The organism is Chryseobacterium sp. PMSZPI (assembly GCF_002835665.1).
Classification (GTDB): domain Bacteria; phylum Bacteroidota; class Bacteroidia; order Flavobacteriales; family Weeksellaceae; genus Chryseobacterium.
The window spans coordinates 57,672-115,342 of the sequence record NZ_PIZV01000037.1 but is presented as its reverse complement, the minus strand read 5'-3'; the positions used below and the strand labels follow the sequence as shown (position 1 = coordinate 115,342).

The 57,671-nt window shown below is 34.8% G+C and carries 49 protein-coding genes (2 of these 49 cut by a window edge); 30 read left to right on the top strand and 19 right to left on the bottom strand.

What is annotated here, in order from left to right:
* The 6 genes from CW752_RS08080 to CW752_RS08055 all read right to left on the bottom strand — a co-directional run.
* Positions 1 to 197, bottom strand: the 5' portion of a protein-coding gene (locus tag CW752_RS08080; RefSeq protein ID WP_101239236.1) for a 3-deoxy-D-manno-octulosonic acid transferase. It extends 1,042 nt beyond the left edge of the window; only the first 197 of its 1,239 coding nucleotides appear in the window; it begins with the start codon at positions 195 to 197; its stop codon lies off the left edge, out of view.
* Between the two features lie 4 nt (positions 198 to 201).
* Complete coding sequence (locus CW752_RS08075) at positions 202 to 546, bottom strand: cupin domain-containing protein (RefSeq protein ID WP_101239232.1); 345 nt, start codon at positions 544 to 546, stop codon at positions 202 to 204.
* Positions 543 to 1,010, bottom strand: coding sequence for a DUF1648 domain-containing protein (locus CW752_RS08070; RefSeq protein WP_101239231.1), 468 nt, complete (start codon positions 1,008 to 1,010; stop codon positions 543 to 545). Before CW752_RS08070 ends, CW752_RS08075 begins: the two co-directional genes overlap by 4 nt.
* Before the next feature lie 20 nt (positions 1,011 to 1,030).
* Positions 1,031 to 1,747, bottom strand: a complete 717-nt coding sequence (locus tag CW752_RS08065) for a C40 family peptidase (protein WP_101239230.1) — start codon at positions 1,745 to 1,747, stop codon at positions 1,031 to 1,033.
* 92 nt (positions 1,748 to 1,839) lie between these two features.
* A complete protein-coding gene (locus tag CW752_RS08060) occupies positions 1,840 to 2,487 on the bottom strand; it encodes an O-methyltransferase (RefSeq protein WP_101239229.1) in 648 nt (215 codons plus the stop codon).
* A 394-nt stretch (positions 2,488 to 2,881) separates the two neighbouring features.
* Positions 2,882 to 3,715 carry an OmpA family protein gene (locus tag CW752_RS08055; RefSeq protein WP_101239228.1) on the bottom strand — a complete coding sequence of 278 codons (834 nt, stop codon included), beginning with the start codon at positions 3,713 to 3,715 and terminating at the stop codon, positions 2,882 to 2,884.
* An 87-nt stretch (positions 3,716 to 3,802) separates the two neighbouring features.
* On the opposite strand from CW752_RS08055, the gene tilS reads away from it, so the two are divergent.
* From tilS to CW752_RS08030, 5 genes are all read left to right on the top strand, one after another.
* The gene (gene tilS / locus CW752_RS08050) at positions 3,803 to 5,152 is read left to right on the top strand and encodes a tRNA lysidine(34) synthetase TilS (protein ID WP_101239227.1); all 1,350 of its coding nucleotides are present in this window, start codon (positions 3,803 to 3,805) and stop codon (positions 5,150 to 5,152) included.
* Positions 5,142 to 7,208 (top strand): protein-disulfide reductase DsbD family protein, encoded by a 2,067-nt coding sequence (locus tag CW752_RS08045; protein ID WP_101239235.1) that lies wholly within the window; start codon positions 5,142 to 5,144, stop codon positions 7,206 to 7,208. Before tilS ends, CW752_RS08045 begins: the two co-directional genes overlap by 11 nt.
* A 216-nt stretch (positions 7,209 to 7,424) precedes the next feature.
* Entirely contained in the window at positions 7,425 to 7,949 is a 525-nt protein-coding gene (locus CW752_RS08040) for a biopolymer transporter ExbD (RefSeq protein WP_101239226.1), read from the top strand.
* Between the two features lie 512 nt (positions 7,950 to 8,461).
* On the top strand, positions 8,462 to 9,244 hold the full coding sequence (locus CW752_RS08035) for an alpha/beta fold hydrolase (RefSeq protein ID WP_101239225.1): 783 nt from the start codon (positions 8,462 to 8,464) through the stop codon (positions 9,242 to 9,244).
* 302 nt (positions 9,245 to 9,546) lie between these two features.
* Positions 9,547 to 10,368: a patatin-like phospholipase family protein gene (locus CW752_RS08030; RefSeq protein WP_101239224.1), complete on the top strand. Its 822-nt coding sequence runs from the start codon at positions 9,547 to 9,549 to the stop codon at positions 10,366 to 10,368.
* 59 nt (positions 10,369 to 10,427) lie between these two features.
* On the opposite strand, the gene CW752_RS08025 is transcribed toward CW752_RS08030, so the two are convergent.
* Positions 10,428 to 11,432 (bottom strand): DHH family phosphoesterase, encoded by a 1,005-nt coding sequence (locus CW752_RS08025; RefSeq protein WP_101239223.1) that lies wholly within the window; start codon positions 11,430 to 11,432, stop codon positions 10,428 to 10,430.
* Positions 11,433 to 11,667: 235 nt separating this feature from the next.
* On the opposite strand from CW752_RS08025, the gene rpmH reads away from it, so the two are divergent.
* Together rpmH and CW752_RS08015 are read left to right on the top strand one after the other, a co-directional pair.
* Positions 11,668 to 11,826, top strand: a complete 159-nt coding sequence (gene rpmH / locus CW752_RS08020) for a 50S ribosomal protein L34 (RefSeq protein ID WP_002976260.1) — start codon at positions 11,668 to 11,670, stop codon at positions 11,824 to 11,826.
* 153 nt (positions 11,827 to 11,979) lie between these two features.
* A complete protein-coding gene (locus CW752_RS08015) occupies positions 11,980 to 12,690 on the top strand; it encodes a cell division ATP-binding protein FtsE (protein WP_101239222.1) in 711 nt (236 codons plus the stop codon).
* A 59-nt stretch (positions 12,691 to 12,749) separates the two neighbouring features.
* Here the strand turns inward: CW752_RS08015 and CW752_RS08010 are convergent, their stop codons facing one another.
* From CW752_RS08010 to CW752_RS08000, 3 genes are read right to left on the bottom strand one after another with little or no spacing between them, the layout of a single operon-like run.
* Positions 12,750 to 13,442, bottom strand: a complete 693-nt coding sequence (locus CW752_RS08010) for a tRNA1(Val) (adenine(37)-N6)-methyltransferase (RefSeq protein WP_101239221.1) — start codon at positions 13,440 to 13,442, stop codon at positions 12,750 to 12,752.
* Complete coding sequence (locus CW752_RS08005) at positions 13,442 to 14,896, bottom strand: sensor histidine kinase (RefSeq protein WP_101239220.1); 1,455 nt, start codon at positions 14,894 to 14,896, stop codon at positions 13,442 to 13,444. The genes CW752_RS08010 and CW752_RS08005 overlap by 1 nt, the downstream gene beginning before the upstream one ends.
* Before the next feature lies 1 nt (position 14,897).
* The gene (locus CW752_RS08000) at positions 14,898 to 15,482 is read right to left on the bottom strand and encodes a riboflavin synthase (RefSeq protein ID WP_101239219.1); all 585 of its coding nucleotides are present in this window, start codon (positions 15,480 to 15,482) and stop codon (positions 14,898 to 14,900) included.
* 48 nt (positions 15,483 to 15,530) lie between these two features.
* On the opposite strand from CW752_RS08000, the gene pdxA reads away from it, so the two are divergent.
* The 9 genes from pdxA to rocD all read left to right on the top strand — a co-directional run bounded on the left by pdxA (position 15,531) and on the right by rocD (position 23,764).
* Positions 15,531 to 16,622: a 4-hydroxythreonine-4-phosphate dehydrogenase PdxA gene (pdxA, locus tag CW752_RS07995; RefSeq protein WP_101239218.1), complete on the top strand. Its 1,092-nt coding sequence runs from the start codon at positions 15,531 to 15,533 to the stop codon at positions 16,620 to 16,622.
* 84 nt (positions 16,623 to 16,706) lie between these two features.
* Positions 16,707 to 17,237 (top strand): YceD family protein, encoded by a 531-nt coding sequence (locus tag CW752_RS07990; RefSeq protein WP_101239217.1) that lies wholly within the window; start codon positions 16,707 to 16,709, stop codon positions 17,235 to 17,237.
* Positions 17,238 to 17,304: 67 nt separating this feature from the next.
* A complete protein-coding gene (gene rpmF, locus CW752_RS07985) occupies positions 17,305 to 17,508 on the top strand; it encodes a 50S ribosomal protein L32 (protein ID WP_007843326.1) in 204 nt (67 codons plus the stop codon).
* A gap of 127 nt (positions 17,509 to 17,635) precedes the next feature.
* Complete coding sequence (accB, locus tag CW752_RS07980) at positions 17,636 to 18,118, top strand: acetyl-CoA carboxylase biotin carboxyl carrier protein (protein WP_101239216.1); 483 nt, start codon at positions 17,636 to 17,638, stop codon at positions 18,116 to 18,118.
* A gap of 83 nt (positions 18,119 to 18,201) precedes the next feature.
* Positions 18,202 to 19,557, top strand: a complete 1,356-nt coding sequence (accC, locus tag CW752_RS07975; RefSeq protein WP_101239215.1) for an acetyl-CoA carboxylase biotin carboxylase subunit — start codon at positions 18,202 to 18,204, stop codon at positions 19,555 to 19,557.
* A 167-nt stretch (positions 19,558 to 19,724) separates the two neighbouring features.
* Positions 19,725 to 20,297, top strand: a complete 573-nt coding sequence (locus CW752_RS07970; protein ID WP_228401676.1) for a Crp/Fnr family transcriptional regulator — start codon at positions 19,725 to 19,727, stop codon at positions 20,295 to 20,297.
* A gap of 72 nt (positions 20,298 to 20,369) precedes the next feature.
* Positions 20,370 to 21,491 carry an FAD-dependent monooxygenase gene (locus tag CW752_RS07965; protein ID WP_101239213.1) on the top strand — a complete coding sequence of 374 codons (1,122 nt, stop codon included), beginning with the start codon at positions 20,370 to 20,372 and terminating at the stop codon, positions 21,489 to 21,491.
* Positions 21,492 to 21,726: 235 nt separating this feature from the next.
* Positions 21,727 to 22,278, top strand: coding sequence for a YdcF family protein (locus CW752_RS07960; RefSeq protein ID WP_101239212.1), 552 nt, complete (start codon positions 21,727 to 21,729; stop codon positions 22,276 to 22,278).
* A 235-nt stretch (positions 22,279 to 22,513) separates the two neighbouring features.
* Entirely contained in the window at positions 22,514 to 23,764 is a 1,251-nt protein-coding gene (gene rocD, locus CW752_RS07955) for an ornithine--oxo-acid transaminase (RefSeq protein ID WP_101239211.1), read from the top strand.
* On the opposite strand, the gene CW752_RS07950 is transcribed toward rocD, so the two are convergent.
* Both CW752_RS07950 and CW752_RS07945 read right to left on the bottom strand, forming a co-directional pair.
* Complete coding sequence (locus CW752_RS07950) at positions 23,761 to 24,843, bottom strand: glycosyltransferase family 4 protein (RefSeq protein WP_101239210.1); 1,083 nt, start codon at positions 24,841 to 24,843, stop codon at positions 23,761 to 23,763. The two genes, rocD and CW752_RS07950, sit on opposite strands and share 4 nt — an antisense overlap.
* Before the next feature lie 20 nt (positions 24,844 to 24,863).
* A complete protein-coding gene (locus tag CW752_RS07945; RefSeq protein ID WP_101239209.1) occupies positions 24,864 to 26,021 on the bottom strand; it encodes a glycosyltransferase in 1,158 nt (385 codons plus the stop codon).
* 444 nt (positions 26,022 to 26,465) lie between these two features.
* Between CW752_RS07945 and CW752_RS07940 the strand changes: the two genes are divergently transcribed.
* The gene (locus tag CW752_RS07940) at positions 26,466 to 27,899 is read left to right on the top strand and encodes an MAC/perforin domain-containing protein (RefSeq protein ID WP_101239208.1); all 1,434 of its coding nucleotides are present in this window, start codon (positions 26,466 to 26,468) and stop codon (positions 27,897 to 27,899) included.
* A gap of 293 nt (positions 27,900 to 28,192) precedes the next feature.
* On the opposite strand, the gene CW752_RS07935 is transcribed toward CW752_RS07940, so the two are convergent.
* The 4 genes from CW752_RS07935 to CW752_RS07920 all read right to left on the bottom strand — a co-directional run bounded on the left by CW752_RS07935 (position 28,193) and on the right by CW752_RS07920 (position 33,504).
* Positions 28,193 to 29,440 carry a glycosyltransferase gene (locus tag CW752_RS07935; protein ID WP_101239207.1) on the bottom strand — a complete coding sequence of 416 codons (1,248 nt, stop codon included), beginning with the start codon at positions 29,438 to 29,440 and terminating at the stop codon, positions 28,193 to 28,195.
* Complete coding sequence (locus tag CW752_RS07930; RefSeq protein WP_101239206.1) at positions 29,437 to 30,474, bottom strand: glycosyltransferase family 2 protein; 1,038 nt, start codon at positions 30,472 to 30,474, stop codon at positions 29,437 to 29,439. Before CW752_RS07930 ends, CW752_RS07935 begins: the two co-directional genes overlap by 4 nt.
* Before the next feature lie 10 nt (positions 30,475 to 30,484).
* The gene (locus tag CW752_RS07925) at positions 30,485 to 31,762 is read right to left on the bottom strand and encodes a hypothetical protein (RefSeq protein ID WP_228401674.1); all 1,278 of its coding nucleotides are present in this window, start codon (positions 31,760 to 31,762) and stop codon (positions 30,485 to 30,487) included.
* Between the two features lie 356 nt (positions 31,763 to 32,118).
* Positions 32,119 to 33,504 carry an MAC/perforin domain-containing protein gene (locus CW752_RS07920; RefSeq protein ID WP_101239205.1) on the bottom strand — a complete coding sequence of 462 codons (1,386 nt, stop codon included), beginning with the start codon at positions 33,502 to 33,504 and terminating at the stop codon, positions 32,119 to 32,121.
* Positions 33,505 to 33,691: 187 nt separating this feature from the next.
* Here CW752_RS07920 and CW752_RS07915 point away from each other — a divergent pair, with 187 nt between their 5' ends.
* The 3 genes from CW752_RS07915 (at position 33,692) to CW752_RS07905 (ending at position 36,937) form a co-directional block, all read left to right on the top strand.
* Positions 33,692 to 34,291 (top strand): hypothetical protein, encoded by a 600-nt coding sequence (locus tag CW752_RS07915; protein WP_101239204.1) that lies wholly within the window; start codon positions 33,692 to 33,694, stop codon positions 34,289 to 34,291.
* Positions 34,292 to 34,423: 132 nt separating this feature from the next.
* Positions 34,424 to 35,932 (top strand): glutamate--tRNA ligase, encoded by a 1,509-nt coding sequence (gene gltX, locus CW752_RS07910; protein WP_101239203.1) that lies wholly within the window; start codon positions 34,424 to 34,426, stop codon positions 35,930 to 35,932.
* A 48-nt stretch (positions 35,933 to 35,980) separates the two neighbouring features.
* Positions 35,981 to 36,937 carry an acetyl-CoA carboxylase carboxyltransferase subunit alpha gene (locus tag CW752_RS07905; RefSeq protein ID WP_101239202.1) on the top strand — a complete coding sequence of 319 codons (957 nt, stop codon included), beginning with the start codon at positions 35,981 to 35,983 and terminating at the stop codon, positions 36,935 to 36,937.
* A 46-nt stretch (positions 36,938 to 36,983) separates the two neighbouring features.
* On the opposite strand, the gene CW752_RS07900 is transcribed toward CW752_RS07905, so the two are convergent.
* Together CW752_RS07900 and CW752_RS07895 are read right to left on the bottom strand one after the other, a co-directional pair.
* Complete coding sequence (locus CW752_RS07900; protein WP_101239201.1) at positions 36,984 to 37,811, bottom strand: hypothetical protein; 828 nt, start codon at positions 37,809 to 37,811, stop codon at positions 36,984 to 36,986.
* Between the two features lie 265 nt (positions 37,812 to 38,076).
* The gene (locus CW752_RS07895; RefSeq protein ID WP_101239200.1) at positions 38,077 to 38,838 is read right to left on the bottom strand and encodes a DUF6759 domain-containing protein; all 762 of its coding nucleotides are present in this window, start codon (positions 38,836 to 38,838) and stop codon (positions 38,077 to 38,079) included.
* Between the two features lie 143 nt (positions 38,839 to 38,981).
* On the opposite strand from CW752_RS07895, the gene tsf reads away from it, so the two are divergent.
* The 10 genes from tsf to CW752_RS07845 all read left to right on the top strand — a co-directional run bounded on the left by tsf (position 38,982) and on the right by CW752_RS07845 (position 56,832).
* Entirely contained in the window at positions 38,982 to 39,809 is an 828-nt protein-coding gene (gene tsf, locus CW752_RS07890) for a translation elongation factor Ts (protein ID WP_101239199.1), read from the top strand.
* 181 nt (positions 39,810 to 39,990) lie between these two features.
* A complete protein-coding gene (locus CW752_RS07885; RefSeq protein WP_101239198.1) occupies positions 39,991 to 43,338 on the top strand; it encodes a T9SS type B sorting domain-containing protein in 3,348 nt (1,115 codons plus the stop codon).
* Between the two features lie 79 nt (positions 43,339 to 43,417).
* Entirely contained in the window at positions 43,418 to 46,273 is a 2,856-nt protein-coding gene (locus CW752_RS07880; RefSeq protein WP_101239197.1) for a gliding motility-associated C-terminal domain-containing protein, read from the top strand.
* Positions 46,274 to 46,410: 137 nt separating this feature from the next.
* Positions 46,411 to 49,275, top strand: a complete 2,865-nt coding sequence (locus CW752_RS07875) for a T9SS type B sorting domain-containing protein (RefSeq protein WP_101239196.1) — start codon at positions 46,411 to 46,413, stop codon at positions 49,273 to 49,275.
* Between the two features lie 114 nt (positions 49,276 to 49,389).
* A complete protein-coding gene (locus CW752_RS07870) occupies positions 49,390 to 52,794 on the top strand; it encodes a T9SS type B sorting domain-containing protein (RefSeq protein ID WP_101239195.1) in 3,405 nt (1,134 codons plus the stop codon).
* 188 nt (positions 52,795 to 52,982) lie between these two features.
* Positions 52,983 to 53,819 (top strand): hypothetical protein, encoded by an 837-nt coding sequence (locus tag CW752_RS07865; RefSeq protein ID WP_101239194.1) that lies wholly within the window; start codon positions 52,983 to 52,985, stop codon positions 53,817 to 53,819.
* 309 nt (positions 53,820 to 54,128) lie between these two features.
* Positions 54,129 to 54,902: a DUF6759 domain-containing protein gene (locus CW752_RS07860; protein WP_101239193.1), complete on the top strand. Its 774-nt coding sequence runs from the start codon at positions 54,129 to 54,131 to the stop codon at positions 54,900 to 54,902.
* 97 nt (positions 54,903 to 54,999) lie between these two features.
* Entirely contained in the window at positions 55,000 to 55,677 is a 678-nt protein-coding gene (trmB, locus tag CW752_RS07855) for a tRNA (guanosine(46)-N7)-methyltransferase TrmB (RefSeq protein WP_101239192.1), read from the top strand.
* 17 nt (positions 55,678 to 55,694) lie between these two features.
* Positions 55,695 to 56,393 carry a DUF6759 domain-containing protein gene (locus CW752_RS07850; RefSeq protein ID WP_101239191.1) on the top strand — a complete coding sequence of 233 codons (699 nt, stop codon included), beginning with the start codon at positions 55,695 to 55,697 and terminating at the stop codon, positions 56,391 to 56,393.
* Positions 56,394 to 56,400: 7 nt separating this feature from the next.
* Positions 56,401 to 56,832: a DUF6759 domain-containing protein gene (locus CW752_RS07845; RefSeq protein ID WP_101239190.1), complete on the top strand. Its 432-nt coding sequence runs from the start codon at positions 56,401 to 56,403 to the stop codon at positions 56,830 to 56,832.
* A 139-nt stretch (positions 56,833 to 56,971) separates the two neighbouring features.
* Here the strand turns inward: CW752_RS07845 and rpsB are convergent, their stop codons facing one another.
* Positions 56,972 to 57,671, bottom strand: partial view of a 30S ribosomal protein S2 gene (gene rpsB / locus CW752_RS07840; RefSeq protein WP_027375421.1) — the 3' portion only. Its footprint extends 62 nt past the window's final position; 700 of the gene's 762 nt are visible here — the last part of the coding sequence; its start codon lies off the right edge, out of view — the gene reads right to left on this strand; the stop codon is at positions 56,972 to 56,974.

Below are 57,671 nucleotides of genomic sequence, written 5' to 3'. Positions count from 1 at the left end.
GGCAATCCCTGCTCGTATTCTCCTAAACTTGCTGCATGCATCCAGATTACCTTATCTGTTTTTGAGAATACAGATTTCACTTTATGCAGAGACTCTTTTCTTCCTTCAACTCCTTTTTTAGTTTTAACATTAAACCATGAAAAGATTTTCATTCCAAGAATGAGGAGATTAATGAATATAGTATACAGAAAAGCCATTAGATTATTTTTCGATTTCAATTCTATCGTTATTCGTAGAAGGATTTGATATGACTAAAAATTCTACTTCTTCAGCAGATTCATTAGCAATAAAGTGTTTTATTTCCGATTCAATTGAAACAGATTCGCCTTGTCTTATGACTAGTTTTTTCTCATCAATATACAAAACTGCCTCTCCTTTTAATATGTAAAAAAATTGCTTAGCAACTCTGTGAAAATGCAATTTTTCTGAAGTTCCTACCGGCATTTTTTCCTGCTTAATGGATAAGTCCCGAGCATTTTTTAAGATCCAGCTATCACAACCGTCTCCCCAGGTATAATGTTCTGAATTATTTTTAGACTGTATCATTTAAATAAATGTGTAATGAAAAGAAGCAAAGGAACAAATCCGACAACACACAAAATAGCAACAATCATCGGAATCCGAGGCTTTGCATTTTCGTTAACAGAATATCTGAACGTATAATCCTGAATATTCAAAAAAATCATCGCAAGCAATATGAAAAGAATTCTCAGAGCAATTTTCATGATTAAAAACTGAGCCTCTTGATTTTGTTCTGTTATTTCTACCGGAAAATTAGAATCTTCAGGATGCTTTGTGATAAACATAAACAACAGATACATCAATATCCCTAACAAAGGCATCAGAAAAGCGTAGATTTTGCTCCCAAAACGATCTGGCTTACCTTCCAGATCAAAATGAACAGGTATCCTTTGAGGCAAATCATTGTAATTTTTAATGGTAAACCACCACAAAAAAGCAACACATCCAAAATTTAAAACATCAACAATTGTAAGTAAAGCATTTTCCATTTCGGATGGTTTTAAAAGAATTACAGAACGCTTTTAATCACTCTCAACTTATGAGTATGCTTATTCAATTCTTTATTGAATATTCCAGTGGAATCCAGGATATCAATTCTGACTTTTCCTGAAGCATGAATAATTTTTTGATTCTCCAGCATAATTCCTACATGAATAATTTTTCCTTCATCATTTTCAAAGAAAGCAAGATCGCCGGGTTGCGTTTCTTCCACAAAAGTAAGAGGTTCCCCAACTTCAGCCTGTTGATAAGTATCTCGAGGTAATTTAACATCATGAATTTTATAGACTAACTGGGTAAATCCAGAACAATCTACTGCAAAAAAACTCTTGCCGCCCCATAAATAAGGAACATTAAGAAATTCTCTTGCTGTAAGAGCGATGCTTTCACGTACATCATGGCTTCTTCTTGAAGCTACAACAGGAAACTCAACTTCAGATCCCATCGACAATAATGTTTTCCCATCATTCATCAATACGGAAGAGAAGTCTTCAGTAACGACAGTAACTTTTCTATTGGCCAGCTCTTCATCGGTTACAGGTTTTATCTGTTTAGTATCCATCCATCCTTCATAGCCATCATAGTGCATTTTTATCTTGGTCCAGTTCTTATTAACCTCAATAATATCTGCACTTTCGCCGAACAATATTTCCGTAACAATTTCTGCTTTATCAGAATTTTCAGCACGAACCGGTGCTACTGTAACTATACAAATTCCTTTATTCATTAACTTTAAATTTAAAGATGGAATAATTTAAAGATTAAAAAATTACGATCTGCAAAAAACCTCCAAATCCTTTTAATCTTCGAATATTTTAATTACTTCCTGCGAAGGAAGTTGACTCCATCACGCAAAGGTAAAATAAGATTTTCAAAATCTTCATCTTTTGCAGCCAAATCATTCAATTCTTTAATAGATTGGGTAGACTTCAGTTTTGGATTTTCTTCCAATACTTTTCCGTACCATAAAACATTATCAAATAGAATAACAGAGCCCGATTGTGTTCTGGGCTTAATGAGTTTAAAATATTCAGCATAATTTTCTTTATCAGCATCTACAAAAACCAAATCAAAAAACTCATCTGTTTCTTTCAAAAATTCTTTCGCATCCTGAAGCTTAAAATCAATTTGGTGAGCATACTCACTCGAATCAAAATATTTCTTTGGAAGATACGCAAGATCTTCATTCACATCCAGCGTGGTAATCTTTCCATCTTTTGCTAAACCTGTGGCCAGACATAAGGTTGCATATCCTGTAAACGTTCCGATTTCTAAAATATTCTTAGGCTGCAACATTTGGGAAATAATTGTCAAAAGCCTTCCTTGTTGATACCCCGAAATCATATGGGGTTGTGTCGTTTTTTGGTAAGTCTCTCTTCTTAATTTTCTAAGAATTTCAGATTCCGAAGAAGCGTGCGCTTCCAAATATCTATCCATTTCAGGATTCTTTTCTTCAAAAAAACTCATGCTGCAAATTTTTGGTATTCAAAATTACTTAAATATAAGGAAAAACCCTAATCATCTGTATACTCATTAAACTATCGGGAAAATCCCATGTAAAATACCGTAAAAACACGGATGTTATTTTTGTGGTATTAGTTATAGCTTTGCCAAGAGAACAAAGGGTAAAAACACTAAGAGAAACAAAATGATTGTGGCAGAAAAACAAACTAACCATGAGAATCAGAAAATCGCATTATCACGAAAAAATGCGAGGTATTCTGCACAAAAAACTAAGGCTGAAATATCCAATTCATTTTTACGCCGAATTATTTCATTATTGAAAAAAGAAGAATTAATTTGATTAATGAAAAAATCCCGAATTTCTTCGGGATTCTTTTTATTTATTAAATAAGATCAATTATTTTTTCGGAGCGATATCCATTAGCTTCATAAATTCATCCAGCTTAGGCATAATGATGATTTCCGTTCTTCTGTTTTCTGATCTACCGGAAACACTCATGTTTGTCGCTTTCGGATTGTATTCAGAACGACCTCCCGCTGTAATTCTTGCCGGATCAACACCAAATTGAGTCTGAAGTACTTTTGCTACAGAAGTTCCTCTTAAAGCAGAAAGATCCCAGTTATCTCTTGGAAGATTAGCAGAATTCAATGGAGCGTTATCTGTGTTCCCTTCAATCAATACTGAATATTTATCATAATCGTTGATTACTTTTGCTACTTTTCCTAGCACTTCCTGAGCAGCAGGCAGGATATTATAATCTCCGGTCTTGTATAACATTTTATCAGAAAGGGAGATCATTACCACACCTTTCAATACTTTTACTTGTACATCTTCATCTGACACATTATCCAAAGATCTCTTCAGCTTGTTAGACAACGCCAGGTTTAAGCTATCGTTTTTAGCATTGCTTGAAATAAGCTGCTTGATATAGGAGTTGGAAGCATTGATTTCTCCCACTAATTTATCAATATTAGCAGAACTTTTTCCAGTATTTGACAAACATGCATCCAGTGATGATTTTAAAGCATCATGCTGACTTTTTAGTAAATTATTCTCACCTGTCAATGCAGAATTTTGAGATTTCAAATCCTGAATTTCTCTCTGTCTTTCTCCAATATTCTCAATACATTGCTTATAGTTTGAGCTTAAGGCATCATATTGCTTCTTGCTTACACAAGATGTCATTCCTAACACCATTGCAGAAACTGCTAAAATTTTTAAAATCTTCATAAGTAATCATTTTTAGACTATTCAAAGTTAGGGAAATTCAATTGAATTATATGAGTTATCTTTGCATTAAAGAAATTCTCAACGTATATGTTGAAAAAATTAAGCTTTATAAATCAATTAGAAAATCTCATTCATCAGCCTGAAAAACACACCTATCTTTTAGCGGTGAGTGGAGGGGCCGACTCTATGGTTTTGGCCTCATTATTTCACGATTTAAGCATTCAAACATCAGAGAAACAATATGAGTTTCAGATAGCTCACATCAATTATAAACTTCGTGGAGAAGACTCTAATCTGGATCAAAAAGTAGTACAGGATTTTTGTGAGAAAAATCATATAAAATTCCACTTGTATGAAGTTTCTGAAAAAGATAAAAAACCGGAGAATTCTATTCAACTTTGGGCAAGAGAACTGCGATATCGTTTTTTTAAAGAAATTCAGGAAAAGGAAAATCTAGATTTTCTTGTTACCGCTCATCACCTCAACGATCAACTGGAAACGTTTATCATTAATCTTTCCAAAGCAGCCGGCATTAATGGATTAAGTGGGATTCCAGCTAATGACAATCATATCCTGCGCCCTCTTTTAAATGTTTCAAAAAAAGAAATTTACCAGTTTGCAGAAGACCACCACATTGAATTCCGGGAAGATCTTTCCAACAAGAAAAGTGATTATTTAAGAAATAAGATCAGGAATGAAATTGTCCCGAAATTACTGGAGACCAACGAACATTTCTTAGAAAACTTCAAAAAAAGCTCTTCCTATCTGAACCAAACGAAGGATTTTGTTCAAAAACAGATACAAAAAATTGAAAATACACTCACTCTATTTAACCAAGACTATAAAATCTTATCAAAGGAGAAGCTGGATCAGGAAAGCAATTTTGTAAAGTTTGAAATTTTAAAAAAATATGGGTTTAATCAAGAAGAAGAGATTCCCAAGATTTTTAAAGCAGAAAACAATAGTTCCTTTTTTTCAAAAGAATATCAATTGGTTGTCAACCGGGATGAATTGCTACTCATTGATAGAAACAAAAGTCAGAATATCAAAAACGAAATTCCACTGATTGACAGCTTTGATTTTTCCGAAACTCAAATTAATATCAGCCTCAACCTTACTATTGGAAGCATTGATGAAATCAATACAACTTTTGAGTGGGATTTTGATGCTGAAAAACTTCATTTTCCGCTGCGTTTAAGAAAACATCAGGAAGGAGATGAGTTCTATCCGGCTGGTTTTTCGGGGAAAAAGAAAGTTTCTAAATTTTTTAGGGACGAAAAATTATCTATTTTAGCGAAGCAAAAAATTTGGATCCTGACAGATCGTGATAATTCCGTACTTGGAATCATCCCTTTCAGGCAGGATAGAAGATATACAAAGGATGAGAAAACAAAAAATGTTCTCAAAATTTTTAATGAAACGAAAAATGAAATTTAGAAATTGGTTTTTATTAATTCTACTATTTTTAGCGACCGGAATTAATGCACAGATTAAAAATCCCGTCAAGTTTAAATTCACCATCAACGATTTGGGCAACAATCAGTATGAAGCTGTATTGAATGCTACAATGGAAAGTGGCTGGCACATTTATTCTAAAGATCTTCCTGAAGATACGGGAATTCCAACCGAATATAAAGTTTCAGGAAAAAATATTGAACTCATCGGAAAGTTTTCTGAAGTCGGAAAAAAACATGAAGAATTTTCCGAAGCGTTTGGAGGAACTATTGTTTTTTACTCCAATACCGCAGGGTTCAAACAAAAATTCAAATTAAAAGATCCTACAAAACCTGCTGACGTTACCTCTGAAATTACTTACCAGACTTGTGACGACAGGGTTTGTTTAGCTCCCAATACATTAGAGTTCAATCAAAAAGTAACTCCAAAAGGAGCAACGGAAGAAGCTACAGAGGAAACAGCGGGCGCTAAAAAAGATTCTGCAAAAACAGTAGAAACAGTTACTGAAGTTCCTTCAAAACAAGAAATGACTATTACTGAAACTTCAAAACTAGATCCTAAACAATTAAAGATTGAAACTTTAGATTTCAAAAAGCCATTAACAGATTGTGGAACAGCTTCTACAAAAGTGGAAGAAAACTATTGGACTTATCTGTTTTTAGGATTTATCGGAGGATTGATTGCTCTTTTGACACCATGCGTTTTTCCTATGATTCCATTAACGGTTTCATTCTTCACAAAAGGGAATAAAAACAAAGCAAAAGGGAAAAGAGACGCCCTTATTTACGGATTTTTCATCCTTCTTATTTTTGTTTTGCTAAGTATTCCGTTCCATGTTATTGACGGAATTGCAGGAAATATTTTCAACGAGATTTCTACAAGTGTATGGCTGAATATTGCTTTCTTTATTATATTCATCTTCTTTGCCGGAAGTTTCTTTGGGTATTATGATATCACATTACCAAGCTCTATAGCCAACAAATCTTCAAAAGCAGAAGAAGCAGGAGGGATCATCGGAATCTTCTTTATGGCCTTAACACTGGTTATTGTTTCATTCTCATGTACAGGCCCGATTTTGGGAAGTTTATTAGGAAGTGCTGTAACAGGTTCTGCCAATGTACCCATGTTATTAACATTTGCATTAGCCGGATTCGGGCTAGCCTGGGCTATTGTTTTCGGACTGTTGGCTTTATTCCCGCAAGCACTACAAAGTCTTCCGAAATCCGGAGGTTGGATGAACACGGTAAAAGTAGTTCTAGGTTTTGTAGAATTAGCTCTGGCCTTGAAGTTCTTATCTAAAGCAGATTTAGTATCTAAAACATTCTTCTTAAAAAGAGAACTTTTCATAGCCATATGGATCATTATTGCACTAGGACTGGCCCTCTATTTATTCGGATTAATTAAGTTCCCACATGATGATAAAAAACCTAAAATATCCATCACAAGAAAAATCTTAGGGGTATTAGGTTTTGGATTTGTTATCTACTTAATTCAGGGATTAATCCCTTCCGATCGTCCAAAACTTCAGTTATTAAGCGGAATTTTGCCTCCACTAAACGTAAGTTATTTCCATGATGAAAAAGACGGAATTTTAGGAATGCATCCGGAACATGACTTCTTTAAAGCTGTTGAAATTGCTAAAAAAGAAAACAAACCTATTCTCATCGACTTCACAGGATACGGTTGTGAAAACTGTAGAAAAATGGAAGAATTTGTATGGAGCGAAGCCGATATTTTACCTATCCTTCAGAATGACGTTGTATTGGCATCGCTATATGTAGATGACAAAGAAGAGCTTCCTGAGGAACAAAAAACCAAAATTGACCTTGGGGACGGGCAGATCAAAAAGGTAAAAACTATTGGGGACAGATGGAGTTTATTCCAACAGGTAAACTTCAACAACAACTCACAACCTCATTATGTTTTGATCACTCCTGATGGAAAAGTCATCAACACTCCGGTTTCAGGATATATGCCGAAAGAGGATTTTAAAACATTCTTAGAATGTGGTGTGAATTACTTCAAGAAAAACAAATAGGTTTTACCTCTAAAATACATCAAGCCTTATCAAATTATTGGTAAGGCTTTTTTAATGCATTGATTTTAACAGTATTTAAGTATAAATCATTAATGAAAATTGAAAATTATTAATACTTTTTAATTTTAGGTATGAACTTTGTATCAATTTTTCAAAATCACGATCGGATTTTCAAAGTTTTCATCAAATACCGTTTAACATTAAAAAATATTAATTATGGCCGAAGTAATCGCACAAGACAAACAGAGCGGCAGACAAAAGAAAAAGTTGATCAGAGTAGACATGACGCCCATGGTAGACTTGGGATTTTTACTCATCACTTTCTTTATGTTCACGACCAATTTCACCAAACCTAATGTAATGGATTTGGGACTGCCGGCAAAAGATCCGGATCCAAAAGCAATCAACGATAAAGTAATTGACTACAAAAACCAGGTCACTTTCATTCTCGGAGAAAACAATCGTGTATTTTACCATCAAAGTAATGCAAACGATTTAAATACAAGCAATCTAAAAGAAACCGATTTTAGCGGGATTAAGATTTCGAAAATCATTTCTGAAGCTTATAAAAATGCCCCTAATCCGGAAAATTTCACGGTGATCATCAAACCAACCGATGAAGCCAACTATAAAAATTTTGTAGATATGCTGGACAACATTGCTATCGCCAAAAAAGAGCGATACGGCGTTACAGATATCAAGCCTTGGGAAACAAAAGTTTATAAAGAGTTAGTTCAATAAACGGAAGGCCGTCTCACTATTGAGATGGTCTTTTTTATGATCGTTCAAAACATCATTTACAATTGATAAATTTACGATACATCTAAACGTCATAGGTTTCGAAAGTCTATAACGTTTTTTCATTTTATACCGTCAAAAGACTACCTTAAAAAAACTAATGAATACCCGTTGTACATTTTGATATTTTAATGCCAGTTCGGAGTAAAGTGGTTTTGAAGTCGGGAGCTGGAAACTGAAAGTAATGAAAGCCATAAAGAATAAAGATTCATCTTTTTTATTGGCCTTAAGGCAAAAATTAATGATGCTATAGGCTATCAATCATTATAACTGAAAGTAATCCAGCTTCTTTCTTCCGTCTTCCAGCCCTTTTACCCGAAAACAGCCTTTTAAAGTTTCCGGGGCTTTATGATTCTCATTATTTAAACACTTATTCTTTTTTGTTTAACTTTGAAAGTAGAATCCATCGGCAGCCATCTGCTGTTTTATTATTAACCTCTATACACATTGAAATCATGCTGAACTTTGAAAGAAAAGGAAACGGGAAAGAAACTTTAGTATTGCTTCACGGTTTTATGGAAAATCTATCTATCTGGAGTGATATGGAATCTCACCTTTCAAAAGATTTTTCTCTTTTAAAAATTGACCTTCCGGGTCATGGACAATCAGATATATTGGGTGAAGTACACACCATGGAGTTAATGGCAGATGAAGTTAAAAAAGTTTTGGATGATCAGAAAGTCAACAAAGTTCATCTATTGGGACATTCTATGGGAGGCTATGTATCATTGGCATTGGCGGAAAAACATCCCGAAACGTTAAAAAGTCTGACTTTATTTTTCTCCACTTATTTTCCGGATGATGAAGAGAAAAAACAACAGCGCATCAAGAGTTATAGAGTAATCAAGGACGCATTTGCTCATTATGCAAGAGTTGGAATTCCTAATTTATTTAATCCTAATGAGAGGGACACATTAGAAGGTAAAATTGAAATTGCTCTTGAAACAGCCCTTTCTACAAATAATATGGGCGCTCTTGCCTGCGTAAAAGGAATGGTAGAAAGAACCGACAAAAAACATATCATGCAAAATCTGGAAGCTAAAATTTTAGTACTGGCAGGAAAACATGATAATGCCGTAAAAACAGACATCACAATCAAAAATCTTCCGGACAGAACGAATATCAAATCTTATATCCTCGACTGCGGACATAATGGACATTGGGAGAAACCCGGCATCTGTGCAGAGATTATCAATACCGAACTCCTTCACAATCTCCCTAAGAAGCTGGTTTTATGATGAGACCGTTTAAACTTTTATATTGATTATTTTTAACCGCAAAAGGTTTAACCACTTAAGTTTCTCAAGCCAGACCTCATGCATAATAAGAACACCTAAGCTTTGTAAAAATCTTTGATTTTTATCTTATGTGGACTTTCCTATGAAATCGTTTTAAACAAGCTTACTTAAGTGAACTAAAGTGTTTTAAAAGGAGAGCTTCTAGGTATATAAAGTTTAAACAACTTTGATAATAGTATTACAACAAATCTAAATATTTGTTTAATAAAAATCCTGTATATTAGAGGGTATAATTTTTCGCAATGGGTTTATTCTCGTTAAAAAAAAAGAAACCACCGGTTATCGGACTTACTCTTTCAGGCGGAGGAATGCGTGGAATTGCCCACATTGCAGTTCTCAAAGCCCTGGAAGAATATAATCTGAAACCTCACATTATTTCAGGGACAAGTGCCGGCGCTATTATTGGCGCCTTTTATTCTTTCGGCAAAACTCCGGATGAAATGATAGAGATTGTAAGGGAAACTTCCTTCTTTTCACGATCTGCTTTAAAACTATCAAAAAACGGAATTTTCAGCTCTAATTTTATTTTAAAATTATTGAAAGATTATCTTCCGGAGGACAATTTCAATATCTTAGAAATTCCCGTTTATGTTACTGCCACAGACATGACACATGGCATTGTCGATTTCTTTTCTGAAGGAGAGCTCTTTACCCCTCTTCTGGCTTCTTCAAGTGTCCCATTTATTTTACCACCTGTAAGAATGGGCAACAAAATATATGTAGATGGCGGTGTTTTAGATAACCTCCCCATTGAACCCATCATGGATAAATGTGATTTCCTCATCGCATCCCACGTAAATTCCATCAGCTATGATGAGTTGAACAAAATGAGCCTTATGAAAGAGTTTGACCGCATCCTTCACTTAGCCATTGCAAAATCTGTTTATTCTAAAGTGAAATACTGTAATATATTTTTAGATCCTCCTAAAATGGCAAAATACAGCCTTTTTAGCAAGAAATATATGGATGAAATGTTTCAGTTGGTTTATGAGTACACTTGTGAAGAACTAGAACTCAAAGGATACCATAAAGATCGGAATAATACTGAAGAACCGGAAAACTAAAGAGCTTAAGTATTCAAGAGGTATGAACACAATCCGCTTATTTTAACAAGCACTTTTCTTTATAAATTCCCTTCTTCAACTTTGTTTTTAAACGTTTCAATAGTTGCCGATAATGACTCGTTGGATTTTCCTCCCGCTGCATTAATGTGACCTCCACCATTGAAGTATTTTCTGGAGAATTGATTCACATCCACATCGTCTTTACTTCTGAATGAAATTTTAATGAAATCCTCATACAAATCTTCCATAAAGAAAGCGGACATTTTAACTCCGGCAATACTCAGTCCGTAGTTTACAAAACCTTCGGTATCCCCTTTCTGGAAACCAAATTCTTTCAATTCATTTCTTGTCAGACTCAAAACTGCCACTTTACCATCATTTACCACTTCTATTCTCCCAAGAACCAAAGCGAGCAAATGAAGGCGAGATACCGTATTGGTATCCCAAGTATTGGAAGTGATCATCGCAGGATCTGCTCCATTCTCAATCAGATGGGCAATTATCCTGTGCGTCGTCGCACTCGTAGAGCGAAAACGGAATCCACCGGTATCGGTCATGATTCCTGTATAAAGACATTCTGCAATATCCTTATTTACCAGCTTTTCATCTTCCAATGCTTCTATAAAATGATACACCATCTGTGAAGTAGCCGGTATCACGGTATCAGAATAGACAAAATCAAATTTTTCCGGCTGCTGGTGGTGATCAATAAGAATTTTCTTTCCATCTGCTTTCACCAGCCAATCTCCCAGTAGTCCTATTCTTGATGGAGAATTAAAATCTAAACAGAAAATCACATCTGCACCAGCAATCATATCTGAAGCCAGCTTTCTTTTATACTCAGCAATGATTACTTTTTTAGCCTCAGGCATCCATTTCAGAAACTTTGGAAAATCATTAGGTACAATTACTTCTGCATAGATTCCCTTTGCTTTCAGATAATGTTTCAATCCTAAACTGGAACCAATAGCATCTCCATCCGGATTATAGTGGGTAAGGATAACTATTTTGTTTTCTGGAGTAAGTAATGTATTGATATCTAAAAGTTCTGCTGGTGTAAACATCTTGTGTTTATTTTCGTTAAAATTTAAGTTTTCAAAGATAGAGCTTTTATATAAATCATTTAAATATTATTTTTGCATAAAGAATTTCGTTTTCTCATCGGGATTTATAAATACCTGGTTAAAAAACATTTTAAATAATTTCAAAAAAAGATAATTAAAGTTTGTAACTTATAAAAATTTATATATCTTTGCAACCTGAAAATTAATAGATTAATTACGATTTAAACATATAGTAATGAGTAAAAGAACATTCCAGCCATCAGAAAGAAAGAGAAGAAACAAACACGGTTTCAGAGAAAGAATGTCTACGCCAAATGGAAGAAGAGTTTTGGCTGCGAGAAGAGCTAAAGGCAGAAAGAGATTAACTGTAAGTGCTGCACGCGCTAAGAGATAATTTCTAATTATCATATACAAATCATGCTTGAGAAGTTGCTTTTCAGGCATTTTTTGTTGTTAAAATTTACTAAAATTTAGGTTGTATAGACATCTTTTTTCTATTTTTAAAATTTGAAATATTTTTGTTTGAAACAGCCTTTAAAATTAAATTATGCCACATACAAATATCTCCGGAGACAATATCATAAGTTTACAACACGCAAAAATTGCGCAAAAAAACTTTACTGTTCTTTCTGATGTAAATCTTAACATTAAAAAAGGTAGATTCTGCTACCTTATCGGAAAAACAGGTTCCGGAAAAAGCTCACTTCTGAAAACCCTTTACGGACACATTCCTTTGGCATCAGGACACGGAGCTGTGGTTGGATTCGACCTGGCAAAGCTAAAACCCTCAGACATTCCTAACCTTCGAAGAAAATTAGGGATTGTATTTCAAGACTTTCAGTTACTATCCGACAGAACGGTTGAAAAGAACTTAAAATTTGTTCTTGAAGCAACAGGATGGAATGACAAAGTAAAAATGGAGGACCGCATCAATGAAGTATTGGGAAGCGTGAACATGAAAAGCAAAAAGCATAAAATGCCACACGAGCTTTCAGGAGGAGAACAACAACGTATTGCCATTGCCAGAGCCCTATTAAACCACCCTGATCTTATTTTAGCGGATGAGCCAACGGGAAACCTTGACCCGGAAACGTCTAATGAAATCATGACCTTATTAAAGCAGGTTGCCCTTGAAAACGGAGCAGCCGTAGTAATGGCAACACACGATTATCATATGATCCAAAACTTCCCGGGTGAAGCCATCAGATGTGAAGACGGAAAAGTCTCTGTATTGGATACGGCAGAATTATTCGAATAAAAATTAAATGATTGAAAAGTCAGAAATTACGAACTTCTAAAATCTGGTTTTTAACTTCTCTATTTAAAGACATGAAACTCTTTTGTGAGTTCAAGATATTGGTCCGAGTATTGTCTCGGACTTTTTTCTATAATAAAATCAGATTCTACTGAGTTTTTCAGGACCCTGGAAAACTCAAGGACAAGTCTTTTTGCTTTTGAATTTGCAATCCCCATAATATTAACCCTTCTGTTTAACAACAACCCATTTCCCTTCGCTATTGAAACAAACACCTCTCCTGCTTCCACTGGAATAATTACAGAAACAAGCCCGTTTTCAGACAAAAGCTGAACTGATTTTACAATCAATTGCTTAAAGTTTAATTCCACAGTCTGGCGTGCAATTTTATCTTTATCTGATCCTGACTCTTCAAAATAAGGAGGATTCGAAACAATCAGATCAAACGTTTCATCTGTTTCAAAAGTCTTAAAATCCTGATGTATATTTTTTAATCTGGCATGAAAAGGAGCGTTTTCAAAGTTAGTCTTTGTAAGGGCTACCGCATCCTCATTAATATCCAAACCTAGAAAAGCAGCATCTGCGTTCCGCTGTGCAAGCATTAAAGAAATTAATCCCGTGCCTGTTCCCACTTCTAAAACACGAAAAGCACCTTCAACATTTGCCAAAGCACCAAGCAAAACACCATCTGTTCCTACTCGAAAGACGTTTTTAGACTGTTGAATTTCAAATTGTTTAAATATAAAAGACTTCACTATAAATTGGTTGGTAACGTAATAATGAATGTTGATCCCTTCCCTACTTCCGATTTCACTGAAATCTCTCCTTTATAATCTTCAATCATTTTTCTCACCATAGATAATCCAAGTCCCATCCCACTATTTTTAGAAGTAAAATTAGGCTCAAAGATTCGTTCGTACATATTTTCCGGAATACCAATTCCATTATCCTGAACAGAAATCATCACTCTCCTTTGATGTTGTTCCACATCAACGTTAATGATCAATTTTCGCTCATCACTTTCTGCCTGTTTAGCATTGGTAACAAGATTGGTGATAATTCTGGAAAGGTAAATCCTATCCATATTAATCATAATATTATTCTTATTGGCATGCATAAAAATACTATCATCATTAAATACACGAAGAATATCCTCCACTTCCGTATTCAGGTTTATCACCTCATTATTTTTTTCAGGAAGCTTTGCAAATTCAGAGAAAGCTGATGCCACAGTAGCAATCAGATCAATCTGATCAACCATTGTTTTACTCATCTGTTTTACTCTTTCTTTAATATTCGGATCTTCAGGATCAAATTTTCTTTCAAAATTTTGAATGGTCAACTTCATAGGAGTAAGGGGATTCTTCACTTCATGGGCAACTTGTTTCGCCATCTCTCTCCAGGCCTCCTCCGAAGCTTTAAACCTTAGCCTTTCCTTTTGGTCCTGAATCTGTAAAATCATTCTGTTATAAGCTCTGGCTAAAGCATTGAGTTCATCATTTTTATAGTACCTGATGGGACGCATTTCATTTTCAAACAATGTAATACGTGTAATCATATCGGAAAATTTAGTAATGGTTTTAGCCAGGCTATTGGATGTTACCCAACTGATCCAGATACTAAACAAGATAAGGAAAATATCGACTAAAAGAATATATTTAACATATTCATGAAGAACCTCTAAATAAGCAGATTCATTATGATATAAAGGAATATAAACGACACCGATAGGTTCGAGTTCGTTATTTTTCAAAAGAAGATAGGAAGAAGTAAGCTTGGCATCTTTGGAGCTGTCATATCTCGTCATATCAACCCTGGCATCTAAGGATAAAATTTTATTAATAATATCAATAGGAATTGTTTTCTGCTCAACCTGAGATTCATCTTTATTTGAAATCAGATAATTCCCTTTCAAATCATAGATAACAATATCATGCTGGTTGATGTCTGCAATTTCAAATATTTTACTATTCAAAACTCTTGGAAGATCTTTTGTATCTACACGTTCACGGCTAATGGCATAATCCAGATACCCCATTACAGCATTGGTTTTCTCCTGCATGTCGGTATTACTTTGTTTTAAAGAATTATTTCTAAGAACAAAATAGGGAACGAGCGATGTAGCCACAACGCTTAAAAAGCAGACTAACAAAAAACCTAAAAATACCCGGTTTCTTAAGCTATATCCTTTATATTTATTAATTGACATCCTATTTTTTAATTAATCTAGCAATATACTTACCAATGATGTCAAATTCTAAATTCACTTTATCACCAATTTTTAGATGTTTCATATTTGTAAATTCCCATGTATAAGGAATAATAGCTACGGAAAACTGAGCATCTTCACTCTTTGCCACAGTCAGGCTGATTCCGTTTACAGTGATTGATCCTTGAGGTACTGTTACAAAATTTCCGTCTGCTTCATATTTCATTGTAATGAAGTAACTACCATCTTTATTTTCGATATTAACAACTTCACCTGTTTTATCAACGTGTCCCTGAACAATATGTCCGTCTAATCTTCCATCCATCTTCATGCAACGTTCAAGATTAACAACAGTTCCCAATTCCCATTTTCCAAGATTGGTTTTCTCTAATGTTTCATTGATGGCCGTAACCACATATTGGTGTTCTTTAATCTCAACTACAGTCAGACAACAACCGTTATGAGCAAGGCTTTGATCAATTTTCAGTTCGTTTGTAAAAGGGCATGTCAGCGTAAAATCTATATTGCTTCCTTTCTCTTCAATCTTTTCAATAACGCCAACTGCTTCAATAATTCCTGTGAACATATTATTTTTTGCTAAATTTGTAAATTATAATCTTCAAAGATAATCAAAATGAGCCCAAAAAACCATAAAGTACGAGTAGGAATTTCAATCGGTGATTTCAACGGCATCGGTCCAGAGATCATTATGAAGTCTCTGAAAGACAAAACTATTACGGATTTTTTCACTCCCGTAATTTTTGGCTCTGGGAAATTATTCACTTATCAGAAAAACATTTTCAAACTGAATCTTAATTTCAACTATGTGAATGAGGCTTCTCAGGCTCAAGCAGGAAAGCTTAATATGGTTAACTTAACCAAGGAAAACGTCAATATAGAATTGGGAGTTCCTACCGAAGAATCTACAAAAATGGCGATTGATTCTTTGGAAGCCGCCACTGAAGCTTTAATGAAAGGAGAGATTGATGTTCTTGTAACAGCTCCCATCAATAAAGATGAAATGGTAAAAATGGGCTTCAAACATGCGGGACACACCGGATATTTTGAAGAAAAATTCAGCAAAAAGGGATTGATGTTCCTTGTCACTGAAGATCTTAAGGTTGCTGTTTCTACTCATCATATTCCTATTGCTCAGGTGGCAGAAAACATTTCTAAAGAAAAAATCAAGAAACAGATTAGAGTTCTCAACCAAAGCCTTGTTGAAGATTTTTGTATTCAAAAACCGAAAATTGCTGTTTTAGGCTTAAATCCTCACGCAGGAGACGGTGGTGTAATCGGAACTGAAGAAATTGAAATTATCGGACCAGCCATTAAAGAACTTTCTGAAAATGGAATACTGGCATTCGGACCTTTCCCGGCAGACAGTTTCTTCCAACCCAACAAATACAAAAACTTCGATGCTGTTTTAGCCATGTATCACGATCAGGGACTTGCTCCGTTCAAAACATTGGCTTATGAAGAGGGAGTAAATTACACGGCCGGACTTCCTTTCATCAGAACTTCTCCGGATCATGGAGTTGCATATGATATTGCGGGGAAAAATATTGCCGATGAGCAGAGTTTTACAGAAGCTATTTTCACTGCAATTAAGGTTTTTAAGAACAGAAGTGAATATAATGATCTGATGAGCAATCGACTTCAGCCGAGAAAAATGGCTGTTGATAACGGAATAGACGAAGATCTTCCAGAGGAAACTGAAGCATAAATCTTTAAAACAAATTTTAAATTAATTTGTTTCGGATTTTATTTGTTATTATAAAAAAAATGCATATTTTTGCACACTCATTTTATGGACAAGTTAAGAAACTACGACGTAAGCTTTTCCGGACTTAAAAACGGAAAACACGAGTTCAAGTTTGAGATAGATAAAACGTTCTTTCAATTATTTGACACTGAACAGGAATTTACAAATCCGAGAATAACAGTGAATGTGTTGCTTGATAAACACACTACTTTTCTGGAATTTGAGATTAAAATAAAAGGACTGGTTGAGCTGGTTTGTGATATTACAAATGAAGATTTCGACTATCCTATTGAGAATGAAATTAAAATTCTGGTGAATTTCGGGGAAGAATATGATGACAGCAATGAAGATGTTATTACCATTCCTACTGGCGAGCATGCTTTTAATGTAGCACATTTAATTTATGAAAATGTAATGCTTTCCATTCCGATGAAAAAGATTTCACCAAATGTAAGTGATGAAGATATAAAGCTTCTCGATCAGTTCAGTCCAAAAGATGTAGAGGAAACCGAAGAGGAAGAACATGAAAGCGATCCCAGATGGGATGCTTTGAAAAAGTTAAAAGACAATAATTAAATAAAATAATTTAAATATGATGAGATGATGAATCTCATCGCTCATCAATTAAAAAAGTTATTACAAAATGGCACATCCAAAGAGAAGACAGTCGTCTACAAGAAGAGATAAGAGAAGAACTCACTACAAAGCTGTAGTTCCTCAATTAGCTAAAGATGCAACAACAGGAGAGCTTCACCTATACCACAGAGCTCACTGGCATGAAGGAAAACTTTACTACAGAGGTAAAGTAGTATTGGAAAAAGAAGTAGCTACTACTGAAGAAAACTAAGAGTTGCTTTTCATCGAAAAAGCCTCATTTTAATACAAAAACCGCCCAATTTTAATAAAATTTGGCGGTTTTTTGTTGTTTTTTGCGTTTTTTTGGTATCTTTGACCCAAAATCAAATATCAATTTTATGGACATTAAAGACATACAAAATCTTATCAAGTTTGTATCTAAAGCTGAAGTTTCAGAGGTAAAATACAAAACTAAAGATTTCGAAATCACTATTAAAACTCCATTAGCTGGAAGCGAAGCTGTTTATGCACAACCTGCAGTATACCACACTGCTCCACAAGCAGTAGCTGCTCCGGCACCTGTTGCAACTCCGGCTGCTGCACCTGCTGAGAAAGCTGAAGCTGCTTCTGATGATAGCAAGTATGTAACGATCAAGTCACCAATGATCGGTACTTTCTACAGAAAGCCATCTCCTGATAAGGATGTATTTGTAAATGTAGGTGATGAAGTTTCTGTTGGTAAAGTAGTTTGCGTAATCGAAGCAATGAAGTTATTCAACCAAATCGAGTCTGAGATCAGCGGAAAAATCGTTAAAATCTTAGTAGATGATGCTACTCCTGTAGAATACGACCAACCATTATTCTTAGTAGATCCATCTTAATTATAATATTGATTAATGATGATTGATAATTGATTATAAATCAATTTCAAATTTCAAATTTTCAAATTTCAAATCGTATTAAGATGTTCAAAAAAATATTAATAGCCAATCGTGGCGAAATTGCAATGCGTATTTTACGTACTTGTAAGGAAATGGGGATCAAGACCGTGGCAGTATACTCTACTGCTGACAAAGACAGTCTTCACGTAAGATTTGCTGATGAAGCGGTTTGTATTGGCCCTGCAATGAGTAAAGACTCATACCTTAAAATCCCTAATATTATTGCTGCTGCGGAAATTACAAATGCAGACGCAATTCACCCAGGTTACGGATTCCTATCTGAAAATGCTAACTTCTCAAGAATCTGCCAAAAAAACGGAATCAAGTTCATTGGAGCATCTCCTGAACAGATTGAAAAAATGGGAGACAAAGCAAATGCTAAGGCTACCATGAAAGCGGCCGGTGTACCTTGCGTACCTGGTTCTGACGGATTGATCGAATCCTATGAGCATGCCGTAAAGATTGCTGAAGAAACAGGATATCCTGTTATGATTAAAGCAACTGCTGGTGGTGGTGGTAAAGGAATGAGAGCTGTTTGGAAAGCCGAAGACCTTAAAGAACATTGGGACTCTGCGATTCAGGAAGCTGTAGCTGCCTTTGGAAACGGAGGTATGTATATGGAAAAACTGATTGAAGAACCCAGACACATCGAAATTCAGGTTGCTGGAGACCAATTCGGTAAAGCTTGCCACCTTTCTGAAAGAGACTGTTCTGTACAGAGAAGAAACCAAAAGCTTACTGAAGAAACACCTTCTCCTTTCATGACGGATGAACTTCGTGAGAAAATGGGTGATGCCGCAGTAAAAGCTGCTGAATTCATTGGATATGAAGGTGTAGGAACAATTGAATTCCTTGTAGACAAGCACAGAAATTTCTACTTCATGGAAATGAATACAAGAATCCAGGTAGAACATCCTATTACTGAGCAGGTAATTGATTATGACCTGATCAGAGAACAAATTCTTCTTGCTGCAGGAACTCCTATTTCAGGAATCAATTATTACCCTAAATTGCATTCTATTGAATGTAGAATCAATGCTGAAGATCCTTATGCAGACTTCAGACCGTCTCCGGGAAAAATCACTGGATTAAACATCCCTGGCGGACACGGAATCAGAGTAGACACTCACGTTTATTCCGGATATACAATCCCTTCCAACTATGACTCTATGATTGCTAAGCTTATCACTACGGCTCAAACCCGTGAGGAAGCTATTGCAAAAATGAGACGTGCCCTTGAGGAATTCTATATTGAAGGAGTGAAAACTACAATTCCTTTCCACAGACAATTGATGGATAATGAAGATTATCTTGCAGGAAACTACACTACGAAATTCATGGAGGATTTTGTGATGGATAGAAAATATGATAATCACTAAAAATTATCATTCATATAAAAGAAGGCGTCTAAAAAGGCGCCTTCTTTAGTTTTATACTCTGTCTCTTTTTAAGGGTTAATCTTATCTTATAAAAACAGGGAAAGTTATTTTTGTAATGACAAAAGATAAAATTTGTTGTAGTATAACTCAAAATTATCATAGAAGCGATGACATCAGCAATAAAGGAGAGATTAGCAGAAACCTTTCAGATTTCAAGGGAGCGTACAGAGGAGTTTTTGGAAGCTTGCTACATGATGAATTACGATAAAAACCAAATAATAGAACCTAAAAATGGAGTTTTTGACCGTTTGGGATTCATTTTGAACGGCGCTGTCCGGATTTATTATATCAATGAAAAAGGTGAAGATATCAGTTATCTTTTGCAGGTGAACAATGATGTCATTGGCGATTATGCGAGCTATATCACCGGAAAAAAATCAATGGCGGTTATACAAACTCTTCTGAAAACGGAGGTTTTATACTTCGATAAAAAAGATATTGACGCTTTAATTCAGAAAGATATTTTTTGGCTTGGAATCGCAAAACATATATCCGATTTAGCTTTTTTGGATGCAAAACAAAGGCTAGACGAATTATTTTTTTATACACCAGAAGAACGTTATCTCAATCTTTTGAAAAAATCCCCTGAAATTCTGAACAAAATTCCGCAGAAATATATTTCATCTTACTTAGGAATTACACCACAGTCGTTGAGCAGAATCCGAAAAAGAATTTATTAATTCCGAAATTAACTTAAGTGAACGTTTTTGGTTTTTCTGACCATTAATTTTGTCTCATAAAATGTAATCATAATGAAAATAGCAATTATTGGTGGCGGTATTGGTGGCTTGACAACAGCTTTAGCTCTACTAAAAAATAACCTGGACGTTACCATTTACGAAAGTGCTCCCGAGATAAAACCTGTCGGTGCCGGAATCATCATGGCCAATAATGCAATGCAGGTTTTTGATAAACTTGGCATTCGGCACAAAATTGAAGAAGCAGGTCACAAGATTTCAACTATTAAAATTACTGATCCGCAACTCAAAACCTTGTCGGATCTACAATTGAATAAATTTGAGCGTAAATACGGGGTACACAATATTGCCATTCATCGTGGCGATTTGCAAATGATTTTAGCGGAGGAAATTGGTTTTGAAAATATTAAACTTTCCAAACGTTTATCCAAAATCGAACAAGCAAACAGCTATCAACTCACTTTTGAAGATGGAACTTTTGCCAATGCAGACGCTGTTATTGGAGCAGATGGAATTAAATCGGTAGTGCGACATCAAGTTTTAAACATTGGAAAACTAAGATCTTCCAAACAACAATGCTGGCGTGGTGTTAGCGAATTCGATTGGACAGCGAAATACAATCATCAAGCCTGTGAGGCTTGGGGAAAAGGCCGGCGCTTTGGCTTCGTGAGAATTAACGACCAAAAAGTCTATTGGTACGCCGTGGTTAACGAGAAATTGGTTAAAAATCCGTATCATCTTGCTGAACTTTTTGCCGACTTTAACCCCGAAGTTCCAAGGATGATTTCCGAAACTCCCAAAGAAAAAATATTTGTCAACGACATTATCGATTTGGAACCCATTTATCAATGGCAAAAAGATCGCGTTTGTTTGATTGGTGATGCAGCGCATGCAACAACTCCTAATATGGGACAAGGGGCTTGCCAGGCTATTGAAGACGCCTACATTCTTGGAAAGCTTTTGGGTGAAGGAATAAGTGTGGACGAAGCATTCAAACAATACGAAAAGTTGCGCATGAAAAAAGCACATTATATTGTCAACACGAGTTCATCCATTGGTAAAGTTTCTCATTATGAAAACAGTTTGGCAATTTGGCTTCGCAATACTTTACTGAAGGCAACACCAAGTTCTGTCAACGAAAAGCAAATGGAAAAAGTGTTTGATATTTCATACTAGAAGTAACTTATAATTTATATGGTTGAAGATAAAAATAAAGTTTCTCCTCTTCCCAATCATTGCATGTTTTAATTATTCTTCTATCAATTTTATATCTTTGACCAAGAAATATCTTTTGGCTCTATATGTTTATTCTTTTTGAAAAGACTAAATGCAAAATCCAATATTACCATTTATAAACGAATTTTTTGTCTTTTTTCATTTAAAATAGATTCTTGAACAGATAAATAAAAATATGCTGAAAATTATCATCAAATACATTCTCATTGCAAGTCTCTCCTGGTTTATTATTCATTCTTTATATATTACTTATGATGGATTTACAAATTCTAAACAAAAAGCAGATCTCGCTGTAGTCTTTGGGAATAAAGTAAATGAAGATGGAACCCTTTCTCCACGATTAAAAGCAAGACTTGATAAAAGTATTGAGCTTTATCAGAAAAAACAAATCAAAGATATTCTGGTAAGCGGGGGACTTGGCAAAGAAGGTTACTGGGAAGGCACAGAAATGAAAAACTATCTGATAAAAAATAAAATTTCGTCCAATAAAATTCTTGTAGATAACTTTGGGGACAACACTGAGAAGACCGTCATCAATACTATAAAAATAGCTGACAGCCTAAAATATAGCAGTGTCATTTCCGTGTCACAATACTATCATCAAACCAGAATCAAAAAACTATTCAGGGGGCATCATTTCAAAAACATTGATAGTTCAAGTCCTATCTATTTTGAAATAAGAGACTTCTATTCGATTTTCAGGGAATTTTTTGCTTATTATTTATAAGAACATTAAAATATGCCTTGCCCTTAAGAATACATAAAAATAAAAAAATGTTGTTCATAATAACTTTCCTAATATTAAAGATAGAAAACCTGCAAACTGTTTATCTGTTAAGAAAATATTTTCCAATACAGACTACTTTACCCTTAAAATACACTTCAATTATAAGCATATACTGTACTCCATTTTTGTTGATCGATCTCATTAATATTGCGTAAATTTGTGAAAAACCAACAATATGTCAACAGCAGAAAAAACAAAAAACTCACAGTATTTTATTGACCTTGAAGACAAACATGGAGCGCATAATTATCACCCTCTTCCAGTAGTTCTGGATCGTGGAGAAGGTGTTTTTGTTTGGGATGTAGAAGGCAAAAAGTATTATGACTTTCTTTCAGCATATTCTGCTGTAAACCAAGGACACTCTCACCCTAAAATTGTAGGAGCATTGGTAGAACAGGCTCAAAAGCTGGCTTTAACGTCAAGAGCATTTTATAATTCTAAATTAGGAGAGTACGAACAAAAAATCACGTCTCTTTTCGGATTTGATAAAGTTTTACCCATGAATTCTGGAGCTGAAGCGGTAGAAACTGCTGTAAAACTGGCTAGAAAATGGAGCTACGAAGTAAAAGGTATTTCTGAAAACGCAGCTAAAATTATTGTTTGCGAAAATAACTTCCATGGAAGAACTACTACTATTGTTTCTTTCTCTAATGATCCGGATGCCAATCAGAATTATGGACCTTTCACCCCTGGATTCATCAAGATTCCTTACAACGATGTTGCAGCATTAGATGATGTTTTAAGCAAAGATGCAGCTAATATTGCAGCATTTTTGGTAGAGCCTATTCAAGGGGAAGCCGGAGTATATGTACCGGACGAAAACTTCCTGAAAAAAGCTTTTGAACTTTGTAAAAAACATAATGTCCTTTTTATTGCTGATGAAGTACAAACAGGTATTGCAAGAACAGGAAAGCTGATTGCATGTCATCACGAAGATGTACAACCGGATATTTTAATCCTTGGGAAAGCACTTTCAGGGGGAATGTATCCAGTATCTGCAGTATTGGCTAATGATGCTATCATGAATGTGATTAAACCTGGACAACATGGTTCTACTTTTGGAGGAAACCCAATAGCGTGCGCTGTAGCAGTAGCTGCTTTAGATGTTGTCGCTGATGAAAAGTTATCTGAAAGAGCCGAAGAGCTTGGACAAATTTTCAGAGCAGAGGTAGAAAAATTAATGGCGAAAACAGACCTTATCACTAAAGTAAGAGGAAAAGGCCTTTTAAACGCCATCCTCATCAACGATACGCCTGAAAGTTCTACTGCATGGAACCTTTGTTTACAACTTAAAGAAAATGGATTATTGGCTAAACCAACGCATGGTAACATCATCAGACTGGCACCACCGTTGGTAATCACTGAGGAACAACTTCTTGATTGTGTAAAAATTATTGAAAAAACATTCCTGGAATATAAGAATTAATTTCTTCCAAGAACTTTTTCATAAAACCTAAGATAATTATTGGACATTTCGGTATAGCTATACTGTTTTGTCCAATTTTTTATTTCTTTAATCATCTCTTCTTTATGATCATTGTATAAGGTCATTTTCTCTTTAAATACATCAGCCATTTCTTTAGGGTCAAAACCATCAAAGTAGAATGCATGATCCCCTCCGATCTCCGGAAGGCTTGTGTACTTTGAAAGAAAAACAGGTTTTCCAAAAGCCATGGCTTCAATAGGTGGTATTCCAAAGCCTTCTGCAATGGAAGGATGACACATGGCATCAGAATGTTGAATAACAGCATATTTTTCTTCTTCTGAAAGATTTTTCAGGAAGTGAACTCTATGTTCAAGATTCAACTCTTTAATTCTTGCCCGAACTTCATCTGCATAAGGTTGCTTTTCATCCGAAGCAATAAGAACCAAATCATCTTCAATATGGGGTAACATTTCAACCAAAGTCAACTGATTCTTTTTATTGAAAAGGACTCCGATATTCAGTATATATTTTTTGTCTTTTAAAAAACTATATTTTCCCAAATGATACTCCCTGTTTTCGGGAAGTTGAATCCCGTTATGGATAACGACAATATCTTTAAGCTTATGAAGGGAAAAAAGAGCCTTATTTTGAATAAAATTTTGGCGTGCATAGTCTGAAATACAGACAATATAATCCGCATTTTTCACATTGTCTCTCACTTTACCCATCATTTTTGCCTTTTTAGACTCACTTAGGTTTTCGTGTAAAAAGTTCAGGTCATGAAGAGTCACAATTTTAATTGTATTCTTATAATTTCTATGGAAGTATGAAGAAAGCTGATGACTCACATGAATCAGGTCAAATTTACTGCTGAACCGTTCGTAAAAACGGTGTGTTTTACTCCATGAAATATAGTTGAGTTTAAGACTACATTTTTCAAGCTGCTCCTTATCTCCGAAATAAGATATTTCAAATTTAGAATTATTCTCCTGTAAGCCTTTAGCCAGATTTCGAAAAACATTTGCAATTCCTGAGTTGGGATATCTGAGACGTTCAAGATCAATTAATATTTTTGCCATATAACAATAACGGAAAATTTTTAAGAAAATTTGTTTTTAAAGAAAACGATTTCTTTTTCAAGGCTATGATTGTTTTTAATAAATTCATGAGATTTGTGCTTTAGGCGATTATAAAACTCATCATTTTTCAAAAGCAATTCAATGTACTCTGCAAATTCTTTTGCATCATCTGTCACCAAACAACCATTGTCATTTTTCTGTGAAAGACCATCTACTCCGCGAGTATTGGTTACTACAGGTAAATTATTGCTTAAAGATTCCAATACTTTAATTTTAACACCTGTTCCACTCAACATCGGGCAGATTGTCATTCTTGCATTGTCATAAAATTCCTGCAAATCATCTACCATCCCATGGATTGTCACATTGGGATATTCTTTTTTAATTTCCTTACCTACTTTTCCAATAACATGAATGTTGATATTATTTTTTAAATGAGGCAGTACTTCTTCTAAAAACCAATGAATACTATTAACATTGTGTGGATTATTACTGGCCACATACACCACATCATATTTATAATACTGCTTTAAAGGGGCCATTGGCTGTTGTGGAAAAGATACCGGAATATGTACAATTTTACTGTCGGTAAACTGTTCAAAAATATACCGCTCTTCTACTGAAAAGGTCCAGATTTCATCGAACTTTCTCATTGCTTTCACTTCAGATTGAAACAGCTTTCCAATTCTGTTGATTTTATTCCTTGATTGTGCAGTAATAAAATCATGTGAATCTAAAATCAAATAACTTTTGTATGCTAATCCGTCTACTAAACTACTCCACGAAGCATAACTGATTATAATTTTATCATACTTCTTTGCATTAAGGATTTTAGTTACTTTTTTATTTAAAAACGGATTTGAGATATCAATGGTGATTCCCCTTAAAAGCTTGGGTAAAAAGTTAGGAATTTTATAGAAAAAAATAGATTTTATCGGGTGCTTTTTCTTGTCAATTTTTCTGTTGGTCAGAATCAGATTAACATTTGGATATAGGTCATGAAAAGTCTTTGTGGAAGTGGGAGTCCATGTTCCCCAATCACTGATGGATAAGAAATCAACTTCATTGTGTTCGGAAGAATCATTCAAAAATTCTAACATTTGTATGCACCTGGTAATATTACCTGCCTTCCCTTCTGTAGGACAGTCAGGCATAAAATACAAAATCTTTTTCTTCAAGTTTTTTATTGTTTAATCTAAATTATTTTCTTTATCAGGATGTAATCAGCTCCTTCCATTGTCCCAAAATAGCTTCGGGAGCATATTTTTTCATGTTCTGATGTCCCTGATGACCGAGTTTATTTTTTAAGAATTGTTAATTAACAAACTTATCTAAAATAAACAAATAAAGAATGATAATTCGTAAAATCCTATCGCTCTTTTAAAGAAAGTTGCTAGCAAAGATATAATAAAAAAAATGTAATTTTATTTATTGTCATTTTGAAAATCAAAAAAAGACTATAAAAATTAGTCTAAAGATGTATCATTATGCTATTCCTTATTATAAAATCTACACTTAATTTTATAGTCTTTACAAAATTTTATCAGTATTCATTTTTAAATCTCAAGCAAGAGATTTAGATTAAATAAATTGTTTAAATTTGCCGCAATAAAATAATATTTATGAAAAAGAAATTTATTTTTCCTATTTTTTTTAGCCTCGCGTTTGTGGGTTGTTCAAGTGAAATGACTCTTACACCAACTGAAGATGGAGTTTTTAAAAGTAAAGAAGAAATAAACAGATCCGCTGCAAAAGCTGCCTTAACTAACAATTTTAATGTATTAGGTTTCGGATATGATGCCACCGGAAGATATGCTAATATTGAAGCAACCAGACTTCAGGTAATTGATACAGAAAAATTCAACAACTTAGATCCTGGCCATCTTGACGTTAAAGTGGGAACTGAAGAAAATTTTGAATATACTTTCGGTACAAATGCAATAGAATATTCAAAAGAATTAACTGTTAAAGCTGGATTTTCAGCAGATTTATTTAAATTATTTAAGGCTGAAGTTAAGAGTTCTTTTAATAGTTCTGAAGCATATAAGGCTAGTATGTCTCTAGCTAATGCGACTAAATATATTATACAAAAAAGGCTTAAACTTGTTTCAAGTAATGAAAATCTAAGAAATAATTATTTATCTCAAAATTTCATAGATGATGTCAATAATTTATCACCAGAAATGTTAGTAAATTATTATGGTACCCATGTTGTAGCAAGTGCAGTCCTTGGTGCTAAATTCTCAATGTCTTATAAGACACAAACTCGTAGTGATAACAAAAAAGAAGCCCTTGAAGCAGGATTTGCAGCCAATGCTATATCAAAATTATGGTCTGCGAACATTGATTATTCCTACAACTCTAGCGAAGCAAAATATAATTACAACCAACAAGTATACTATAGATCTCTAGGAGGAGATGGTACACAAGCTTTAATAGGAGAGATTACTCTTGATAACACCACACCTGTTAAACTCAATATTAATCAGTGGCAAAGTACTTGTACATTACAAAATGCAGTATTAATTGATTTCGGGGATACAGGACTAATCCCTTTATATGAGTTCATTAGTGATAATAACAAAAGAGAGCAAGTTAAGAATTATATCACACAGTATTTACAAAATAATTCAACACAAATATCGCTTGACAAAATCCCAATTTATAGATACTTTAGTGGTGGGATGAATGATCATATATATGACCCTCAGATAAATGTTACTTCGTATGACAATACCTGGATAAAGGAAAAGGTAGCATTCTATGGTTATAACTATCCTGCTCCAAATACTGTTGCTGTATATAAGTACTTTATACCAAGCTTAAATGATCATGTATATTATACTGATCCTTATTTACAATTTTCTGATGCAAATGTAAGAAACGAAGGAATTATTTTTTATGTCCCTAACCAATCTGTATTAGGAGCCAAACCTGTATACAAATATTACAACAGCCAAATGAAAGACCATATCTTTGAACTTAATCCTGATATTAGCCAAGTAGATAATTCATGGATAAGAGAGAATATTGTTTTTAATGCATTTGAAAATTAACAAGATAGTACATACATAAGTAAAAATACTGAAAGATATACTACAGTCAAATGATTTATACCAGGAATCTTTTTGAAAAAATTATTTCCTGATAAAAATTATAAATGTTTTACAAGCTGTAAAGTATCTTCAGTATTTTTCTTTTATAAAGAGTTATTAAATCAAGCCATGTATTGCATGCTCAATTGTATTTTAAAAATAAATTATTGATTAGTAGTTATTCTTGAAGTGTAATTTAAAATCCCTGATTTTCGCGAAATTCTTTCAAAGTTGAACCAACTCAAGTATTGAGATTATATTTCAGAAATAAAATCTTTTAAAAGTAAATTCCATTTATCTAAAATTTTGTCCGGCGCAAAGTTTTCTATTTCATAATGAGCATTTCTTCCTAATTTACTTCGTAAATATGCATTTTTCATCAGGCTCTCAAGATAATTTTCAAATTCCGCTTTATCTTGAGCCAAGAAGCCACTTATATTATGTTTTATTAATTCGTTAACCCCGGAACAGCTCTTAAATCCAATTGAAGGAAGACCTATCGACATAGCCTCAGCTAAAGCCAAACCAAATCCTTCATACTTACTTGGAAAAATAAAAATATCAGATTCTTTTAATTTTTCTAAAGGATTATCTGTAAAGCCCATTAAAAGGATTCGATCTTCAAGATGATATTTTTTAATTTTCTCTTTTAGTAATTCAAAATCTGGTCCAACTCCCCAAAAATACAATTTCCATTTTGGAAATTTATTACTCAAACCTGCAAAAATATCAATTGCTATATCTTGCTGTTTACAACTTGTAACCAAGGAAGCAATGTTAACAATTTTAAATTCGTCTTTATTTTCCTGATGTTCAACAATATTCACATCTTCAATTTGTGGAACGGGATTAGGAATTGCCATACTCTTTCCTTGGAAAGTTTCCGGTAAGAAAGCTTTATAACTTTCAAATAAAACCTGAATGGCAGAAAGTTTTTTATAAGATTCTTTTAAAAGTTTCATTTCAATCGGACTTCTATACCATAGAATATCGGTATAATCGTAGTCCGGTCTTCCATTCGTGGAGTTTATAATAGGAATATCGTAATGATTATTATAAGTAATTTCCAATAAGGAACCGATTGACATGGTGATAATAATATCTGGACTCAGCTTCTCAATATAATTTTTCCAATCCTTGGATCTTTGGGATAAATTAAATTTAAAAAGTTCATCCTCCCCTCCTACTTCTGCAAGCAGTTTTTTATTATAAAACTTTGCTTTCTTTTTCTCTACCTTAAATTTCAACCACAGAAAAGGATTTTTCCCATGATAATTATGAAATGGCAATAAAGACTTCTGAATAGTTTCAGGATTGTAAATATTGGTAACTTTTATATTTCCATGTAAAGGAAAAACAGGCTTTCCCGAAATATCCTGATTAGTGGCAATCTCTACCTCATGTCCATTCAGGGCAAAATCATTTGCTAAAAAAGAACATATTTTTTCAGTTCCTCCCGAACCATTAATGAAATTGAGATGTTGAACCAATAAAATTTTCATCTTTCAAAATTCTTTACAATATCGCTCCTTAATTGTTTTCGGATCGATTTAATCGGTATAAATTTAATAAGTTTTAAATATAGTTTTCGTTTTTTCTCTCTTTCCACAAGGTATTGAGGATAAAAAGCATCAAATTTCGTGCAATCATCTGTTTCTAAAAAATATAAAAAGGCTCCACTTAAATGCTTTTTATCTTTCTTTTCAAAATATGGAAAAACATTTTTATTCATAAATTCTTTGATGATTGTATGCAAAAATATTTTCTGTTGGTCATTTAAAGACATGGCAATATATCTGAATTCAAAAGGTTCATGTTCTATAAACAATGCTAAATGCAAAGCATGGGATTTAAAAAGCTGATGTTTTGTATAAAAATCTTCTAAAATGCCAAACCATTTAGGAATAGTATCTAATACCTTTCCTGCGTTTTCATTTATTTTCACATGATTTTGATTCTCATGTTTCCGATAATTATAGATTCCTTGGGCATTCAAGCTAATTTTCCTGGTAAGTGCCAATAGCTGGTGTGAAAATAATCCATCTTCTCCAGGTTGAATATTTTCAGGGAATTTGATATCCGGATATTTTTTTAAAAATTCTAATCTTATAAATTGTGCACAGGTGGGAAGAGCCATTACATTCGGCATTCGTTTATAAAAATACTCACCTACAATGACAATATCACTGTCATTTTGTTTTGCTACTTCATAAGAAGTCTTAAGAAAGTCAGCGTCAATCGTATCATCAGAATCCAGGAAGAAAATAAACTCTCCTGTTGCATGAGATAATCCTAAGTTTCGGGCTACAGAAACCCCTGAGTTATTTTGAGAAAAATACTTGATTCTACTATCTTTTTGTTGATAACTTTCACAAATCACAGCCGATCCATCTGTACTTCCATCATTTACCAAAATCAACTCAATTTCCGGAAGGCTTTGCGTTAAAACGCTTTCAATAGTTTCTACTAAAAAGTTTTCAACATTATACACCGGTATAATTACAGATACTGGTATTTTATTTTTCTCAAGATTCATTCAATCAATATTATTTTGCAAGACAATCGTCTAATTTCTGTTTGCTGAGCTGGAACTCTCTATATTTAAACACTCCGGTTTTATAAGCAATAACAGCACCAAAATTAATATCTTCACTGGAAGTTGTCATCGGGAAAACACAAGATCTGTATGCATTTTGTTCTACTAAAGCTTTAGGGAGCACTTTAAAATTCATTCCATCTTTAGAAACAGCCAGATAAAGACTTTCTGCAGTATATCTTCTTACATCTCCGGTTGCTATACATAAAAAGTAATATCCATCCACATATGTTGCCTGGATATGCCAAGGAGCATACGAAGAATTTACCTGTGTCCACGGTTTATTTATAAAATTAACTACCTTACTATTTTTAAATGTTGAGAAATTCAATCCGTCATTTGATGTTCTTCTGATGATATAGGAGCCATCATTTCCTGGAAAGTTGGGGCTTATGTTATTTTCGACTTCGTAGCTTACATAATTTTTCCCGTTATACACAAAACTCGGAGATATGATATGGTTATTATTAGGAGAATATGGAGTACTGCTTGTATAAGCTACTTCTAACGGAGTCCAGGAGACACCATCAGTAGAAGTCTGTCGTACAATTGTTCTTTGTGAGTTTTTCAGAAGTTTTTTTACGTTATTTTGACTTTTTGCGCCTCTTGCTTTCAAAGCTTTTGCCTTAATAAAGCTTCCTCTGTAATATAACGAAAATTTCCCGTTTTCATATGTCCAGTCTACATCAGACCAAAAGCCTTGCAGAGGTTCTTTCGCCTTTTCAAGAAAGCTCTCACCAGTAGAGGGAGTTCTCTGAAGTGGGGATGAAATTCCACCGGGAGACTTCCAGTTGAGACCATCATTCGAAACTACAATGGTAGGGTTTTCAAATCTTTTAGCATCGGGATCTATACCGACAGTTCCAAAATAAGGAGTGAAAACCATCCAGTATTTGTAACCATTAAGGCCGTTCGGGAAGTACTGTACATCCGGATGGCAATATCCAAAATTTGGAGCATTAATATCTTTTATAAAATTCTGCTTGTTTTGCCCGGGATAATTTCCATTGGCCAGCACATTGATATTGATCGTTCCAATATCAGTCAGATAACTTGAAGGTTCTTTATAGTTTTTATTATTATCAGATATAGGATCGACATTTTCGGCAAATAAGCTGTCTTCCTGCCTTGAACAAGAAAACGAAAAAAAAATGACCAGAATCCATAATAAACTATGGCTGTTGGTACGTGTTGACAATTTTGGTGAGCACATCTTCTTAATATTCATCTTTAGAACTCACAATTTTATCATCATCCAGTAGCTTATAGTTGGTTTCATTATCCAAAATGCAATATTTCAACCAAGATCTTTCACCGATCTTTACCATATATATGTATAATTTTTGCAAATGTACTCAAAATACTAGTCGAAAATTATAATTGATATTAAATTTTGCACATTTTTGTTATAAAATCACATTTTATTACATTCTCATTTTTAGCATTTTATAAGCACTAATTAGCATTTAACTCCTATTTTATGGTATAATAAACTATAAAGAGACTATTCATTATTATTTAAATTGAAAAAAAATGTCTCACCTTAGCGATGAGACAGTATTCTTTGTAAAATATATTTTTTAATTAATAAGCATAAAATTCAATCCCTTCAAAAACATATCCTGCATAATATCCTTGAATTCTTGTATAGTAATGCTCTTTCCCATTGTAATATCTATAAATAGGAACTGTATTAGGCTCCTGAGTAGGAAAAGCATTAAATTCTATTCCTTCGTCTACATAACCTGGATAGTATCCCGGAATCTTTGTATAATAGTGATCTTTTCCATTATAATATCTATAAATTGGAATCGTATTAGGAGCTTTATACAAGAATGCATTAAATTCTATTCCTTCGAAAGAATATCCACTATAACTTCCTGCAATTTTTGTGTAATAGTGATCCAATCCATTATAATATCTGTAAATAGGAATCGTCTTAAATTCAAGATAAACTTTATTGTCAATCAAATATTGATCTACATATGCTTTAAGCTGTGCTTTTTTAGCAGGATCTTTTACTAAATCATAAATAATAATCAATCCATTATTTCCAAAATCTACCAAAACAGAATTACTCGCATTAGAACTTCCCTGCCAGTTGGAAATGTTAACTTTAGGATTAGATTGGTCTAGGTTCAGGTCTCCCACCAAACCTTTTGAAGGGTCACCTCCTCTGGTTTTATAAGATAATTTTTTAGAATAATTCATGTGATATTCAGAAGTGTTTACGTCATTATCTACATTCACACCAAAAATATCCAACATTCCTGCCTTTATGCCAATTCTTGCTGCCTTGTCACGAGTCTGACTTGTTGTTTCAGCCTGGAATAAAATATCAAGTTTTGCCCCTGTATAAATATCGATCATCACGTGAGTTCCATAATCCTGTACAATCTGTTGCGGAGTTTTTGTTTGTAAATCCTGAGCAAATTCCGGAGTTACATAATCACCTAACATATCCGTTGTTGCATTGAATCTTAATCTCTTTTGTTTAATTGTTAAATTATAACTTCCGTAAATATATTTAGCATCAAACTTATTGTTTGTTGTCACTGCAGAGCCAAACCCTACAGAAAGTATTTTTTTAAATAATGGAAATTTAACTGTTGCATCTACTTTGGTTGAAACCATTTTAGAATAAGCCTCTGCATTTTCACCATAGTCTTCGGAATATTCCTGTGAATAAGTATTTTCGCTGATAAGTCTGTTTGCCTGCTCCGTTTTAAATCTATCAATATCGACTACTTTGAATCCTGCAGCAGTCGCATTGGCATATTCACCAGTCACATTATATCCGTGTCCTAAAACGTCATAAAGGCCGTCTCCTGCAAATTTAGCAGCTGATAAGCGATTGGTTTTTCCCGGGTTGTCAGGTGTGGAAACTTCATTGTTTAGTTCATCGGTAGAACATGAAGCCATAAATAGCATTAGTAGACTGCTAATACAGAATACAATTTGTTTTCTCATGGTATTGTCTTTTTTAATACACGGCAAATATAAAAATTTTAAATCAAATATTTCATCATTAAGGGAATTTAATAAGCCGTTAAATATCCATTAATAATAAATTTAACGTTCACTAAATAAAGAATTAATAATTAATAAATCTCTATTCGATGAAATATATTATATTTGCATTTTTAAATTAATAACTATGTACAAAATTTTAAAAGTCTCCGCATTGACATTATTAACAATGAGTATAGTATCTTGTTCAAGAGAAACCGACTCATTAACAGAGCAGACCTCCGTAAAAAATGCCAGAAATAGTAATATTCAGGAGAGAATTTCATTGACAAAGACCGAGGTACTTGCTGAAAGTTACAGAATGTCAATCCTTAATGTCGGGCAATCATTAGTTTTAAAGTATGGAAATGTAAACTTACATCTAGATCTTCAAACCGATTCTAACCTGGTACTTTACGCAAGTCCTATAAATTACTGGGGACCGGCGCCTTATCCTGTAAAATGGGCATCCAATACATATTTAGGTAATGGCGTTGCTCAACCTCTTTTAATCGCACAAACCGATGGTAATTTAGTATTATACAAAGCACATCCCACTGTTCCAGGAAATGCTATATGGTCAACAAATACCTATTCCGGAACCGTTTCAAATCCTAGATTTAAACTTCAAATCATAAAAAAAACGCACGCAATAAATGGTACCCGCTATTATGCAACTTTTATTCTTGAAGGAAATGATTCTGAAAGACACGAAATTGCCGTAGAAGACATTACAAATATCTATTAAATAAAAATTTTTCAACATAAAAAAACTATCTGAAAACAGATAGTTTTTTTTATACATTTCTTACATAATCAAGTGAAACAATTTATTTTTCAAGTTACTTTAAGTAAATTTGCACCAAAATTTAAATTGAAAATGGAGAAAGTAAGAGTACGTTTTGCTCCAAGTCCTACAGGACCTTTACATTTGGGAGGCGTAAGAACCGCATTATATGATTATCTTTTTGCAAAAAATCAAGGTGGAGAATTTGTATTGAGGATTGAAGATACAGATACTGCAAGATATGTAGAAGGAGCTGAAGAATATATTGAAGAAGCTTTAGAATGGTGCGGAATCATTCCTGATGAAAGTCCTAAGAAAGGAGGGAAATTCGCTCCTTACAGACAGTCTGAAAGAAGAGATATCTATGACCGATATACGGAACAAATCTTAAAAACAGATTATGCTTATATCGCTTTCGATACAGCAGAAGAACTGGATGCTATGCGTGCAGAATTCGAGGCTAAAGGTGATGTTTTCTCCTATGATAACAAAACGAGAAACCGTTTAAGAAATAGCCTTGCCCTTTCTGAAGAAGAGGTTCAAAAGTTATTAGCAGAAAAAACGCCATATGTCGTAAGATTCAAAATGCCTGTTGACAGAGTATTAAATCTTGAAGACATCATCCGTGGAAAGTTTTCAGTAAACACCAACACTTTAGATGATAAAGTTTTAGTAAAAAATGATGGTATGCCAACGTATCATTTTGCCAATATCATCGATGACCACGAAATGGAAATTTCCCATGTTATCCGCGGAGAAGAATGGCTGCCATCTTTAGGTTTACACACTCTATTATATGAAGCAATGGGTTGGGAAGCTCCACAATTTGCTCACCTTTCTTTGATTCTAAAACCTGAAGGAAAAGGAAAACTAAGCAAAAGAGATGGGGATAAATTCGGATTCCCCGTATTCCCGCTTGACTTCAAAGATCCTGCAACAGGAGTAGTTTCTAAAGGATATAGAGAAAACGGTTATCTTCCTGATGCCTTCATTAATATGGTTGCATTATTAGGATGGTCTCCTGCTGATGATAAAGAAATCCTTCCTTTAGAAGAAATGATCAAGGAATTTGATCTTCATAAAGTACACAAAGCGGGTGCCAGATTCAGCAAAGAAAAATCGGAATGGTTCAACCACCAATATATCCAAATGAAATCTGATGAAGAACTTCTTCAGCTTCTTAAAAATACAGATCTTGACCTTTCCAGTGTTTCTGATGAAAAACGATTAAGAGTGATTCATCTGATGAAAGAAAGAGCTACTTTCCCTAAAGATATTTATGAAAACGGAAAATTCTTCTTTGAAGCTCCAACTTCCTATGATGAAAAAGCATCTAAAAAAGCATGGAATGAAGAAACAGCTGCAATTTTAGGAGAATTGACCACAACGCTTGAATCTGCAGACTTTACTGCTGAAGCATTGAAACAAACCGTTCACGATTTTGCCGAAAACAAAGGTTTGGGAATGGGTAAAGTGATGATGCCTTTACGTTTATCCTTGGTAGGAGAATTGAAAGGACCGGATGTACCTGATATTTTGGAAATCCTTGGAAAAGAGGAAAGTATCTCCAGAATAAACAATGCTATTAATAATTTTAAATAGGTTAACATAATTTTTCATACATTTGAAAGATTTAATTTACTTCAAGAAATGGAATATTTAAGTTTCGAACTTCCTATCAAAGAATTGATGGATCAATACCAGACGTGTTCTTTAGTAGGAGAAGAAAGTGGTGTTGATGTAAAATTAGCATGCAGCCAGATTGAGGATAAGATTTTAGAAAAGAAAAAAGAAATCTATGGAAATCTTACACCTTGGCAAAGAGTACAACTGTCCCGTCACCCGGATCGTCCATATACATTGGACTACATCAACGGAATGGCAGACAAAGGCAGTTTCTTAGAACTTCATGGAGACAGAAATTTCGCTGATGATCCGGCAATGATTGGAGGATTGATTACCCTTGATGGTCAAAAACTAATGATCATCGGGACTCAAAAAGGAAGAACGACCAAAGAAAGACAGCATAGAAGATTTGGAATGCCAAATCCGGAAGGATACAGAAAAGCTTTAAGATTGATGAAGCTTGCTGAAAAATTCAATATCCCTGTAGTAACTTTAGTAGATACACCGGGAGCATACCCAGGATTGGAAGCTGAAGAAAGAGGGCAAGGTGAAGCCATTGCAAGAAATATTTTTGAAATGGTTCAGCTTAAAACTCCTATTTTCACTTATATCATTGGAGAAGGTGCAAGTGGAGGAGCCCTAGGAATAGGTGTAGGGAACAAAGTATACATGTTGGAGAATACATGGTACACTGTAATCGCACCGGAAAGCTGCTCTTCTATCTTATGGAGAAACTGGGATCACAAAGAAGATGCAGCTAATGCATTAAATCTTACTCCACAAGATGCTTTAAGAGAAAAGTTTATTGACGGAATCATTGAAGAACCGCTTGGAGGTGCTCAGTACGATCCGGAAACAACTTATTTAAACTTAAAAAATTCTATTTTGCAAAATATCAAAGCTTTCTCCAAATTTACAGGACAAGAGCTTGAAACCCAGAGACAGGATAAATTCATTGCAATGGGGCAATATAAAGGATAAAAAAATAAAAAGGTTAAGAAAAATTTCTTAACCTTTTTTTAAACTTTTAATTTGAATATAGCAGTTGTAAACTAGCCAAATACCCTTTTCTGGAAATAATTTCAGCTTCTTTGTCTTTGAAAAAGAAATACTGATAATCCGGGTTTTCTTTTTTTAGTTGATCAAATTTTTTCTCACTAACACTTTTCCCATTGAAGTAATAATAATCCGGAGGTCTTTCCGGCATAATAGCTATACCTCCTAGATATGAATGCTGAGAATCAATCCGAAATTCTTTTCCGTTGATTGGTTCATTTTTAGAAAAAATAATTGAAGTATTTTCATAAATGTCACCATTTACTAAAGTGGTAGTTTTTCTATTAGGATTTTTATACGTTTCACTATTTAATTTTTCAAAATCAAAGTATAAAACGTTCTTCCTATTAATTAACTCATTGGGTATCTCTAAGGCAAAATTTCCATTTTCATCTGTGATTGTTTTAATATACTTTGATCTATTGATAAAGAAAACTTCAGCATTGGGAATCTCTTTTTTTGTTAGTTTAAAAATAAGTTTTCCCGATACTTTGGTAACATCTGTTGATTTTTGTTCAATAGCAATTCCAACAGTACTTTGAGTTTGAGCCTTAGTAAAAGTAAGATTTGTGATTAAGATAATTCCTGTAGCGGCTAATGCTAGTGATCTTGTTGAAATTCTTCCGCAGATTTCTTTTCCATTAGCTTTTTTTAAGATATCCTGAATTTGCTCTTCTGTTTTATCTGTAAAATCTATAACAGATTTAGAACATTTTTCACAAAATTTTCCTTCAACAGAATGTTGCATATCTTCCCAACTTTCAGGACAGGGGGTGTGGACTTTAATCCGATCATTCATGTTTTTTAATAAATTTACTGTTAAGCTTATTTTGTCCTTTTGGAATTCCCATTCCCAAAATTTCTGATGTTCTTTTGATGATTAAATATAAATAATTTTTCTAAACATAATGAATTATTCTGAGAAATTAATTGAGCAATACGAAGAACGTATCAAAGAGCTGAAACAGCAAGTAGAATTTTGGAAAAACAAAGCTGAAAGCAAGAAATAATAAAAAGGCTGTCCATTTTAAGGACAGCCTTTTTTACTTCAGTTTTCTTCTATTTTAATCAGCAATATTGAGGGCAATTTCAATATCCTGAGTAATTTTCTTTAATGAGGAATATTTTGCATCACATACCATCGTTGTCAGCACATACTCGCCTTTATCTATCAAAATAAAATTTTCCCCTTTTGCGGGAACACTTAAATTATAATACTTTTTACCATTAATTTTTACAATCAGATTACAGTTTGACCTGTTTTTAATATTAACATACGCTTCATTTTTGTTAATATCAGTACTAAAAAGATGGGTAAGCATAGCCGCTCTTCTTTTATTGTCTTCGCTAGGCTCAGAAGCAGCAGATGTTCCGGCACTTTTCGTCGATCCTGTAGAAGCGTAGGTTGTTCTTCTCTCCTCTTTTAAAGCGTTGATTGCATCATTTATTTTATCCGCATTCTTATTATTGGTAGTTGCAGTTTTATTTGCTGCTATTACTTTACCACTATTCAGTTCGTTATTTTTAACGATATTTTCAATTTTTTCTTTACTGATTGGCTTAATTGTAGGTTTGGCTTCGGGAGAATTATCTGCCATAATAATCTCCATTAATCTTTTTTTGAAGTGATCTGTTTTGGCATGTCCCGGGTTCTGCTTAATAAATCCTGCGATAACTCTAGCCTCTTTTGAAGTTTCAGCTTCCTGTTCTGTATAGATAATTACCGTTTCTTTTTCTACAACAGCCTTCGATTTTGATTTTTTCTTTTTTTGAGAAAAACCAAGAGAAAAAATACATACAAATAGAAGAAGGAAGATTTTTTTCATTCATCAAATCTTTAAAATAGTATTAAATATATTAATAACGTGAAAAGTCATTTTTTAGTTTATCATTAAAATCATTATCTTTGCACTGCTCTAAAATTAAGCTAAAAATTAATACTAATCTTAAATAAAAAATAATAGATATTATGTCTTATACACCAGTTGCTGCAGACGTAGCTAAATTAAGAAACCAAACAGGTGCAGGTATGATGGACTGCAAAAAAGCTCTAGTTGAAGCTGAAGGAGACTTCGAAAAAGCGGTAGATATCCTTAGAAAAAAAGGACAAAAAGTTGCTGCTAACAGAGCTGACAGAGAATCTACTGAAGGTGCTGTAATCGCAAGAGTAAACGAAGACAACACTTTAGGTGCTGTTATTTCTTTAAACTGCGAAACTGACTTTGTTGCTAAAAACGAAGCTTTCATTGAGCTTGCTTACGAATTAGCTGAAATGGCAATCACTGCAGCTACTAAAGAAGAACTTTTAGCTACAGATTTCCACGGAATCACTGTTGCTGAAAAATTAGTAGAGCAAACAGGAGTTATCGGTGAAAAAATCGAAATCGGATCTTTCGAAAGAATCCAAGGAGCTTTCTTAGGAGCTTACATCCACGCTGGAAACAAAATCGCTGCAATCACTTCACTTTCTGCTAAAGTAGATGGAGCTGACGAAGCTGCTAAAGCTGTTTCTATGCAGGTTGCTGCGATGAACCCAATCGCACTGGATGAAACTCAGGTTTCTCAGGACACTATTGATAAAGAATTAGAGATCGAAAGAGAACTACTTATCAAAGAAGGTAAGCCGGAAAACATTATCGACAATATCCTTAAAGGTAAAATGCAAAGATTCTACAAAGACAATACATTGGTACACCAATCTTTCATTAAAGATCCTAACGTATCTGTAGCTGACTACGTAAAGTCTGTAAACGGAGACCTAAAAGTAACAGGATTTGTAAGAGTAAGCTTAGCTTAATCATTCTTTCAAAAAATAAAAAAATCCCGATGAAACTCATCGGGATTTTTTTTATGGGAGTCTATGAATATGAACACAACATGAAATGAACTTTAATTAATCAATAAATACACATTCGCAGAATTTTTTCATTAAAAAACTAAGATATTAATACTTATTTTTGCGGCCCTTATAACAACGCATGAAAAAAATTCTACTGATTTTTTGTACTTTTATTGGCCTGTTGGCTAACGCACAATTAGATACTGAACATTGGTTTGCTCCAATGTCTGCAAGCTCTCTTCAAGGCAATACTCCTCCGCAATGTTATCTATATTTGTCCACTAACGAAACTACTCCGTTTTCCGTACAGGTGTCTAATAATAACGCTGTGTTTTCTACTATACAGGTAAGTAAAGGAAATCCTGTAGAACTTATCATTCCGAGCAATTATATGATTGCCTCCACTTTAGGCAACTTATTTACTTCAAATACAATGGGGCTGCATGCAAAAGGCTCTAAAAAATTCTTCGCCAACTTCAGATTTTCAGTTCCTCAACAAGCCGAAATTATTACTTCAAAAGGAATGGCCGGAGTTGGAAAAACTTTTTTCATAGGAACCGCTCCTACGACTTCCCCAAAAGACTATGTAAACTCTACTGTAGGAGTGACAGCTACTGAAGATAATACCACCGTAACGGTATCAGGATATAATCCCAATATTATTTTCGCTGACGGTAGCATAATGGCAACCAGAACATTTACCATTAACAAAGGAAAATCCTATATCCTTGATGTAAATAGTAATATGGGTGGGGTAAATAACAGAAGAGGTCTACTAGGGGCAAAACTTGTTGCCAACAAACCGGTATCAGTAACCAATGGAAACTTCAATGGCCTTTATACCACACAAAATAGCAGTAACGTAGATATATTGATGGATCAAGCTGTACCTACAGACAGATTGGGAAAAGATTTTGTAATGGTAAAAGGAAACGGCCCTAACACTGTAGGAATGGAAAAAGCTTTACTCATTGCAACAGAAAATGGGACTACCTTGAATGTGAATGGAAATCCTGTGTCTGGTGTTAACCTCAATGCGGGAGACTACTATATGATTGAAGCAACAAGCTATATCAACCATGGTAACGGAAATTATAATATGAACATTTCCACCAATAAAAATGTTTATGTGTATCAGCTTCTCGCCGGGGCTTCCGGAAATACGGTTTATCAGACTGGTGGAATGAATTTTATCCCACCATTGAGTTGTTTTTTACCTAAAGCAATTGACGAAATAGGATATATCAACAAAATAGGGAATACTTCTTATGATACTAAACTTAATATCATTACACAAACAGGAGCCGTAGTAACCGTTAATGGAAATACAATTACAGGAGCAGCTCCCGTAAATGGAAACCCCAATTGGGTTACTTATTCTATATCAGGAGTAACCGGAAATATTACGGTAAATTCCACTAAACCGGTTACAGCGGGAATTGCAGCAGGAAGCGGAGCTGTAGGATACGGAGGATATTTTGCAGGATTCTCTTCGGTTCCGGCCATCACTAAAACAGGAGATTGTTATGCAGGAGTTCTTCTTCAGGTAGATAATGATTATGATGCTTATCAATGGTATTTCAATGGTACTTTAATTCCGGGCGCAACTTCATATTCTATTAATCCGGAATTATATGGGCCGGGAACTTATACTTGTTATATTACCAAAAACAATTGTGAATCAAGATATACTTCAGAATATGAATATACTCTGTGTCCACCAATCACAACGACAACTTATGATATAGGATCATGTGGAACAAAAGTAATAAATCCGGTATTTACCAATTCAAGTCAAACGATTGTTCCTACTTCTACCAGTATTATTGTACCTCCAACTCAAGGAAGTGTTTCAATAAACCCAACAACAGGGCAAATCACTTATACACCAAACCCAGGACTTACTGCTAATATTTCTGATACATTTACCTATTATATTCAAGGGAATGGAAATCCGGCTGCATTTGAATATTTTAAAATCAATATAAATACTCACGTGCTCCAGACTCAAAATGCGTCTTTATCATCATGTTCTGCAAACAATGGGTATGGGATATTTGATTTAACTACCGCTAATGTAACCTCGGACACCGGAACCACAATAACATATTTTGCTAATCCAAATTTAACAGGACCAATTGCTAATGCCAGCTCCTATTCCGGGCCTTCAGGTACTGTGTATGCTAATGTGACATCAGTATACGGATGCTCACAAACGGCAGCTATCGCTCTAACACTATTCCCTACTCCCAATATCAATACCAGTAATTTCAATGCCAGTATTTGTGATGATAATTTTGATGGAATAGTAAATGTGAATTTCAACAACGTAACGCCACAAATTGTAAATTCTCCGGTCAACTTTACTGTAAAATATTACCTTAGCCAAGCTGATGCTGCAGCAGGAAATAATAATACTCTTACAACAAACTGGACTTTTACAACCAATACAACGGTATATGTAAGAGTATCTCCAAATTCAGGGGACTGTCCTCCGGCTTTAGGACAAATCAACTTTACAATTGGCAACAAAACACCTTTAATAACAGATTCTGCGAAAGCTGATATTTGTGATAATGATCTTAATGGTTCGGAGATCGCCAATTTAAATGATTATAAACCTTTCTTCACTAATGATCCAAGTGTAATACTGTCGTTCTATATATCTTTAACCGATGCACAAGCCGGCATCAATCCTATCCCTGCATCACAAACGATTATCGGGACAAAAACTTTCTACATAAGATTTCAAAGCAGCAATGATTGTCCTAACATAGGAACTTTAACTCTGGCTATTAAGTCACCTAAAAAGACCAATACACTTCACGATCAGGTTATTTGTTCAACTGAAAAAGTCGTTTTAGATGCTGGTCCAGGCTTCTCATCTTATTCATGGAGTACCGGAGCAAATACTCAAACCGTTACCGTAGGAGCAGGAACCTATTATGTAGATCTGGGCTTCAATGGATGTAAATATCGTCAATATGTAAATGTAACCCCTGCACAAGCTCCTACCATTACAAGAATAGATGTTACAGGATCTACTGCAACAGTGTATGTAACCGGAGGAACTGCTCCTTACCAATATTCCTTGGATGGTATTAATTATCAAACCTCAAACATTTTCACAGGATTATCCAGGGGAATACATACTGCATATGTATTGGGATCAGATGGATGCCGCCCTGTGATTAAGGAGTTTTTAATCATTAACCTTATCAATACCATTACACCCAACGGAGACGGCATTAATGATGTACTCAACTATTCCGAATTAAGAATAAAGCAAAATGTTGTCATAGAAGTAGCAGACCGATATGGTGTACAAGTGTATAAGTCTTCAGATAAAAACTATATCTGGGATGGAAAAGCTAGTGGAAGAAGCCTTCCGACAGGAACTTATTGGTATGTAATACGATGGATTGAGCCAGACACTCAATTACCAGTTTCGCACTCAGGATGGCTTTTAATTAAGAACAGAGAATAACTTCTTTCCATTTATTTGTTTTTTTTTAATGATATTTGTTTTTTTAGCCTATTTTTGTAGAAATCCTAATTCCTTACGTATGAAAAGATTTCTACTCAGTTTGGTATTAATTTTTTTGACAATTAATACCCTCTTTGCTCAAAGGGATACCGAGCACTGGTTCGCTCCAATGGCTGCTAATTCATCAGTTTTAAATAGCCCTAAACAAGCTTTATATTTTTCTACAGATTCCACAATTCCTTTTCCTGTAGAGATATATAGTGACAATGCACTTTTAGGAACGGTTACCATCAGTAAGGGTAATCCACAAACCTACGCAATTGAAACGGCCAAAATGATCACCACTACACCGGCTGAAAAATTTGCAACAGTTGGTAAAGGACTTTATACTAAAGGTGAAAAACCTTATTTTGTAACATTTAGATTCAGTGTGACAAGCCACGGAGAGATATTAACTTCTAAAGGTAAAGCCGGCATTGGAAAGAAATTCTATGCTGCAGCTTCTCCAATGACAGGACAAAATATCAGCTATTTAAATTTCACAACCGGAATTCTTGCCACAGAAGATAATACACATATAACGGTTTCAGGTTATAATCCCGGCGTTCAGTTTTCTAACGGAACCACCGGAACCACAATCCCTACAATGAATATTACCCTCAACAAAGGTAAAGCTTATATCATTGAAGGACTTCAAAATTTAGGTAATAATGCCAGTGGATTCATTGGTGCCAAAATAGAATCAGACAAACCCATATCTGTTACTAACGGAAACTTCAATGGTCAATTTGCTTTACCTACAGCCAAAGGAAGTGACGGAACGGATATTGTGATGGATCAATCTGTGCCTACAGACAGACTGGGAAATGAGTTTGTTCTTGTAAAAGGAAACGGAGGTATTACCGATGGAGATGAAGATGCATTGGTGATTGCAACAGAAAATAATACCCAAGTATATGTTAACGACGGAACTACTCCAATCGCTACACTTAATGAAGGACAATGGGTTCGTATTAACGAAGGGCCAAATGGTACATTTGTCAACAAATATATCGATCAGGGAAGCGGGCATTATAATATGTATATCAAGACATCAAAAAATGCCTATGTATATCAGCTTTTAGCAGGGATTAGTAATTATACAGCAACAGAGGGATATAATTATATTCCCCCATTGAACTGTTTCCTACCAAGAAAAATTGATGAAATCGGTTTTATCAATGATCTTCCTGAAACTTTTTCCAGCGGAACTAAAAATGTAAAATTAAATATCCTTACAGAAACCGGAGCCACTATTAATGTAAATGGAGCTCCGCTTCCGACTACACAAGGGCCTTATCCTGTTACAGGAACTACAGCATGGGTCTCTTATTCCGTTCCCAATATAACAGGTAATGTGACTGTTACCTCTACAAAAGCTGTTACTGCCGGTATTGCGGGAGGAAGTGGCGCTGTAGGTTATGGCGGCTATTTTGCAGGATTTTCTTCTATTCCCGTTATTGCCAAACAAACTGGGGAATGCGTTCCGGGAATCATCCTTGAATTAAATGACGGCTATGAAACTTACCAATGGTTCCGCGACGGAGTAGCTATTTCAGGAGCAACATCCAACACCTATACACCTACACAATCCGGAAACTATACAGTAAAAGTAACAATGGGAACATGTCCTCCTGTGACCACTCCTATTTACAAAGTACAAACATGCTTAAAATTGACAACACAAAAACTTAATGCATGTTCTACGAAAATAATTACACCGGCATTTACCTCTTCAACACAAACTCCGGTTCCAAGCACAGTAACGATCATCACACCTCCTACTAAAGGAACAGCAACCATAAATGCGAACGGATCAATCACTTACAACCCTAATCCGGGGTATCTGGGTCCGGATAAGATCGTATATAAATTCTGTGGTAATAACCCTGACTTTACAGATTGTGAACAGGTAACCTTAGAACTTACCGTAGTTCCTTTCACAATAAAAGATGCTAAGATCAACGCGTGTTGGTATGATGTTGATCCTTATGCGTATTTTGATCTTACAACGGCAAATGTGACCGACTATGCTTCCGTGGTGAAAAAATACTACCGTACTTTAAACGACTTGAGTATGGGAGTCAATGAAATAACAACTCCTAAAAACTTTCCATCAACAGGAGGAACTGTTTATGTAAAAGTAACAACTACTGAAGGCTGTACCGCCAATGCCAAAATAGAATTGGTACCATTGCCTATTAGAAAATCTCCGATTTTGGTAGATCAGTATATCTGCATGGATGCTAAAACGGATCTGGATGCAGGCTCAGGATATGATTCTTATGAATGGAATACCGGAGCAAAGACTTCCGGAATCAGAAATGTAGGTGTAGGTGAATATTTTGTGATTCTTGGTAAAAACGGATGCTTCCTGAAGCAGACCGTTAAAGTTAAAAAAGTAGAAGATCCTGTCATTGAAAAAATTGAAATCAGCAACAATACTGCTACAGTAATTGCTGCCGGAGGTAAAACACCATACAAATATGCTGTAGACGGAACGGCTAATTGGCAAGATTCTAATGTCTTTACAGGCTTAACGAGAGGCCAACATAAATTCTATGTAAAAGATTTTTACGATTGTAATCCGATTGGCGTAGAAGTTACAGTGCCTAATTTGGTGAACGCTATCACTCCTAACGGAGATAATGTAAATGATTATATAGATTACAGCGAGTTAGGATATAAAGAAAACCTTTCTTTTGTGGTATACGATAGATATGGTAATAAAGTATTTACCGGAAATAAATTCAATAATTACAAGTGGGACGGAAGGCACTTTGATAAAAAACTTGAAACCGGGACATATTGGTACCATATTAATTGGAATGAGCCAAATAAAGAAAAAACTCCAATAAAATACACAGGTTGGATTCTTGTAAAAAACAGAGATTAACCTATTTCATGCATATTTTATAAGCCACGATTACCCAATCGTGGTTTGTTTTATTAATTTAATAAGTAATATTCAAAAAAATTTTCAAGATTAATCAATTATTCTACTATTTTTGTAAAAATCTAATTTCAACATCTATGAAGAGAATTCTATCATTTATGGTGTTCTTATTCGCGGCAATCAATATGCTTTTTGCCCAAAGGGATACAGAGCACTGGTTTGCTCCAATGGCTGCCAATTCGGGAGTATTGAACAACCCCCAACAAGCTTTATATTTTTCTACGGATTCAACGACCCCTTTTCCTGTAGAGATATACAGTGATAACGTACTTTTAGGAACTGTTACGATCAGTAAAAGTAATCCTCAGAGGTTTAATATTAATACTGCCGTAATGATCACGGCTGTTAGTGGTGAAAAATTTTCGCCAGTGGGCAAAGGGATTTATACCAAAGGAACAAAGCCTTATTACGCTACTTTTAGATTTAGTGTAACGAGTCACGGAGAGATCTTAACTTCTAAAGGAAAAGCAGGTATCGGAAAAAAATTCTATGCTGCTGCCACTCCAATGACTGGTCAGAACACTAGTCTTCTAAATTTCACAGCCGGAATATTAGCTACAGAAGATAATACAACGATTACGGTATCCGATTACGATTCAGCAATTCAGTTTTCTAATGGTACTACCGGGATCACAAATCCTACCTTAACTTTTACCTTAAACAAAGGGAAGGCTTATATTATTGAAGGGCTTCAAAATCTGGGAGCTAATGCTAAAGGATTCATCGGTGCAAAAATAGAATCCGACAAGCCTATTTCTGTTACCAATGGAAACTTCAATGGCCAATTTGCTTTACCTGCAGCTAAAGGAAGTTCGGGTACTGATATCGTAATGGACCAATCTGTACCGGTAGACAGGTTAGGAAATGAATTTGTACTTGTAAAAGGTAATGGAGGAATTGCAGATGGGGTTGAAGATGCATTAGTAATCGCAACAGAAACCAATACCCAAGTATTTGTAAACGGGGGAGCTACTCCAATAGCAACTCTTAATGAAGGAGATTGGATCCGCGTATCTGAAGGACCTGGCGGTACATTTACCAATAAATATATCAACCAGGGGAACAATCACTACAATATGCACATTAAAACAACAAAAAATGCATATGTATATCAGCTTTTAGCAGGTATTGATAACAACACTGCAACTGAAGGATATAACTACATCCCTCCATTGAACTGTTTCTTACCAAGAAAGATCGATGAAATTGGAATGATTAATCAACTTCCGGAAGGAGGCCAAAACGTAAAATTAAATATACTTACTGAAGCAGGAGCTGCTGTCACTGTAAACGGAGCAACACCTCCCGCTGCACAAGGCCCTTATCCTGTTACAGGAACAACATCATGGGTATCTTATTCCGTTCCTGCCATCACAGGAAATGTTACAGTTACCTCTACAAAAGCTGTTACCGCAGGTATTGCAGGAGGAAGTGGAACATTGGGTTACGGAGGATATTTCGCAGGATTCTCCTCTATTCCTGTTATTGCAAAACAAACAGGAACTTGTATTCCGGGATTGGTATTAGAAGTAGACGACAGTTTTGACACTTATCAATGGTATAGAGATAATGTTGCTATTCCTGGTGCAACCACACATTCATATACCCCACCGACATCAGGAAACTATACTGTAAAAATCACAATCGGATCTTGCCCTCCGGAAATAACTCCGGTATATAAAGTATATACTTGTCTTACACAAACAACTACCTCTGCAACAGTATGTGATGGAGTAAAACTAATTGTTCCGACATTTACAAACTCAACCCAGACTGTTGTTCCAGGTTCAGTAACCATTGTTACCCCTCCGGCTCATGGTAATGCCGTTATTGATCCTACAACAGGAGTAATAAGCTATGCCCCGGGATATAACTACGTGGGTCCGGATACTATTGTTTATAAATTCTGTGGTAACAATCCTGACTTTACAGATTGTGAAGAAGTTACTTTAAATTTAACAGTATCAGAAAGTCCTACCATCAATAATGATGCATTGAGAACTTGCTACATAGAATCCAATCCATCTACAGGATTGTTTAACCTTACCAATGCTGTTGTAACAACTGCAGCCGGTATTACTAAAAAATATTACCCATCTCCTGCAGATGCACATGCCGGAACTAATGAAATTTTAGATCCTGCTCATTACATCGCTCCAACGGGTGTTGTTTACATAAAAGTAATCAATGCTAATGGATGTTATAGAATTGCAGAAGTAACTCTTACTGTTCTTCCTCCTGTAAAATCTGATATTTTAGTTGATAAAATTGTTTGTATGGAAGGAACGACAACACTTGATGCAGGACCAGGCTTCAAAGGATACGAATGGAGTACAGGAGCGACTACTCAATCGATTAAAAATGTGGGAGTAGGCGTTTACTGGGTTAAACTTAGAACCGGAGACTGCTACACAGTACAGACCGTAAAAGTATACCCTTCTGAACAACCTGTTATCACGAATATTGATGTTTCAAACAATACGATTACAGTCAACGTTATCGGAGGAACAGCTCCTTATAAGTATTCTATCGATAATCTAACCTGGCAGGACTCTAATGTATTTACTAATCTTGCCAGAGGTAACATAAGTGTATATGTAAAAGATGATTACAACTGTACACCAATCAAAGTAGATATCACAATCCCTAACCTGATCAATGTTATTACACCAAACAATGACGGAATCAATGATGCTATTGATTATTCTTCATTAGCAACCAAAGATAATCTGGTACTTAACATTTTTGACAGATACGGAACTAAAATTTACCAGGCTGATAAATCCAATGGATACAAATGGAATGGAACTTTTGATGGAAATAAGAGAGTTCCTACCGGAAACTACTGGTATGAAGTAGGCTGGACTGAACCAAACAGTGCCAATAATACTCATGCAGCTATAAAATATACCGGCTGGATTATGGTAAAAAACAGAGAATAATAGAATAATCATAAAATTTTCAAAAACCACGATTTTAAAATCGTGGTTTTTTTATTACATTTTCAAACAACCAATATATTTTATTGTTAAATTTGTGATAAATACCGTCACTAAATGAAGAAAACTCTATCTTTTTTATTTATATTTTATATTTTCACCTTTACTTTCGCTCAATTAGACAGGGAGCATTGGTTTGCACCCATGGTAGATAGAACGGGTAGTCCCAACCCATATCAGAAACTTTATTTGTCTACCAACAGAACAACCTCTTTTCCGGTTAGCATTTACAACAACAATATTTTAATCGGGACTGTAAATATCAGTAAAAACAATCCCCAAAAATTTGATGTCTTAAGAAGCTATATCATTACGACACAGCAAGCAGATTTGTTTACTCCTACTACAAAAGGATTATATCTGAAAGCGGATTTTCCTTTTTATGCTAATTTGAGATTCTCAGTATTCAATCATGCAGAGATCATTACATCCAAAGGAATACCTTCCACCGGAAAAACATTCTTTGCCGCTTCCGCACCCATCACCGTCAGTAATAATATTTTGAATTTCATGACCAGTGTTCTTGCTACTGAAGATAACACGACAGTCTCCATTACAGGTTATAAACCGACTGTTCAATTTTCTAATGGTACAACCGGAGCGACTAACCCCACTCTAACTTTTACTTTAAATAAAGGACAATCATATATCATTGATGGCATTGGAAACATCACGGGAAATTTTGATGGATTTATCGGATCTAAAATCACATCAAACAAACCCATTAATGTCACAAATGGAAACTTTAACGGACAATATGCCGGAGACTACCCTTCCAGTTCTGACATCTTAATGGATCAGGCGGTACCTGTCAACAGGCTTGGAACTGAATTTGCTCTCGTAAAAGGTAACGGGAGTATCGGTTCCAACATGGAAGGAGCTGTCGTTATCGCTACGGAAGACAATACTCAGATTCGAGTCAATAATGAACTTACTCCCATTGCAACGCTCAATACCGGACAGTATTTTGTTATTCCTGATACGAAATACAGCTCTCAGGGTGGAGGACAACATTATAACCTTTATATCAAGACTTCTAAAAATGCTTATGTCTATCAAATTTTGGCCGGCGACCAGTCCACTACAGGTAATGAGGTAGCTACCGGTGGCTTCAATTTTATTCCTGCACTCAACTGCTACCTTCCTAAGCAGATTAATGAACTTGGCTTCATCAATGAAAATTTCGTTCATTCCAATGCGGCTCCTAACGGAATCTTATATATTCCTACCAAACTGAATCTCATTACAGAAAGAGGAGCTGTTGTAACAGTAAACGGGGTCACACCTCCTGTGGCTTCAGGTCCGTATGATATGACCGGAACAACCAACTGGGTAACTTACGGAATTCCGAATGTAACCGGAACAATAACGATAACTTCCAGTAAGGCTATTACTGCAGGAATTACTGCAGGAAGTGATGCTGTAGGATATGGAGGCTTTTTTGCCGGCTTTCCTACTCAACCTGTGATTTTACAATCAGGTGGAAGTTGTATCCCGGGAATTGTTCTTACTGTAGACCCTATTATTTACGATACTTACCAATGGTACAGAAACGGGATACTCGTTAACGGTGCAACAGCTTCATCCATCAATCCTACCCTGCCTGGATACTATACTTGCTCTGTAACGATGGGAAGTTGTGCTCCTTTAGTTACAGAACAATTTAAAGTTACAAACTGTACAAAATTAACGACCACCAACTACAATGTATGTAATAATCTTACCATCACTCCTACATTCAGTAGTTCACAACAAACTCCTGTTCCTGCTACAGTAGCCATTACCAACCCTCCTGCACTAGGGACAGCCGTTATCAATCCTACTACCGGAGTGATTACCTACACTGCTAATAATCCGGGTACAACCGGAAATGATACTTTCACCTACACATTTTGTGGCAACGATCCTGATTTTCCGGATTGTGAAACGGTAACCGTAACCCTAAATATCCAACCTGTGATTGTCACCAATGCGACATTACATGCTTGTGATATCAATGGACAAGGAACATTTAATCTTACTACAGCAAATGTTACTACCAACACTCCAGTTACCATTACCTATTATCCTACGTTAGCAGATGCTCAGACAGAAAACCCTGCTGCGCTGATTACTACTCCCAATTTATATTCCGCACCTAACGGGACGATCGTATATGCAGTGATAAAAAATAATATCGGATGTAAGGCCATTGCTCAAATAACCTTAAACCTTTATAACAAAGCAATTGTAGTGGATAATTACAATGGCATTTTCTGTGACGATAATATGGACGGTACTGTAAATATCATGCTTTCCAATATCACTCCTATAGTTCTTAATAATACCACTTATTTTACCAATGTAAGATATTATGCAAACCTTACTGATGCTAATGCCGGAAATGCCAATACACTTCCCAATAACTGGAGCTATACAACAACTACCACAATTTATATAAGAGTAGATTCTCCAGATGGATGTGCGCCGGTGATCAAACCTTTACAATTTAGTATTGGTTCCAGAGTTCCATTGATAAAATCTTCCATTGTAACTGATGTATGTGATGATGATTTAGATGGAATAAAAGCAGTTAATTTAGCACAGTTTATTCCTCAATTTACTTTAGATCCAAATGTTACTTTCACATTTTACGGAACCTTAACTGATGCACAAAATAATACGAATCAGATTAACGGAGCCGTGAATATCACCAATTCCCAGACATTTTATATTCGTTTTGAAAAAAATGGAGTCTGTCCGGAAGTCGGCATACTTAAAATTACAATCAAAATCCCTAAAAAATCTGATCTTTTAAAAGATCAGGCTATTTGTCCAAAAACAACGACAACATTGGATGCGGGACCTGGATTTGATAAATATTTATGGAGCACCGGTGCCACAACACCTTCAATTACCAATGTTTCTGTTGGAAGTTACTGGGTAGAGCTCACTTCAAACGGCTGTGTTTATAAACAATATGTAAATGTCACAGAATTATCACTTCCAATCATTACATCTATTGAAATTGACGGAACCTCTGTAAAAGTCGGAGCAAGTGGGGGGATCCCACCTTATGAATATTCATTGGATGGGGTTGTTTGGCAAAGTTCAAATGTTTTCCACAATGTACCAAGGGGTGCTCACTACATATTTGTAAGAGATACTAAATTTTGTGAAGAAGTCAAAAAGCCATTTGCCATTATTAACCTTATCAACACCATCACACCCAACGGAGACGGGTATAATGAAGGTATTGACTATTCTGCATTAATGGCCAATGATAATCTTGAATTCCGTATTTTTGACCGATATGGAGCCGAAGTTTTCAGAGGTAATCGCGAAAACAAATATATCTGGGATGGAAGAATTGGCGGAAGATATGTTCCTACAGCTACTTATTGGTATTTTATAAGCTGGACAGAATATGGTTCCAGCCTTTCAGTGAAGTATTCAAGCTGGCTACTGGTAAAACATAGATAAAATATAAAAAGCTGAAAGAAATATTTTTTTCAGCTTTTTTATTGATTTTTTAAATTTATATTTAGCTTAAAAGCAAGATTATAACACTCATTAACACTTTAATCTCAAAGTTTAATATAACTTTAACCAGCATTCCCTATCTAACACAATATAAATTGCTGTATTTCTATGTAATTTTGCCAAATTATATGAAGAAACTGTTTACTCTACTGTTATTGGTTTTTCTGGCAAAAATCAATGCTCAAACATATTCTGGAGAGGTATTTCTCAGAGACAATTCTATTTTATATCTCAACCAGGTATATGTGACCAATCTTAACACTCAAAAAACTGTTCTTACCGATTATAACGGTGGCTTTAATATTCCGGCCAATCCCGGTGATGTTATTCGTTTTACCTCTATCGTTACCGAAAGAAAGGACATCAAACTTACCCCACAATTGATCGAACAAAAAAATCTGATTGAACTTAAAATCGCCTATTATGAAATTCAGGAGATTGTTCTTAACAGGTTCAAACCAACCGGGAACCTTAAATATGATGTAAATTCTTTAAGAAAACCGGATAAAGCATTAGCCATTAAAAAGGTGATCGGACTGCCTGAACCTAAAGGTGACGGAACTCCTCCGGAACTTCCGGTAGCCGGATTTAGAGATGGAGGATTAACTTTCAGCTTAGAAAGTATTTACGATATTCTTTCCGGGGAAAGAAAGAAAAAACAACGATATGTAGCCTATGAAACAATGAATAGTTCTGTTACTCAGATCAAAAACTATTTAGGGAAAGATTATTTCACGAAGTTTAAAATTCCTGAAAACCTGATTGATAATTTCCTTCAATTTGTTTATACTTCTGAAAATATTCAGCCTTATGTACTTGCCGGAAATTTTGAAGCTGTAAAAATCCCGATTGAAAAGTATCTTCCGATTTATCAGAAAAGATTGAAAAATTCAAACCTTCAGGACATTATCAATATCAAACAACCGGAGGTTACTAACAGCAAGCCGGAAACCGTTAATAAATAATTCTCACCACGTCCTACGGACCAGTGAAAATAAAAAACCATGGAGCAATAGTTTCATGGTTTTTTTTAATAGGCTTCACCAGAATATACAAGACAACCATGAACAAGCTATTAACAGCAGCTCATGCTTATTTCTATTAAGAATGTAATTTTAACTGTAAACTTTTCTTCAATATTCAAAAATATGTTTATTTTTATGTCACGATCAAGTGTTTAAAATAAAAACAATAGTATTTCGTTATCATAATAAAACTAATACCACCAAACACAAATTAAGAAAAGTACTCAATTTTTAACTTAATCTATATTAATGAAAAAAATACTTTTACTTTTTAGTTCGGTTTTGTTTTTAAGTCTATCAGCTCAAAAGAAAGGAAAAGATTACAGTGATATTATGAAAAGCAATAATATCTATGAAATCAATGCTTTTTTACGAGACGCTCATCCTGATGACCCACGAAGATCGGTCTTAAAGCCCAGAGTGATGGAATTGATGAGAGAATATATCAAAAATGCACATCCTGCCGATCAAAAGGTAAAAGATATGCAGGAAATGCTTGCATTATTGAAAAGAAGACCCTCTACAAAGATCTCTTTCGATGAAATGAATGCTATTATCAAACAAAAACAAATCGCAAAATATAAAGCTGAATTAGCCTCTAAGGAAGCCACTGATAAATATACTCCAAGCAACGCTCAAAATACTTATGTCATCAATGCCAGTACGAACACAGCTATTCCCAATGCAGAAGCCGAAGAATTCAATATGCTGATGGCAGTAACTCCTGTTGAACACAAAAACAAAACAGTTAAAATCCTCAATTCCCTATTTGACAACGACCCTAATACCAAGGAGTGTATCGTCTTAATTCAAAACAAATCAGATTGTAATATTATTGTACGTATGGAAGGCGTGGGAACCACCAAATACCGACTTGCCGTACCCGCTCAGGGAGAAAATTCAATCGTGATAGAAAAAGGACAATATCTTTTCACAAGCCTTGTTTGCGGCGCACAATATGCTTCACAAAAAACAGTTCAAAGGCCAATCATGGTTGCTTTGGGAAGTGCAGCAGCTCAATAATGAGATAATAAACATATTCTCAGCATGTCTTTTAGTACCAAAAGACAAAAATCTATGTAAATTTTACTATTTTTGCAGTCATTTTATAAATGACTCAATGGGCAAGAATAAATTAGCAAGATTCGCAGAAAACAAAATATTACCAAACGTAATCCAACCTACAAGAGAAGATGCTTTAAATGGCTTTGAATTGAAGGGGAAATGGAGAGAAAACTTCTTTAAAAATGATCATCCGATCGTTTTGGAATTAGGTTGTGGAAAAGGAGAATATTCTGTAGGACTTGCCAAAACATTTCCTGAAAAAAACTTTATCGGTATCGATATTAAAGGAGCCAGATTTTGGTTTGGTGCTAAAGAAGCTGTAGAGAGCAATATGAATAATGTAGCTTTTTTAAGATCACAAATCGAGCTTGTTGATCATTTCTTTGCAGAGAATGAAGTGGATGAGATCTGGATTACTTTTCCAGACCCACAAATTAAATATAAAAGAACAAAACACAGATTAACCCATCCGGACTTTTTAAATCGTTATAAAAAATTCCTGAAGCCCGGTGGAATTATCCATTTAAAAACTGATTCAGAATTTTTACACGGATATACACTTGGATATTTACAAGGCGCCGGGTATGAAATCATTACCGCGCATCATGATATCTATGGTGCACCGGAATATGATCCTAATACACCCCATCTGAGAGATATTAAGACATATTATGAAGAATTATTCTCGGCTAAAGGAAAAACAATAACGTATATTAAATTCCGGATAAGCTGATGAAATAATTAACATTGATGAAAAAAAATTTTTTAACGATTTTATTCTTCACTTTTCTTATCCCGGGCTTTACATATGCACAAAAAAGCAAAGACATTCTAAAAAGCACAAATGTCAAAGAAATTGAAGAATATCTAAAGAACGCACATCCTGACGATCCTAAAAGAAGTGTGCTGAAGCCTAAACTTATTGCATTAAAAAACTCTGAATGGACAAAAGGTGCCCACAATGCCAAACCTATGGAGGCAAGGCCGGTCATCTCAGATATTCCAAAGAATGCCATGAAAGATCCAAATTCAGAGGAAGCAGCAGAATTTAAACGATTACTTGCGGAAAGTTCTGCAGAACACAAAAATAGAACTGCACAATTTCTGAATGCAATGCTCAATGAAGACATTACCAAAAAAGAGGCCATCCTTTTGTTCAAAAATAACTCGGATTGTAATATTGTGTTAAAAATTGAAGGACAAGACTATTATAACCTTGCTGTCCCTGCTCACGGAGAAAACTTCATTATAGTCAATAAGGGTTTTTATACTCTTAAGAGCAATGTTTGTGATATGAAATACACCTCTCAGAAAGATATAAAAAAAAGTATCTTTGTTACGATTGATAATCCCGGGCAATCTACTTCTGAAGTAAACAAGAATCAGGAAACTGCATTGAAAGAAATTGAATCGGAAAAATCTTTGAAAAAACGTAAAGTAAAAAAATAAAACAGGTATGAAGAAGCTATTAATTCTTACAGGGATATCTTGTATCCTTACCAGCTGCAGTGTTAACTATGGCGGTTATCCGATAAGGCCTTATCCGACTAATAACTCCGGAAATGCTGCCAGTGCAGAAAGAGAATATAGTGAGCTAATCAAGACCTATAAACCTGAGACGGCAGAAGTATTGAACGATCTTCTTAATGATGATGATCCGGGTAATCCCAGAACATCCATTTCAGTAGAAAATAGATCTCCATGCAATATGGTACTTACGATAAGCGGAAACAATTTCTTTAAAAAGATTCCTATAACGGCGGGAAAAATGGGATATACAATGGTTCCAAAAAATCAAAATTACAGATTATCAGGAACGGTTTGCAATTCCAGTTATCAATCAACAAAGTTCATTACAACTTCTTATTCTGTAAAACTCTCCAATTAAGAACAAACAAACCCGCAAATTGTGGGTTTTTATATTTCTTATATAAACCCTTCACCAGGCAAAAATATAGCTCTAAAGCAAACAAAAAAAACGCTGGATCGAAATCCAGCGTTTTTCCTATATTAAAGAAAATCTTTAATTATTCTGCATCGAAATCAGCATCTGTATCAGCAGATACTTTTTCTCCTTCTTCTTTAGATTTTTCTTTATCAGCTTTTCTTTGAGACTGACCTTCTTTGATAGATTCAGAAACTACGCTAAGGATCATATCAATAGACTTAGAAGCATCATCGTTTCCTGGGATAACGAAGTCAACTTTTCTAGGGTCAGAGTTTGTATCAACGATACCGAAAACTGGAATACCTAGTTTCTTAGCTTCAGTTACCGCGATGTGTTCTCTTAAGATATCAACTACAAATACAGCAGAAGGAAGTCTCACCATGTCAGCGATAGAACCTAAGTTCTTCTCCAGGTTAGCTCTTTGTCTGTCAACTTGTAATCTTTCTTTTTTAGATAAAGTTTCGAACGTACCGTCTTTTTTCATTTTGTCGATAGAGTTCATCTTCTTTACCGCCTTTCTGATAGTAACGAAGTTCGTTAACATACCTCCAGGCCATCTTTCTGTAATATAAGGCATATTAAGTTCAGAAGCGTGTTTTGCAACAACTTCTTTCGCTTGCTTCTTAGTAGCTACGAAAAGAACTTTTTTACCTGCAGAAGTTAATTTTTCTAAAGCATTACAAGCTTCGTCCAATTTAACTGCTGTTTTATGTAAGTCTACAATGTGAATACCGTTTTTCTCCATAAAAATGTATGGAGCCATATTTGGATTCCACTTT

Excerpts from the sequence above, each read along its gene's own strand:
- rocD (WP_101239211.1), top strand. The coding sequence starts at position 22,514 with ATGTCAACAGCAGAAAAAACAAAAAACTCACAGTATTTTATTGACCTT.
- CW752_RS07970 (WP_228401676.1), top strand. The coding sequence starts at position 19,725 with ATGACATCAGCAATAAAGGAGAGATTAGCAGAAACCTTTCAGATTTCA.
- CW752_RS07925 (WP_228401674.1), bottom strand. The coding sequence starts at position 31,762 with ATGAATATTAAGAAGATGTGCTCACCAAAATTGTCAACACGTACCAAC.
- trmB (WP_101239192.1), top strand. The coding sequence starts at position 55,000 with ATGGGCAAGAATAAATTAGCAAGATTCGCAGAAAACAAAATATTACCA.
- CW752_RS07965 (WP_101239213.1), top strand. The coding sequence starts at position 20,370 with ATGAAAATAGCAATTATTGGTGGCGGTATTGGTGGCTTGACAACAGCT.
- CW752_RS08035 (WP_101239225.1), top strand. The coding sequence starts at position 8,462 with ATGCTGAACTTTGAAAGAAAAGGAAACGGGAAAGAAACTTTAGTATTG.
- accB (WP_101239216.1), top strand. The coding sequence starts at position 17,636 with ATGGACATTAAAGACATACAAAATCTTATCAAGTTTGTATCTAAAGCT.
- accC (WP_101239215.1), top strand. The coding sequence starts at position 18,202 with ATGTTCAAAAAAATATTAATAGCCAATCGTGGCGAAATTGCAATGCGT.
- CW752_RS08045 (WP_101239235.1), top strand. The coding sequence starts at position 5,142 with ATGAAATTTAGAAATTGGTTTTTATTAATTCTACTATTTTTAGCGACC.
- rpmH (WP_002976260.1), top strand. The coding sequence starts at position 11,668 with ATGAGTAAAAGAACATTCCAGCCATCAGAAAGAAAGAGAAGAAACAAA.
- CW752_RS07915 (WP_101239204.1), top strand. The coding sequence starts at position 33,692 with ATGTACAAAATTTTAAAAGTCTCCGCATTGACATTATTAACAATGAGT.
- CW752_RS07920 (WP_101239205.1), bottom strand. The coding sequence starts at position 33,504 with ATGAGAAAACAAATTGTATTCTGTATTAGCAGTCTACTAATGCTATTT.
- gltX (WP_101239203.1), top strand. The coding sequence starts at position 34,424 with ATGGAGAAAGTAAGAGTACGTTTTGCTCCAAGTCCTACAGGACCTTTA.
- CW752_RS07865 (WP_101239194.1), top strand. The coding sequence starts at position 52,983 with ATGAAGAAACTGTTTACTCTACTGTTATTGGTTTTTCTGGCAAAAATC.
- CW752_RS08000 (WP_101239219.1), bottom strand. The coding sequence starts at position 15,482 with ATGTTCACAGGAATTATTGAAGCAGTTGGCGTTATTGAAAAGATTGAA.
- CW752_RS07885 (WP_101239198.1), top strand. The coding sequence starts at position 39,991 with ATGAAAAAAATTCTACTGATTTTTTGTACTTTTATTGGCCTGTTGGCT.
- CW752_RS08070 (WP_101239231.1), bottom strand. The coding sequence starts at position 1,010 with ATGGAAAATGCTTTACTTACAATTGTTGATGTTTTAAATTTTGGATGT.
- CW752_RS07860 (WP_101239193.1), top strand. The coding sequence starts at position 54,129 with ATGAAAAAAATACTTTTACTTTTTAGTTCGGTTTTGTTTTTAAGTCTA.
- tilS (WP_101239227.1), top strand. The coding sequence starts at position 3,803 with ATGTTGAAAAAATTAAGCTTTATAAATCAATTAGAAAATCTCATTCAT.
- CW752_RS08060 (WP_101239229.1), bottom strand. The coding sequence starts at position 2,487 with ATGAGTTTTTTTGAAGAAAAGAATCCTGAAATGGATAGATATTTGGAA.
- CW752_RS08065 (WP_101239230.1), bottom strand. The coding sequence starts at position 1,747 with ATGAATAAAGGAATTTGTATAGTTACAGTAGCACCGGTTCGTGCTGAA.
- CW752_RS07905 (WP_101239202.1), top strand. The coding sequence starts at position 35,981 with ATGGAATATTTAAGTTTCGAACTTCCTATCAAAGAATTGATGGATCAA.
- CW752_RS08040 (WP_101239226.1), top strand. The coding sequence starts at position 7,425 with ATGGCCGAAGTAATCGCACAAGACAAACAGAGCGGCAGACAAAAGAAA.
- CW752_RS08075 (WP_101239232.1), bottom strand. The coding sequence starts at position 546 with ATGATACAGTCTAAAAATAATTCAGAACATTATACCTGGGGAGACGGT.
- CW752_RS07850 (WP_101239191.1), top strand. The coding sequence starts at position 55,695 with ATGAAAAAAAATTTTTTAACGATTTTATTCTTCACTTTTCTTATCCCG.
- CW752_RS07900 (WP_101239201.1), bottom strand. The coding sequence starts at position 37,811 with ATGAATGATCGGATTAAAGTCCACACCCCCTGTCCTGAAAGTTGGGAA.
- CW752_RS07895 (WP_101239200.1), bottom strand. The coding sequence starts at position 38,838 with ATGAAAAAAATCTTCCTTCTTCTATTTGTATGTATTTTTTCTCTTGGT.
- CW752_RS07880 (WP_101239197.1), top strand. The coding sequence starts at position 43,418 with ATGAAAAGATTTCTACTCAGTTTGGTATTAATTTTTTTGACAATTAAT.
- tsf (WP_101239199.1), top strand. The coding sequence starts at position 38,982 with ATGTCTTATACACCAGTTGCTGCAGACGTAGCTAAATTAAGAAACCAA.
- CW752_RS08005 (WP_101239220.1), bottom strand. The coding sequence starts at position 14,896 with ATGTCAATTAATAAATATAAAGGATATAGCTTAAGAAACCGGGTATTT.
- CW752_RS08025 (WP_101239223.1), bottom strand. The coding sequence starts at position 11,432 with ATGTTTACACCAGCAGAACTTTTAGATATCAATACATTACTTACTCCA.
- CW752_RS07935 (WP_101239207.1), bottom strand. The coding sequence starts at position 29,440 with ATGAAAATTTTATTGGTTCAACATCTCAATTTCATTAATGGTTCGGGA.
- CW752_RS07960 (WP_101239212.1), top strand. The coding sequence starts at position 21,727 with ATGCTGAAAATTATCATCAAATACATTCTCATTGCAAGTCTCTCCTGG.
- CW752_RS07990 (WP_101239217.1), top strand. The coding sequence starts at position 16,707 with ATGGACAAGTTAAGAAACTACGACGTAAGCTTTTCCGGACTTAAAAAC.
- CW752_RS07930 (WP_101239206.1), bottom strand. The coding sequence starts at position 30,474 with ATGAATCTTGAGAAAAATAAAATACCAGTATCTGTAATTATACCGGTG.
- CW752_RS08055 (WP_101239228.1), bottom strand. The coding sequence starts at position 3,715 with ATGAAGATTTTAAAAATTTTAGCAGTTTCTGCAATGGTGTTAGGAATG.
- rpmF (WP_007843326.1), top strand. The coding sequence starts at position 17,305 with ATGGCACATCCAAAGAGAAGACAGTCGTCTACAAGAAGAGATAAGAGA.
- CW752_RS07875 (WP_101239196.1), top strand. The coding sequence starts at position 46,411 with ATGAAGAGAATTCTATCATTTATGGTGTTCTTATTCGCGGCAATCAAT.
- CW752_RS07950 (WP_101239210.1), bottom strand. The coding sequence starts at position 24,843 with ATGGCAAAAATATTAATTGATCTTGAACGTCTCAGATATCCCAACTCA.
- pdxA (WP_101239218.1), top strand. The coding sequence starts at position 15,531 with ATGAGCCCAAAAAACCATAAAGTACGAGTAGGAATTTCAATCGGTGAT.
- CW752_RS07845 (WP_101239190.1), top strand. The coding sequence starts at position 56,401 with ATGAAGAAGCTATTAATTCTTACAGGGATATCTTGTATCCTTACCAGC.
- CW752_RS08015 (WP_101239222.1), top strand. The coding sequence starts at position 11,980 with ATGCCACATACAAATATCTCCGGAGACAATATCATAAGTTTACAACAC.
- CW752_RS08030 (WP_101239224.1), top strand. The coding sequence starts at position 9,547 with ATGGGTTTATTCTCGTTAAAAAAAAAGAAACCACCGGTTATCGGACTT.
- CW752_RS07940 (WP_101239208.1), top strand. The coding sequence starts at position 26,466 with ATGAAAAAGAAATTTATTTTTCCTATTTTTTTTAGCCTCGCGTTTGTG.
- CW752_RS07870 (WP_101239195.1), top strand. The coding sequence starts at position 49,390 with ATGAAGAAAACTCTATCTTTTTTATTTATATTTTATATTTTCACCTTT.